53 protein-coding genes and 1 tRNA gene (1 of these 54 running past the window's edge) are annotated in these 57,310 nt (G+C 69.8%); 22 read left to right on the top strand and 32 right to left on the bottom strand.

The genetic code is table 11. The features are described from left to right. The first annotated feature begins 1,602 nt into the window (after positions 1–1,602). Entirely contained in the window at positions 1,603–1,677 is a 75-nt protein-coding gene (locus DFJ64_RS20185) for a 50S ribosomal protein bL37 (RefSeq protein ID WP_425452211.1), read from the top strand. Between the two features lie 204 nt (positions 1,678–1,881). Here DFJ64_RS20185 and rsrA read toward each other — a convergent pair whose 3' ends face one another. The 5 genes from rsrA to DFJ64_RS04245 all read right to left on the bottom strand — a co-directional run bounded on the left by rsrA (position 1,882) and on the right by DFJ64_RS04245 (position 5,272). Next, positions 1,882–2,166 carry a mycothiol system anti-sigma-R factor gene (gene rsrA, locus DFJ64_RS04225; protein ID WP_115849258.1) on the bottom strand — a complete coding sequence of 95 codons (285 nt, stop codon included), beginning with the start codon at positions 2,164–2,166 and terminating at the stop codon, positions 1,882–1,884. Next, positions 2,163–2,780 carry a sigma-70 family RNA polymerase sigma factor gene (locus DFJ64_RS04230; protein WP_115849259.1) on the bottom strand — a complete coding sequence of 206 codons (618 nt, stop codon included), beginning with the start codon at positions 2,778–2,780 and terminating at the stop codon, positions 2,163–2,165. The genes rsrA and DFJ64_RS04230 overlap by 4 nt, the downstream gene beginning before the upstream one ends. Before the next feature lie 278 nt (positions 2,781–3,058). Further along, the gene (locus DFJ64_RS04235; protein ID WP_115851811.1) at positions 3,059–3,694 is read right to left on the bottom strand and encodes an alpha/beta hydrolase family protein; all 636 of its coding nucleotides are present in this window, start codon (positions 3,692–3,694) and stop codon (positions 3,059–3,061) included. 130 nt (positions 3,695–3,824) lie between these two features. Beyond that, entirely contained in the window at positions 3,825–4,589 is a 765-nt protein-coding gene (locus DFJ64_RS04240) for an SOS response-associated peptidase (protein WP_115849260.1), read from the bottom strand. A 41-nt stretch (positions 4,590–4,630) separates the two neighbouring features. Further along, a complete protein-coding gene (locus tag DFJ64_RS04245) occupies positions 4,631–5,272 on the bottom strand; it encodes a hypothetical protein (RefSeq protein WP_115849261.1) in 642 nt (213 codons plus the stop codon). A 77-nt stretch (positions 5,273–5,349) separates the two neighbouring features. On the opposite strand from DFJ64_RS04245, the gene DFJ64_RS04250 reads away from it, so the two are divergent. From DFJ64_RS04250 to rsgA, 7 genes are all read left to right on the top strand, one after another. Beyond that, positions 5,350–5,886, top strand: a complete 537-nt coding sequence (locus DFJ64_RS04250; protein WP_115849262.1) for a MarR family transcriptional regulator — start codon at positions 5,350–5,352, stop codon at positions 5,884–5,886. Positions 5,887–6,150: 264 nt separating this feature from the next. Then, positions 6,151–7,461 carry an aspartate--tRNA(Asn) ligase gene (aspS, locus tag DFJ64_RS04255; protein ID WP_211310486.1) on the top strand — a complete coding sequence of 437 codons (1,311 nt, stop codon included), beginning with the start codon at positions 6,151–6,153 and terminating at the stop codon, positions 7,459–7,461. Between the two features lie 131 nt (positions 7,462–7,592). Then, positions 7,593–8,294, top strand: a complete 702-nt coding sequence (locus tag DFJ64_RS04260; protein ID WP_115849263.1) for a DoxX family protein — start codon at positions 7,593–7,595, stop codon at positions 8,292–8,294. Positions 8,295–8,477: 183 nt separating this feature from the next. Continuing rightward, on the top strand, positions 8,478–9,020 hold the full coding sequence (locus tag DFJ64_RS04265; protein WP_115849264.1) for an MFS transporter: 543 nt from the start codon (positions 8,478–8,480) through the stop codon (positions 9,018–9,020). 114 nt (positions 9,021–9,134) lie between these two features. After that, positions 9,135–10,400 (top strand): serine hydrolase domain-containing protein, encoded by a 1,266-nt coding sequence (locus tag DFJ64_RS04270; protein ID WP_115849265.1) that lies wholly within the window; start codon positions 9,135–9,137, stop codon positions 10,398–10,400. 316 nt (positions 10,401–10,716) lie between these two features. Then, the gene (aroA, locus tag DFJ64_RS04275) at positions 10,717–12,009 is read left to right on the top strand and encodes a 3-phosphoshikimate 1-carboxyvinyltransferase (RefSeq protein ID WP_115851813.1); all 1,293 of its coding nucleotides are present in this window, start codon (positions 10,717–10,719) and stop codon (positions 12,007–12,009) included. Continuing rightward, the gene (gene rsgA / locus DFJ64_RS04280; protein WP_115849266.1) at positions 12,006–13,052 is read left to right on the top strand and encodes a ribosome small subunit-dependent GTPase A; all 1,047 of its coding nucleotides are present in this window, start codon (positions 12,006–12,008) and stop codon (positions 13,050–13,052) included. Before aroA ends, rsgA begins: the two co-directional genes overlap by 4 nt. A gap of 94 nt (positions 13,053–13,146) precedes the next feature. Here the strand turns inward: rsgA and DFJ64_RS04285 are convergent, their stop codons facing one another. Then, positions 13,147–13,653 carry a DUF2231 domain-containing protein gene (locus DFJ64_RS04285; RefSeq protein WP_115849267.1) on the bottom strand — a complete coding sequence of 169 codons (507 nt, stop codon included), beginning with the start codon at positions 13,651–13,653 and terminating at the stop codon, positions 13,147–13,149. 104 nt (positions 13,654–13,757) lie between these two features. Here DFJ64_RS04285 and hisN point away from each other — a divergent pair, with 104 nt between their 5' ends. Continuing rightward, positions 13,758–14,546, top strand: coding sequence for a histidinol-phosphatase (hisN, locus tag DFJ64_RS04290; protein WP_115849268.1), 789 nt, complete (start codon positions 13,758–13,760; stop codon positions 14,544–14,546). Between the two features lie 124 nt (positions 14,547–14,670). Continuing rightward, positions 14,671–15,102, top strand: a complete 432-nt coding sequence (locus tag DFJ64_RS04295) for a CBS domain-containing protein (RefSeq protein WP_115849269.1) — start codon at positions 14,671–14,673, stop codon at positions 15,100–15,102. Between the two features lie 35 nt (positions 15,103–15,137). Here DFJ64_RS04295 and hutI read toward each other — a convergent pair whose 3' ends face one another. Beyond that, positions 15,138–16,337 carry an imidazolonepropionase gene (gene hutI / locus DFJ64_RS04300; RefSeq protein WP_211310722.1) on the bottom strand — a complete coding sequence of 400 codons (1,200 nt, stop codon included), beginning with the start codon at positions 16,335–16,337 and terminating at the stop codon, positions 15,138–15,140. 205 nt (positions 16,338–16,542) lie between these two features. Here hutI and DFJ64_RS04305 point away from each other — a divergent pair, with 205 nt between their 5' ends. Further along, positions 16,543–17,577 (top strand): ABC transporter substrate-binding protein, encoded by a 1,035-nt coding sequence (locus tag DFJ64_RS04305; protein ID WP_115849271.1) that lies wholly within the window; start codon positions 16,543–16,545, stop codon positions 17,575–17,577. Positions 17,578–17,671: 94 nt separating this feature from the next. Here the strand turns inward: DFJ64_RS04305 and DFJ64_RS04310 are convergent, their stop codons facing one another. The 6 genes from DFJ64_RS04310 to DFJ64_RS04335 all read right to left on the bottom strand — a co-directional run bounded on the left by DFJ64_RS04310 (position 17,672) and on the right by DFJ64_RS04335 (position 25,680). After that, on the bottom strand, positions 17,672–19,363 hold the full coding sequence (locus DFJ64_RS04310) for a DUF4855 domain-containing protein (protein ID WP_115849272.1): 1,692 nt from the start codon (positions 19,361–19,363) through the stop codon (positions 17,672–17,674). Between the two features lie 286 nt (positions 19,364–19,649). Continuing rightward, positions 19,650–19,723, bottom strand: a tRNA-Met gene (locus tag DFJ64_RS04315). A 163-nt stretch (positions 19,724–19,886) separates the two neighbouring features. Further along, positions 19,887–22,889 (bottom strand): UPF0182 family membrane protein, encoded by a 3,003-nt coding sequence (locus DFJ64_RS04320; protein ID WP_115849273.1) that lies wholly within the window; start codon positions 22,887–22,889, stop codon positions 19,887–19,889. Positions 22,890–23,014: 125 nt separating this feature from the next. Continuing rightward, positions 23,015–24,070, bottom strand: a complete 1,056-nt coding sequence (locus tag DFJ64_RS04325) for a YlbL family protein (protein WP_115849274.1) — start codon at positions 24,068–24,070, stop codon at positions 23,015–23,017. A 108-nt stretch (positions 24,071–24,178) separates the two neighbouring features. Then, on the bottom strand, positions 24,179–24,643 hold the full coding sequence (locus tag DFJ64_RS04330) for a molybdenum cofactor biosynthesis protein MoaE (protein ID WP_115849275.1): 465 nt from the start codon (positions 24,641–24,643) through the stop codon (positions 24,179–24,181). Next, entirely contained in the window at positions 24,640–25,680 is a 1,041-nt protein-coding gene (locus DFJ64_RS04335; protein ID WP_245940938.1) for an NAD-dependent epimerase/dehydratase family protein, read from the bottom strand. Before DFJ64_RS04335 ends, DFJ64_RS04330 begins: the two co-directional genes overlap by 4 nt. A gap of 223 nt (positions 25,681–25,903) precedes the next feature. Between DFJ64_RS04335 and DFJ64_RS04340 the strand changes: the two genes are divergently transcribed. Then, positions 25,904–27,262, top strand: coding sequence for a zinc-dependent metalloprotease (locus tag DFJ64_RS04340; protein ID WP_115849277.1), 1,359 nt, complete (start codon positions 25,904–25,906; stop codon positions 27,260–27,262). 13 nt (positions 27,263–27,275) lie between these two features. Continuing rightward, positions 27,276–27,863: an NUDIX hydrolase gene (locus DFJ64_RS04345; protein WP_245940939.1), complete on the top strand. Its 588-nt coding sequence runs from the start codon at positions 27,276–27,278 to the stop codon at positions 27,861–27,863. 30 nt (positions 27,864–27,893) lie between these two features. Here DFJ64_RS04345 and DFJ64_RS19355 read toward each other — a convergent pair whose 3' ends face one another. Beyond that, positions 27,894–28,067, bottom strand: coding sequence for a hypothetical protein (locus DFJ64_RS19355; protein ID WP_170152490.1), 174 nt, complete (start codon positions 28,065–28,067; stop codon positions 27,894–27,896). Positions 28,068–28,211: 144 nt separating this feature from the next. On the opposite strand from DFJ64_RS19355, the gene def reads away from it, so the two are divergent. After that, on the top strand, positions 28,212–28,772 hold the full coding sequence (def, locus tag DFJ64_RS04350; protein ID WP_115851814.1) for a peptide deformylase: 561 nt from the start codon (positions 28,212–28,214) through the stop codon (positions 28,770–28,772). A gap of 11 nt (positions 28,773–28,783) precedes the next feature. Here the strand turns inward: def and DFJ64_RS04355 are convergent, their stop codons facing one another. The 3 genes from DFJ64_RS04355 to DFJ64_RS04365 form a co-directional block, all read right to left on the bottom strand. Then, positions 28,784–29,461 (bottom strand): STAS domain-containing protein, encoded by a 678-nt coding sequence (locus DFJ64_RS04355; protein WP_115849279.1) that lies wholly within the window; start codon positions 29,459–29,461, stop codon positions 28,784–28,786. A gap of 199 nt (positions 29,462–29,660) precedes the next feature. Then, positions 29,661–30,092 (bottom strand): hypothetical protein, encoded by a 432-nt coding sequence (locus DFJ64_RS04360; RefSeq protein ID WP_115849280.1) that lies wholly within the window; start codon positions 30,090–30,092, stop codon positions 29,661–29,663. A gap of 116 nt (positions 30,093–30,208) precedes the next feature. Then, positions 30,209–30,841 carry a M48 metallopeptidase family protein gene (locus tag DFJ64_RS04365; protein WP_115849281.1) on the bottom strand — a complete coding sequence of 211 codons (633 nt, stop codon included), beginning with the start codon at positions 30,839–30,841 and terminating at the stop codon, positions 30,209–30,211. A gap of 289 nt (positions 30,842–31,130) precedes the next feature. Here DFJ64_RS04365 and DFJ64_RS19360 point away from each other — a divergent pair, with 289 nt between their 5' ends. Beyond that, positions 31,131–31,289, top strand: a complete 159-nt coding sequence (locus DFJ64_RS19360) for a DUF5679 domain-containing protein (RefSeq protein ID WP_020575848.1) — start codon at positions 31,131–31,133, stop codon at positions 31,287–31,289. 105 nt (positions 31,290–31,394) lie between these two features. Here DFJ64_RS19360 and DFJ64_RS04370 read toward each other — a convergent pair whose 3' ends face one another. Both DFJ64_RS04370 and DFJ64_RS04375 read right to left on the bottom strand, forming a co-directional pair. Then, entirely contained in the window at positions 31,395–31,748 is a 354-nt protein-coding gene (locus tag DFJ64_RS04370) for a DUF3817 domain-containing protein (RefSeq protein WP_115849282.1), read from the bottom strand. Continuing rightward, on the bottom strand, positions 31,745–32,359 hold the full coding sequence (locus tag DFJ64_RS04375) for a hypothetical protein (protein ID WP_147304591.1): 615 nt from the start codon (positions 32,357–32,359) through the stop codon (positions 31,745–31,747). The genes DFJ64_RS04370 and DFJ64_RS04375 overlap by 4 nt, the downstream gene beginning before the upstream one ends. Positions 32,360–32,576: 217 nt before the next feature. Between DFJ64_RS04375 and DFJ64_RS04380 the strand changes: the two genes are divergently transcribed. From DFJ64_RS04380 to DFJ64_RS04390, 3 genes are all read left to right on the top strand, one after another. Continuing rightward, entirely contained in the window at positions 32,577–33,653 is a 1,077-nt protein-coding gene (locus tag DFJ64_RS04380; protein ID WP_115849284.1) for a ThiF family adenylyltransferase, read from the top strand. 180 nt (positions 33,654–33,833) lie between these two features. Beyond that, on the top strand, positions 33,834–34,685 hold the full coding sequence (locus DFJ64_RS04385; RefSeq protein ID WP_115849285.1) for an LLM class flavin-dependent oxidoreductase: 852 nt from the start codon (positions 33,834–33,836) through the stop codon (positions 34,683–34,685). Between the two features lie 210 nt (positions 34,686–34,895). Continuing rightward, entirely contained in the window at positions 34,896–36,233 is a 1,338-nt protein-coding gene (locus DFJ64_RS04390) for an ABC1 kinase family protein (protein WP_211310724.1), read from the top strand. 432 nt (positions 36,234–36,665) lie between these two features. Here DFJ64_RS04390 and DFJ64_RS04395 read toward each other — a convergent pair whose 3' ends face one another. The 8 genes from DFJ64_RS04395 to DFJ64_RS04425 form a co-directional block, all read right to left on the bottom strand. Beyond that, entirely contained in the window at positions 36,666–36,947 is a 282-nt protein-coding gene (locus DFJ64_RS04395; protein ID WP_115849287.1) for a WhiB family transcriptional regulator, read from the bottom strand. Positions 36,948–37,515: 568 nt separating this feature from the next. After that, positions 37,516–39,711 carry an ATP-dependent DNA helicase UvrD2 gene (locus tag DFJ64_RS04400; protein WP_115849288.1) on the bottom strand — a complete coding sequence of 732 codons (2,196 nt, stop codon included), beginning with the start codon at positions 39,709–39,711 and terminating at the stop codon, positions 37,516–37,518. Positions 39,712–39,837: 126 nt separating this feature from the next. Further along, positions 39,838–40,098 carry a mycoredoxin gene (locus DFJ64_RS04405; protein ID WP_115849289.1) on the bottom strand — a complete coding sequence of 87 codons (261 nt, stop codon included), beginning with the start codon at positions 40,096–40,098 and terminating at the stop codon, positions 39,838–39,840. Positions 40,099–40,361: 263 nt separating this feature from the next. Further along, on the bottom strand, positions 40,362–41,312 hold the full coding sequence (gene nudC, locus DFJ64_RS04410; protein ID WP_245940940.1) for an NAD(+) diphosphatase: 951 nt from the start codon (positions 41,310–41,312) through the stop codon (positions 40,362–40,364). A 97-nt stretch (positions 41,313–41,409) separates the two neighbouring features. Beyond that, entirely contained in the window at positions 41,410–41,553 is a 144-nt protein-coding gene (locus tag DFJ64_RS19620) for a hypothetical protein (RefSeq protein ID WP_211310489.1), read from the bottom strand. Between the two features lie 186 nt (positions 41,554–41,739). Further along, positions 41,740–45,057, bottom strand: a complete 3,318-nt coding sequence (locus tag DFJ64_RS04415; protein ID WP_147304593.1) for an ATP-dependent helicase — start codon at positions 45,055–45,057, stop codon at positions 41,740–41,742. After that, positions 45,054–48,242: an ATP-dependent helicase gene (locus DFJ64_RS04420; RefSeq protein WP_211310490.1), complete on the bottom strand. Its 3,189-nt coding sequence runs from the start codon at positions 48,240–48,242 to the stop codon at positions 45,054–45,056. Before DFJ64_RS04420 ends, DFJ64_RS04415 begins: the two co-directional genes overlap by 4 nt. An 87-nt stretch (positions 48,243–48,329) precedes the next feature. Then, on the bottom strand, positions 48,330–49,637 hold the full coding sequence (locus tag DFJ64_RS04425; RefSeq protein ID WP_115849293.1) for an APC family permease: 1,308 nt from the start codon (positions 49,635–49,637) through the stop codon (positions 48,330–48,332). A gap of 315 nt (positions 49,638–49,952) precedes the next feature. Here DFJ64_RS04425 and DFJ64_RS04430 point away from each other — a divergent pair, with 315 nt between their 5' ends. From DFJ64_RS04430 to DFJ64_RS19185, 3 genes are read left to right on the top strand one after another with little or no spacing between them, the layout of a single operon-like run. After that, a complete protein-coding gene (locus tag DFJ64_RS04430; RefSeq protein ID WP_147304594.1) occupies positions 49,953–50,540 on the top strand; it encodes a hypothetical protein in 588 nt (195 codons plus the stop codon). A gap of 1 nt (position 50,541) precedes the next feature. Then, positions 50,542–50,904 carry a hypothetical protein gene (locus tag DFJ64_RS19180; RefSeq protein ID WP_147304595.1) on the top strand — a complete coding sequence of 121 codons (363 nt, stop codon included), beginning with the start codon at positions 50,542–50,544 and terminating at the stop codon, positions 50,902–50,904. After that, the gene (locus DFJ64_RS19185; RefSeq protein WP_147304596.1) at positions 50,898–51,737 is read left to right on the top strand and encodes a hypothetical protein; all 840 of its coding nucleotides are present in this window, start codon (positions 50,898–50,900) and stop codon (positions 51,735–51,737) included. The genes DFJ64_RS19180 and DFJ64_RS19185 overlap by 7 nt, the downstream gene beginning before the upstream one ends. A gap of 1,057 nt (positions 51,738–52,794) precedes the next feature. Here DFJ64_RS19185 and DFJ64_RS04440 read toward each other — a convergent pair. Then, positions 52,795–53,445 (bottom strand): class I SAM-dependent methyltransferase, encoded by a 651-nt coding sequence (locus DFJ64_RS04440; protein WP_211310491.1) that lies wholly within the window; start codon positions 53,443–53,445, stop codon positions 52,795–52,797. Positions 53,446–53,571: 126 nt separating this feature from the next. Here DFJ64_RS04440 and DFJ64_RS04445 point away from each other — a divergent pair, with 126 nt between their 5' ends. Further along, positions 53,572–54,132: a MarR family winged helix-turn-helix transcriptional regulator gene (locus DFJ64_RS04445; protein WP_115849296.1), complete on the top strand. Its 561-nt coding sequence runs from the start codon at positions 53,572–53,574 to the stop codon at positions 54,130–54,132. Here the strand turns inward: DFJ64_RS04445 and DFJ64_RS04450 are convergent. The 4 genes from DFJ64_RS04450 to DFJ64_RS04465 all read right to left on the bottom strand — a co-directional run. Then, a complete protein-coding gene (locus tag DFJ64_RS04450) occupies positions 54,096–54,935 on the bottom strand; it encodes a class I SAM-dependent methyltransferase (protein ID WP_170152491.1) in 840 nt (279 codons plus the stop codon). The two genes, DFJ64_RS04445 and DFJ64_RS04450, sit on opposite strands and share 37 nt — an antisense overlap. Before the next feature lie 121 nt (positions 54,936–55,056). Continuing rightward, a complete protein-coding gene (locus tag DFJ64_RS04455) occupies positions 55,057–55,368 on the bottom strand; it encodes an MGMT family protein (protein WP_115849298.1) in 312 nt (103 codons plus the stop codon). A 28-nt stretch (positions 55,369–55,396) separates the two neighbouring features. After that, a complete protein-coding gene (gene moeZ, locus DFJ64_RS04460) occupies positions 55,397–56,569 on the bottom strand; it encodes an adenylyltransferase/sulfurtransferase MoeZ (protein ID WP_115851816.1) in 1,173 nt (390 codons plus the stop codon). 202 nt (positions 56,570–56,771) lie between these two features. After that, positions 56,772–57,310 carry the 3' portion of an aldo/keto reductase gene (locus DFJ64_RS04465; protein ID WP_115849299.1) on the bottom strand. It continues 403 nt past the right edge of the window, so the window shows 539 of its 942 coding nt (coding positions 404–942); the start codon falls outside the window, past its right edge — the gene reads right to left on this strand; it ends in the stop codon at positions 56,772–56,774.

Genomic DNA, 57,310 nt, shown 5'->3' on the forward strand with positions numbered 1-57,310 from the left:
GACTCTCCGCAACGTGGAGTCTCGGCGGTCCGACCTTCGGCATCTGACGTCTCGACTCTCACGACGGATCGAAAAACTGTCCGACGACCTACGATCAGCCCCACTCGAGGCCGCCACCACCGCGGAAAACGCTCACGACACCCTCCCTTCCAAACCACGACTCAACCAACGACAACCGACTCACCTCAGCCCCACTCGAGGCCGCCACCACCGCGGAAAACGCTCACGACACCCTCCCTTCCAAACCACGACTCAACCAACGACAACCGACTCACCTCAGCCCCACTCGAGGCCGCCACCACCGCGGAAAACGCTCACGACACCCTCCCTTCCAAACCACGACTCAACCAACGACAACCGACCCATCTCAGCCCCACTCGAGGCCGCCACCACCGCGGAAAACGCTCACGACACCCTCCCTTCCAAACCACGACTCAACCAACGACAACCGACTCACCTCAGCCCCACTCGAGGCCGCCACCACCGCGGAAAACGCTCACGACACCCTCCCTTCCAAACCACGACTCAACCAACGACAACCGACCCATCTCAGCCCCACTCGAGGCCGCCACCACCGCGGAAAACGCTCACGACACCCTCCCTTCCAAACCACGACTCAACCAACGACAACCGACTCACCTCAGCCCCACTCGAGGCCGCCACCACCGCGGAAAACGCTCACGACACCCTCCCTTCCAAACCACGACTCAACCAACGACAACCGACCCATCTCAGCCCCACTCGAGGCCGCCACCACCGCGGAAAACGCTCACGACACCCTCCCTTCCAAACCACGACTCAACCAACGACAACCGACCCATCTCAGCCCCACTCGAGGCCGCCACCACCGCGGAAAGCGCGCATGTGTGCCTCCCTTCGACAGCCACTCCATTACCGGAGCACGCGAATACACGACATCGAGCTGGTGGTACACCAGCGCGACTATGAAGGTTTGAATGATTGAACGGAAAACGTTCTGCGGGAGTCGCCCGACGACAATGAAGAGTCAACGACGCATAGTGGTTCACGGTCAAGTGGTGACCGAAAAGGCGACTCCACAACGTTACGGTGACTTTCCGTAACCATCCTCGGGGATGCGTGCGCCGCATGACACGAGCCGAGCGCACGCCCACCTCGCACGCTCGGTGACCAGGCTCCGACGGCCGCACGCGGCAAAGCCGGCAGATCACCACGACGGCGATCACCCACCGTACCTGCACCCGAAAGAAATACGCGACAGGTATGAGCAGCCTGTTTGCGCGATTGTGAGCGGTCCCGCGCCGGAAGTGCCGCGATCAGGCGCAGGCGACCACAAAGATGGTTACTCTACGTACACGTAAGTGGGACGGACCGGGCATCCCTGCAGGAGGATCTGCAAATTTGCATACGTAGCGTAGCTACTTTTTGCGGAAAGGGCCCGGTCAGCGGGGACTTTCGGACTCTGTCGCAGCCCGGGATCCGGTGTCGTGCGAAGATGTCCTGCCGTGACGCCCGCGGTCCGACGCGGTCACGCGGGGACGGTTCCCACCGCCCGCGTGGCGCGGTCAGCGGCCGAGAGCGTCACCGGGACCGGATCTGACCACGGGAACGAGAGGGATCGAGATGGCCAAGAACGGTCGCAAGCGTCGGGCCCGGCGCAAGAAGGCGGCGAACCACGGCAAGCGTCCCAACGCCTGACCGACATCGAGGCCCAGCACGGGGCCGTCATCGCCGACCACGCCGGAGCTGGCCGGTCGTCTCCGCACGGACCGTGCCGCTCCGGCACGTCATTGACGCGACTGCCAACCGCTCATCGAGAATCGTCAACCAACGGCGGCGCCGGCGACTGAGGACGAGGCGCGCCAGTGGCGCTCGGCAGGGCTATCGTCTCGACTCCACGTCTTAGACGGCGGGAGGCGAGCTCTCCGTGATCTGAACGTGCACCGCCCGAATACGGGCGAGGATCTTGCTGCGTAGGCTCTCGGGTGGCTTGTCGCCACCACAGGATCGCGCGACGAGCGACTTGACGAGCTCCTCCAGGTCGTACTTCTGCAGGCACGGTGCGCACTCGTCGAGATGACGTCGGATCTTCGCGCAATCGGCCTCGTCAAGCTCGTTGTCGAGGAAGAGGAAGACCCGCTCGAGGACCTCGGCGCAGTCGACATCGTGCGGCTTGCCGCAGCTCATTCCTCTTCGCCATCCTTCCCGTCCGCCGTCGTCGGGAGGAGCCCGCGCTCACGTGCGTAGTCCTCGAGGAGCGCCCGGAGCTGGCGCCGTCCTCGGTGCAGGCGTGACATCACGGTACCGATCGGAGTCGACATGATGTCGGCGATCTCCTTGTAGGAGAAGCCCTCGACATCCGCGAGGTACACCGCTATCCGGAAGTCCTCGGGAACCTGCTGAAGCGCTTCCTTCACGTCGGAGTCGGGAAGGTGCTCCAGCGCCTCCACCTCCGCCGACTTCAGGCCACCCGAGGTGTGCGACTCGGCCCGAGCGAGCTGCCAGTCCTCGACCTCCTCGGTGGCCGCCCGTTGCGGCTCACGCTGCCGCTTGCGGTAGTTGTTGATGAAGGTGTTGGTCAGGATCCGGTACAGCCACGCCTTGAGATTCGTGCCCTCGGTGAACTGGTGGAACGACGAGTAGGCCCGAGCGAAGGTCTCTTGGACCAGATCCTCAGCATCGGCGGGGTTGCGCGTCATCCGGAGCGCCGCGTTGTACAGCTGGTTGAGGAGAGGTAGGGCATCTCGCTCGAAACGGGCCCTCCGCTCCTCCGGCGTCTCCGTTGTCACGACCGCTTCCATTGCCCGCGAGGATAGCGCCAGCTCGGCCTCGGCAGACGCAGCCTCCGCGGACTTAGCGGTCCATCCCAGCCACTGCGTGGAGTCACCGATGGAACTCGGCTTGGGTGGGCACGCGGCAACCACGAACTTGCCTCCTGAGTGTCGTCTCGACCTGACCGTGACAACATCCGCGCGACTGCCGTGATTCCCGGCCTGTGCCCCAGCTGACCGCCTCAGCCGGAGGTGGGAACGGGTGAGCTCGGTCAGTCAGCTCATCCGCCGCGTTCCGGACAAGAGGATCAACCGCCCACCGTACGGACAATCCATTCCGCCACCGACTCCACCACGATGGCGAGTGCCTCCTCCTGGTCGACCGGGCTTGACCGACTCACTCGGAACTCGTGGTCCGCTCCGGGTACGGTGACGATCTCCACACCGTCAGGCAGCTCGTCCGACCGACCAAAGCTGTCCCGTTCTCCTTGCACGACCAGGGTGGGGACGCCGGCTTCCAGCAGCTCCTCCGCCCTCGACTTCTCCGGACGTCCCGGCGGGTGCAGCGGAAACGCGAGAGCGACGCACCCGACGGCACCGAGTGCGCGAGCGGTGCGACACGCCACCCGTGCTCCTGCGCTGCGCCCTCCGACGATCAGCGGACTCCGGGTACGCAAGTGGTTCAACGCTCCGATCCATCCTCGGTCGAGCCGCGCGGGGCTCGGGGCCAGCCGCTTCCCGGCCAGCCGCCACGGCTGTTCGACACGGATCACGCTGATCCCCGACGCCGGCAAGGCGGAGGCGAGGGCCTCAAGATCCCTGGCTTCGGGCCCACCGCCAGCGCCGTGACCGAGGACGAGCGTGGCGGTCGTGCGCCGTGCCCGGTCGTAGATCAGCCGAGCCGGCCCTTCAGAGGTCTCGACGACGCGCTCGGTCCAGGCCATGGCGTGATCGTCCCAGACCTCGCGCATGTCGGCATCGCTACCCACCCACGCCCTGTGCACAGCCCTGTTGGCTGGGTGAGCTGTGGAGAGGGACGGTTCTCGCGAACGTCAGACCTCTCAGAGCTGCCTCTCAGAACAGGCCGAGCGTTCCCGTCGCTGCGTCAGAGGCATTCTCGGCCGGCAACGGGGCGACCAGCTCCGGCCCGTTGTTGCGGACGTTGTTGACCGCCGTCGAGACCGGATAGGCCTGGAGCAACCCGGGAGCCGCTGGCACGAGGATGGAGCGAAGCTGGTCGACGTCGTTGATCCGTGGGTCGAGCCAGGTCGCGTAGCGCTCCCGCTCGACCAGGAGCGGCATCCGCTCGTGGATCTTGCCGACATCGTCCACGGCTCGGGTCGTGAGCACCGTGCACGTCCACACGAACCGGTCGGGGTCGTCGTCGGGTCGGGTGGGGTCACGCCAGATCTCATAGAGCCCGGCCATCGCCAGGACACCGCCGTCGCCCCGGTGAATGAAAAAGGGTTGCTTGGCGCCCTTCGCCTCGCCGTACCACTCGTAGTAGCCGTCGGCCGGCAGGAGGCACCGCCTCGCCGCGAAGGCACGCCGGAAGGCCGGCTTCTCGTGCGCGGTCTCCAACCGGGCGTTGATGAGGCGGTTGCCGATCTTCGGGTCCTTGGCCCAGGACGGGATCAGCCCCCACCGCACGAGCGTGAGTCGGCGCTCGGGCGGGGCGTCGCGATCACCGTCCGGCGAGCGTTCGAGAACGGCCGGCACCCGCTTGGTCGGGGCGATGTTGTAGTCGGGCTGCAACGTCTCGCGCACGTCGATCCGAGCGACCTCGAACTCCCGCGCGAGGTCCTCAGGATCACGACTGAGCGAGTATCTCCCGCACATACGTCCCCGCCTTCTTCGCCATGCCGTCGCGGCGACCGCCGTCACTGCGTTCGACGGCCATTGTTCTGGATGTCGCCGACAGTCGAGGCTCCGCCGTCGGACCGGGCCGAGGCCTGCGCGGTCGCTCCGGACGGATCGAGGGAGGCCGCGCCGGCCGAGGCGCCGTCGGCCGGCATCGCCGCGTGGACCATCGCGCGGACGACCGCCACCATCCAGATCAGTGTGAACGCGATGACGGTCGGGTTCTTGGCCGCGACGAGCACCGCCATGACGAGCTCGGCCTGCGGGTCGGGCACCCAGGCCGTGATCGCGGCGGTCGGCAGGGTGTCGAAGACGACGAACGCGGCGCCCAGCACCGCGAACTGGGTCAGGAACGCGGCGCGCTCTCGGTGGACGAACTCACCGAACCTCTCCCACACGCCACGCGCGCCCAGGTCGCGCAGCCCGGGGTCGTCTCGGGCGACGAGCCGGACGATGAGAACCACGAGCAGGAGACGAACGACAGCGGTCAGCACTTCCGTGCCAGCGCTGAGCCCCTCCGGCAGCTCGCCGCCGAACCGGATGACGACGAAGCGCTGGACGGCGGGGATGGCGGACAGCCCGGCGACGAGCCAGATGTGACGCAGGTAGAAGCGCACGCCCCATCCCGCCGCGCGTCCAGCGAGCGCGAGTCCTGACAACACCGGAGGGCCTCCTCGGCTTGGGCATTGCTTCACAATAATGAACTATTCAGATTGCTGAAGTAAAGAGGAGCGCGATCATGAGCGACGGCGCCGACCTTGGCTGGGAGCTCAGCACCGCGATCGTCCTCTTCCACGAAGCGGTCGCCCACAGGCTGGGCCTCAACGCCGCCGAGCACAAGGCGCTCGGCCTGATCGTCCGGCGCGGCCCTCTCCCCACCGGTGCCCTCACGTCAGAGCTCGGCATCAGCGCCAGCGCGGTCACCGGAGTCGTCGACCGCCTCGAGCAGGCGGGATACGTGCGTCGGACGCCGGATCCACGAGACCGTCGCCGTGTCCTCCTCACCGCGTCCGACACCGCCACCGGGCCCGACTTGGCCGGCATCTTCGCCGAGCTGGGTGAGGAGATGGGCACCTTCATGCGACGCTACGACGAGCGCGAGCTCGCCGCGATCCACGACTACATCACCAACACCATCCGCGTCCTCCGGACGCTGACCCGCCGTCTCGCCGAAGAGTCCGCGTCCGAAAGCGGCCCGTATCATGGCCGGCAACGGCGACGACGGAGACGAGTAGCCCGGGGCGAACCGGACCACAGAGAGTCAACCGGTAGCTGAGAAGGTGACGTCCGGTCCCGTGCGAAGACCCTCCCGAGCCGCGGGGAACAACGGCGCGTCGGCACACGCCTGTCCGACCGCCCACTAAGCCCCGCCGGTTGGCCCCCGTCACCGGGCTGAAATGAGGCCGCCGTCCCGCGCGTCGGACATCCGCGGCGGCGAAGGTGTGGTGGCACCGCGAGTTCCCCCTCGCCCACACCCCAGGGGACGCAAGCAGGCAGGACGCCGATCCGGCGTCCCGACAGCCGTAGGAGGTGACCACCCGTGCAGCAATCCGTCGTGCGGTCGCTGGCGCGCACGCTCGCCGCCGAGCTCCCCTCCAGCGCCGACCGCGACGTACGCCTGCAGGGTTGGGTCCACCGCCGGCGGCGCCTCGCGTCCGTCACGTTCGTCGTGCTCCGTGACCGCACCGGTCTGGCGCAGGTGGTCGTTCGCGACCCGGACGTCGCCGCGCAGGTCGAGGAGATCGGCGAGGAGACCGTTGTCGAGGTGACCGGCCGCGCCGTGGCCAACCCTCAGGCACCAGGCGGGGTCGAGGTGGTCGATCCCGCCTTCCGGCTGCTCAGCCAGCCGGCGGCGACGCCCCCGATCGAGCTTTGGCGCCCGACCGTCAACGCCGGCCTGCCCACCCTGTTGGACCACGCGCCCGTCACCCTGCGACACCCGATGCTGCGGGCGCCGTTGGAAATCGCCGCTGCGGCGGTCGCGGGCTTCCGCGACACCCTCACCGGTCTCGGCTTCACCGAGATCCACACCCCCAAGCTCGTCGGGACCGCGACGGAGAGCGGGGCGAACGTCTTCCGCGTCGACTACTTCGGCCGGCCGGCCTACCTCGCCCAGTCGCCCCAGTTCTACAAGCAGGCGATGGTGGGCGTCTTCGAGCGGGTCTTCGAGGTCGGGCCGGTGTTCCGCGCGGAGCCGCACGACACCGTGCGTCACCTGGCCGAGTACGTCTCTCTCGACGCGGAGCTGGGGTTCATCGAGGACCACCGCGACGTGATGGCAGTGGTGTCGGCGGTCGCCCGCGGCATGGTGCGGGCCGTCCAGGAGCTGGCACCCGCGGCGTGCGAGCGTCTCGGGCTGACACCGCCCAGCGTCCCCGACGAGATCCCAGCGGTGCACTTCACCGACGCCTTGCGGATCGTGGACGCCCCGCCGGACGAGCCCGACCTCAACCCGGCGCACGAGCGGGCCCTCGGTGAGTGGGCGCGCGACGAGCACGGCAGCGACTTTCTGTTCGTCACGGGCTACCCGATGACCAAGCGCCCGTTCTACACGCACCCGCAGCCGGACGACCCGCGCTGGTCCAACTCGTTCGACCTCCTCTTCCGTGGCACGGAGTTGGTCACCGGAGGGCAGCGCCTTCACCGGTACGACGACTACGTCGCCGCCTTGCGCAGGCTTCACCAGCCCTTGGAGCCGTACGAGTCCTACCTGGAGACGTTCCGGTACGGCATGCCTCCGCACGGCGGGTTCGCGTTCGGCCTCGAACGATTCGTGGCACAGCTCGTCGGGGCGGACAACGTGCGGAAGGTCACGCTCTTCCCGCGTGACCTCCACCGGCTGACGCCCTGAGCAGCGGCTCGCCGATGTCGGCCGAGCTGGGCGCCAGTCCTCGGCTCTGTGCGACTGGTGCCCTGTCTCGGCTGGTGGGCGTCGGGGCGTTCCCAGGTTCGGGAGGGTCCGGGACGCGGTATGAAAGATCCATGGCGCTCGTCAGGACGTTGGCCCGGTCGATGCTCGCGGCAACCTTCGTCGTCCAGGGGGCGAAGGTCATCAAGAACCCCGACCCGCTCGTACCCAGCGCGAAGCCGGTGACCGACCAGGTGGTCCCCACCCTGAGGAGAGTCGCCCCGCCGCAGCTGGCGCAACGGATCCCCGAGGATCCGCGCCTGTGGGTCCGCGTCAACGCCGCTGTCCACGTCGCCGGAGGCTTGGCCCTCGCCACGGGTCGGTGCCGGCGGATCGGCGCCCTGGCCCTCGCCGCGTCGATGATCCCGACCACGGCCGCTGGCCACCCCTTCTGGGAGGAGGACGATCCCGCGCGACGCGCCAACCAACAGATCCACTTCCTGAAGAACCTCGGACTGCTCGGCGGGCTCCTGCTCGCCGCGCTCGACACCGAGGGCAGACCAGCGTGGTGGTGGCGCGCTCGGCACGGCGCCAAGGACGCCGCGCAGGTGTCGCGCCTGCTCGGGGGGAAAGCGCGCCGCGAGGCGCGGCTCGCCGCGCGGGCCGCGAGGAGGGAGGCCCGCCTCCAGGCGAGGATCGCCGCCCTGCAAGCTCGTGAGGCCGCGCGGACGCGTCGCGCCCATCGCCGCTCCCGCCGGGGAACGAAGAGCACGAACGTCGCGAGCGCGGCCGTGGCCAAGGTCCAACCGGCGCTGAGCAAGGTCACCGCGCGTTGACCGAAGTCACCCCCTTGGGGGCGACACCACGCGCTCCTCGACGTCGGTGGCCCGCTCCGCTGACGCCGTCGCGGACGCCGACACCGTCCGCGGGTCACCTGCGGCCACTTCCGGACACCGGACCGCTCTCGGCGGCGTCGCCCACACCACCCGCAGGTGTCGCACCCAAGGGGCGCTCCGCTCGTGGACGGCCGCATCACGGCGGTTCGACGCTCCGACCGACCGCTCGATGACCGTCTCGCCGGCCACACGACCGGAATCGTCGCGACGGTCGGAGGCCTCGCGGGCGCCTTGCTCGCGCCATGGCTGCAGCCTCGAGTGAAGCCGCAGCGTCTCATCACCGCGGCGCTGTGGACTGCCACCGGCCTGGTCACAGCCGCCGCCTTGACACCAGGGAACTACCTCACCGCCGCCCTCTTGGCGCTTGCCGTCGTTCCCTCACCCGCCATCAACGCAGGCCTGTTCGCCTACCAGATCGCCATCACACCGGACTCTATGCAAGGGCGCGTTGACAGCACGATCAGCCTGTTCGCGATGGGCCTCGCGCCGTTCGCGCCACTGCTCGGCGGCTTCCTTCTCGAACGAGTCGACGAGCTGTGGGCGTTCCTCGCCTTCGCTCTCGTCCTCGGGATCGCGGCTCTGATCGCTTCGGTCAGCAAGGGCATCCGGCGCATGCGTCCCCTCGACGAGGTCGGTGAGACAGTGACGGCCACCGCCTCCACCTGAGAGCGTCGCACCCTCCGTCTCCAGGACCGTCGAGGATCGTCCGCGCGGACGATCTCGCCGCGGCGCCCCTCCTGGCATGCTCCAAGCGATCACCCACTGCGAAGGAGGGACCTCATGCGCTTCATTAGGCGGCGCGGCGGGGTCGTGGCGTTGATCCTCGTCGCGACGATGCTGTCGGCCGGACCAGCCGTCGCCGCACCGCGCGGTCTGAGCCCTGGGACACACCAGGCTCGCACGGTCGAGAACAGCGTCGCAGACAAGCGTCTCGACGCCGCGCTCGACGCGGTCACAGTGGCCGGTATGCCGGGGGTTCTCGGCCGGGTGACAGACGGCCCCGACCGATGGAAAGGCGCCAGCGGAGTCGCTGACATCCACACCAAGCGACCGATGCGTCCCCACATGCGGTTCCGCATCGGCAGCATCACCAAGACGTTCGTCGCGACGGTCGTGCTGCAGCACGTCTCGGAGGGTCGCCTGGACCTGGACGCTCCGGTCGCCGACTACCTGCCGGGCCTACTCCCGGACGACCTCGGCGAGTCGGTGACGGTGCGGATGCTGCTCAACCACACGAGCGGGCTACCCGACTACGACACCGTGCTGTACCGCGAGATCACCGACATCGAGAAGTACCGGTTGGCGTTCTTCACACCGCGTCAGCTGGTCAAGCTGGCCCTCACCGATCCGCCCACGCCGCGCGGCCAGTTCGCGTACTCCAACACCAACTACATCCTCGCGGGCATGATCGTCGAACGGGTGAGCGGGCGAAGCATCCAGTCCGAAGTGACCCGCCGCATCATCCGACCGCTGCGGCTGAAGGACACCTCCTTCCCGAGGGTGTCCCCGTTCATCCCGGGGCCCCACCCAGCCAGCTACGTCCCGGCCGGACCGCCGGAGCGGCCACTGGTCGACTTCAGCGTCTACACCCCCACGGTGTTCGGCGCAGCCGGTGCGATGATCTCCTCCACGCGGGACCTGGAGCGGTTCTTCGACGAGCTGCTGTTCGGAAACCTGCTCGACAAGGACGCGTTGGCCGAGATGCAGACCACCGTGCCGACCGGCTCGGACGCCTTCGAGTACGGCCTCGGACTCATGAAGCTCGAGCTGTGCGGGACGTTCTGGGGGCACGACGGCGTCGTGTGGGGACAGACGGCACTCGCGCTCGCGAAGGCCGACACCGGGCGACACGTCAGCGTCGCCACCACCATGTCGCACTACGGGCCTGCTGGTGAACCCATCGACCAGGCACTCAGCAACTTCCTCCTGCTGGCCAGCTGTCCCGACGTGACCGTCTCGGCCGACGAGCCACCCGCGATCTGGCCGGGCGGCACCCCGAGGTGGGCTCCCCTGCCCTCGCTCACCCAGCCCTCGAACCGGCGGTAGCCCTGAGCGCTGTGGGTGTCTCGCTCGGCCTCCCGAGCGAGACACCCACGCGACGTCGCGTGCGCCCCGTCGTCCGTGGGTATGGAAGATGCGGACGGGGCAGCACGGAAGGAGCGGACCGGTTCGACAGCATCGATCGACGGCGAGGCCGCCGCAGCGTCCTGACCGGCTCCAGGCGGCGCCCGCCCCAGCGAGCCCTCGTCTCGTCCGACGTCGCCGCGACACCCCGCCGCCGAGGGTGGTGGCGAGCGTGCCGGTCGCCTGGAATCCACAGGCTCGGCTCGGCCCTCGCGGCGTCGGCTACGCTCTGCGGTCGATGGGAAGTCACACGCCGGACCTGTGGCCCGCGCCCCTCGCCTCCACCGCGGTGGACGCGGACCTTCGTGTGCCCGGGTCGAAGTCGATCACCAACCGTGCCCTCGTCCTCGCCGCCCTCGCCGACGGCCCGTCGACGATCCGTGGACCGCTGCGGGCCCGCGACACGCTCCTCATGGCGGCGGCGCTGCGCGCCCTGGGCGTGAGTGTCGAGGACGTGGACGATGACTGGTTGGTGACACCCGGCGCGCTTCGTGGACCGGCCAGTGTCGACTGCGGTCTGGCGGGCACGGTCGCGCGCTTCCTTCCCCCGGTCGCCGCCCTGGCTCGTGGCGCGGTCAGGTTCGACGGCGACGCGCGCATGCGAGAGCGGCCGATGGGTCCCCTGCTCGAGGCGCTGCGCGCCCTTGGCGCCACCATCGAGGACGACGGTCGCAACGCCCTGCCCTTCACTGTCCACGGCGCCGGCACCATGCCGGGCGGGAGCGTGGAGATCGACGCCTCGGCGTCCAGCCAGTTCGTCTCCGCTCTCCTCCTGGCGGGTGCCCACTACGACGACGGCGTGACCGTCGATCACGTCGGCGACCGCGTTCCCTCGATGCCCCACATCGAGATGACGGTCAGCATGCTGCGGGACCGAGGCGTCGACGTCGACACCGGTGAGCCGGCCACGTGGCGAGTCGCTCCCGGTCCCATCAAGGCCCTCGACGTCGCCGTCGAGCCCGATCTGTCGAACGCCGCCCCGTTCCTCGCCGCCGCGCTGGTCACCGGCGGACGAGTCCGCATCCTCGGCTGGCCGGACCAGACGTACCAGCCAGGCGCCCGGCTCCACGAGATCTTCACCGCGATGGGCGGTCATGTCCGACACGACAGTGAAGGACTGACCCTGCGTGGGCCGGAGGCGGTCCAAGGCGTCGACCTCGACCTGCACGATGTCGGGGAGCTGACGCCCGTCGTCGCCGCGGTCGCGGCACTCGCCACAGGACCCTCGCGCCTGCGCGGCGTCGCACACTTGCGGGGTCACGAGACCGACCGCCTCGCCGCGCTGGCCACCGAGCTGCGGCGACTCGGCAGTGACGTTCGAGAGAGCGCCGACGGCTTGGAGATCCGGCCGCGCCCGATGCACGGCGAGGTCTTCCGCACGTACGGGGACCATCGGATGGCGCACGCGGGTGCCGTGCTCGGCCTGGTCGTCCCCGGCGTGCAGATCGAGAACATCGCCACCACCACCAAGACGTTGCCCGACTTCGTGGGGATGTGGACGTCCATGCTCGGCCGGGAGGCAGCTGCGTGAGTCCAGGGCGCCGCAGGTTCGAGGTCGACGACCACGAGGCCTACGGCAGGCCCAAACGGCGCACCCGTCCACGCACGAAGCTCCGTCCGCGCTACGAGGACGCGGTCCGTGGAGTCGTGGTCGCCGTCGACCGGGGTCGCTACACCTGCCGGGTCGCCACGGATGGTGGGGACGCGACCACGGCGCCGCCCGCGGACGATGACGCTCGGTCCGTCGTCGCCGTTCGGGCGCGATCCCTGGGGCGCCACGCGATCGTCGTCGGCGATCGGGTCAGGCTCACTGGCGACGTCTCCGGGCGGCCGGGGACGCTGGCCCGCATCGTCGAAGTCGACGAGCGGACGACCGTGCTGCGCCGGACCGCGGATGACGACGATCCGGTCGAACGGGTCATCGTCGCCAACGCCGACCAACTGGTCATCGTCACGGCGTTGGCGGAACCACCGCCCAGACCAAGGCTCATCGACCGCTGCCTCGTCGCGGCGTACGACGCGGGCCTCGACCCTCTGCTGTGCCTCACCAAAGCCGATCTCGCGGCACCCGACGAGCTGCTGGAGATCTACCGCCCCCTCGGCGTGCCGTACGTGGTGACCCGGTACGACGACGACCTGGTGACGCCGTTACGCGACCGGCTCGCCGACCGCGTGAGCGTGCTCGTCGGCCATTCCGGGGTGGGCAAGTCGACCTTGGTCAACGCGTTGGTGCCGTCCGCTCAGCGGGCTACCGGCGAGGTGAGCGAGACGACCGGACGCGGTCGCCACACCTCGACCCAGGCGGTGATGCTGCCGCTGCCTTTCGGGGGCTGGATCGTCGACACCCCGGGAATCCGGTCGTTCGGGTTGGCCCACGTGGCGCCGGAGGACCTCATCCGCGCCTTCCCCGACCTCGAAGGGATCATCGAGGACTGTCCACGTGGCTGCACCCACGCCCGTACCGAGCCGGAGTGTGCGCTCGACGAGGCGGTGGCCGCCGGAACCGTCGACCCGGCCCGCCTCGACTCCTACCGGCGGCTGCTCGACTCCAGGGAGCGTCGGGCGGGCGACTGAGAGGCGGAGGACACGTCTGGACACCCGCCGTGTCGACGGTGCGGGAACGGCCCCGCGCGGGCCACGACGGGCGCGTCTCGTGGACGTCCCCGTGCTACTCGCTGAAGGTCCCCTCCCACACGGCGCGCGCACCGGAGTCGCCGGTTCGCACCACCTGGACGCCGGCCGTCACCGCGACCGCGACGAGGAGCACCGCCACCAGGACCTGGATCGGTCGCGCCGCGCCGCTCTGAGCCCGCGCCTCCACCGGGCTCCGCGCCAGCCGCTCGGACCCCTGGTACTCGCCGAGCACCAGCACCGCCAGGACCACCACGGCGGTCAACGCGACCAGCACCCACAACAGCAGGTCGCCGTTGTCCTTGTGGGCTCGGACGAAGTCGGGCTCGCCCAGATGGCGGAACAACGCCTCGCCGCTCTCGATCGCGACGTAACCGCTGACCAGGCTGATCACCGCGCCGGCCAGGAGCGGCCACCGCAGCGCTCGGCGCGATCGAGGGAGGACGGCGTACACCAACGCGGCGAGCACCGTCAGAGGCACCAGCACCACGACGGCGTGGATCACCAGGACGTGCAGGGGCAGTCCGAACGCCTGATCGAACACGCGCACCTCCTCCGTTGCTCACCTAGGACACGCACGCGAGCGACATGGGGTTCGATCAGCGGGTCGAAAGCCCTCGAGGCGATCGAGGTCGTTAGTTTTGGCCTATGGCCTCGACGCACACCGACGACCTGCGGCTCGCGCACCTCCTGGCCGATGATGCCGACTCGTTGACGACCAGCCGGTTCCGGGCCGCCGACCTTCGTGTCTCGACCAAGCGCGACGAGTCCCCGGTGAGCGACGCCGACACGGCGGTGGAAGAGGCCGTACGCCGTACGCTGAGTCGCGCCCGTCCCCGAGACAGCATCGAGGGGGAGGAACTCGGCAAGTCCGGCTGGGGCCCGCGCCGTTGGATCATCGACCCCATCGACGGCACGAAGAACTACGTGCGCGGAGTCCCCGTGTGGGCGACGCTCATCGCGCTGGCGATCGAGGAGGAGATCGTCGTGGGCGTGGTGTCGGCGCCCCAGCTCGGTCGGCGCTGGTGGGCGTCGCGAGGCGACGGTGCCTTCGCCGGTCGCAGCATCCGATCGGCACAGCCGTGTCGGGTCTCCTCCGTCGACTCGGTGTCCTCGGCCTTCCTCTCCTACTCCAGCCCCGACGGTTGGGTGAAGACCGGCCGTGGCAAGGGCTTCGGCCGCCTGCTGGAGGCCTGCGGGCGCACCCGGGGCTTCGGTGACTTCTGGTCCTACATGCTGCTCGCCGAGGGGCTGGTCGACATCGCGACCGAGCCCGAGCTGAACCTCCACGACATGGCCGCGCTCTCCGTCATCGTCGAGGAGGCCGGCGGCCGCTTCACGGACCTCGACGGTAAGCCCGGTCCTTACGGCGGCAACGCCCTCGCCACGAACGGCCTGCTCCACGACGAGGTGCTCGAGATCCTCAGCTCCCAGTGACTCGGATCCCCGATCCGTCACTTCTTGTGGTCGGAGGGATTCCGTTCGCGACCTCCCGGGTCTAGGCTGCGGTGCACGGACCCAGCCGGTGCTGGGTGCACCGGCGGACGAAGGGAGGCCGGTGATGCGGATCAGCGACGTACTTCGGCACAAAGGCGTCGAGGTCGTGACGGTCTCGCCCAGCACCCCGGTTCGTGACCTGCTGCGCATCCTGGCCCAGCACAACATCGGTGCGGCCGTGGTCAGCAGTGACCGGATGTCCATCGAGGGCATCGTGTCCGAGCGCGACATCGTCCGCCGACTCGTCGACGGCACCGGCATCCTGGACCAGCCGGTCGCCACGATCATGACGACCGACGTCCACACCTGCTCCCCCTCGGCCACGGTCGACGAGCTCATGCAGCTCATGACGGAGCGGCGGGTCCGGCACGTGCCGGTGGTGGTCGACGGTCGCCTCGCTGGGTTGGTCAGCATCGGCGACGTGGTGAAGACTCGGATCGGGGAGCTGGAGTTCGAGCGCGAGCAGCTCGCCAACTACATCGCTCACGCCGGCTGAGCCACCCTGAGCCGCCCCGGCGGCCGACACCTGCTCTAGCTGGGCCGCCCGTCCTTCCACACTGCGGCGGCGAGCGGCACACCAGGTCGGTAGGCCAGGTGGACGTAGGAAGGCGCGGCCAAGATCACGAAGTCCGCCCGGGCGCCAGGTCTCAGCACCCCGATGTCATCGCGACGCAGGGCGCGGGCGCCACCGGCGGTCGCGGCCCAGAGCGCCTCACCTGGCGTCATGCCCATCTCCCGCACCGCGAGGGCGACACAGAACGGCATGCTCGAGGTGAAGGAGGTCCCTGGGTTGCAGTCGGTCGCCAACGCGACCGTCACGCCCGCGTCGAGCAGCCGCCGAGCGTCTGGATACGGCGACCGCGTCGAGAACTCCGCGCCCGGCAGCAGGGTGGCCACCGTCTCGGAACCGGCCAGCGCCGCGACGTCCTCGTCACGGAGGTAGGTGCAGTGGTCCACCGAGGCCGCGCCGACCTCGACCGCGAGCTGGACGCCGGGACCGGGCCCGAGCTGGTTGCCGTGCAGCCGGGGTCGGAGGCCACGAGCCATCCCGGCGGCGAGGATCGCCCTGGACTCGTCGAGGTCGAAGGCGCCGCGGTCGCAGAACACGTCCACCCATCGGGCGTGCTTCGCGCAGACGTCCAGCATCTCGCGGCAGACCAAAGACACGTACTCGTCTCGACGGTCGGCGTACTCCGGCGGCACCACGTGGCCGCCGAGGTACGTCGTCTCCTCGGTGAGCGCCTCGGCGATGGCGAGACAACGGGCCTCGTCACGCGGCGTCAGACCGTAGCCGCTCTTGATCTCCACGGTGGTCGTCCCAGCCCGCCGCATCTCCCCGAGCAGGCGAAGCGCGGTCGCCTGCAGCTCCTCGTCGCTCGCGGCCCGCGTCGCTTGGATGGTGGTGGCGATCCCGCCCGTGGTGTACGGCGCCCGCCCGGCACCGGTCACCCGCCCTGACACCCGCGCCTCGACGGACATCCTGGCCTCGAACTCGGCCGCGCGGTCGCCGGCGAAGACCAGGTGGGTGTGGCTGTCGACGAATCCTGGGATGACGGCCTGGTTCGCCGCGTCGACCCGAACGTCGGCAGCCGGCGCCCGCCGCGCCGGCCCCACCCAGGCGATGTGGGCGCCCTCGACGACCAGCGCGGCGTCGGCGAGCTCCCCCAAGGGACCCCCGTGGGCCGGATCGTTGGTGACGAGGAGCCCGATCCGATCGACCAAGACGGCCACCATGCGGCGCATCCTCTCCCGGACCGGCGACCTCGTCCAGCGGTCGGCGTCGCTCGCCTCGGACGCGGGGGCGAGGAGCTGGCGTGTGGCGTAGACCATCCGTCAGGCCATTGCGGAACCCGGCGTGGAACTAGCTAAGGTTAGTCTCACCTAACTTTCCTACCGCCATGGCTGGCGCAGTCAGCCGTGCCTTGAGGAGTCGCGGATGTTCACCTCGCCGCCACAACGATCCACCCGCCTGTCCCGGCGCGGTCTGCTCGCCGGTGGGCTCGCGCTCGGAGTGAGCGCGGTGGCGGGATGTGGCTCGTCGACCGAGACACCGGGCCAACGACCGACGACCACGAAGACATCGGACAAGGCGTGGTCGTTCACCGACGACCGCGACACGACCGCGCGCGCCCCTCAGCGGCCGTCCAGGCTCGTGGCCCAAGCGAGCTCGGCGGCCGCTCTGTGGGACCTGGGGCTGCGACCGGTCGGCGTCTTCGGTGAGGCGGGGTCCAAGGAGCTGCTCGGCGATGTCGACGTCGACGCGGTCACCTGGGTCGGCAAGACGTGGGGCGAGTTCAACCTGGAGGCGTTCGCCGCGCTGCGGCCGGACCTGCTCGTGACGCCCATCCAGAACGCCGACGGCTCCCTGTGGTACGTCCCTCAGGAGCACGTCCGCGAGATCGAGTCCATCTGCCCGATCGTCGCCATCAGCTACGTCGAGAAGTCGGTCGCCGAGGTCATCGACCGGTACGTCGAGCTCGCGGAGTCGCTCGGCGTCGACGTCGCGGCCGAGTCCGTGACGTCCGCCCGGGAAGCCTTTCAGGCCGCCTCGACGAAGGTGTCCGAGGCCGCGCGCGCCAAGCCCGGCTTGCGGGTCGCGTTCCTCAGCGCCACCGACACCAACGTCTACATCGGCAACGCCGACGTCTTCTCCGACCTGCGCTACCTCCGCGAACTCGGCGTGCGCTTCGTCGAGCCTTCGGTGCCGGCCGAGGAGCCGCACTGGGAGGTGCTGTCGTGGGAGCAGGTGGACAAGTACCCGATCGACCTTCTTCTCTACGACTCCCGGAACGCGCGGTACTTCACCACCGGGCTCGACGACCACCCCACCTTGGCGAACCTGCCCGCCGTCAAGGCCGGGCAGATCGCCGCCTGGAACCCGGAGACTCCGACGAGCTGGAAGGCGTTCGCGCCAGCGCTGGAGCAGCTGGCCGACACCATCAGCAAGGCCCGTCCTGGCCTCGCGAGCTGACCCCGAGGGGGTGGACTCTGCGTCCACCCCCCGCCAACGGCCGTGTGCCCTCCCGGTCAGCCCGGCCCCCGGTTCGTCGTGACCGCCGTCGTCCTCAGCGTCGCGGCTGGTAGGTGCCTCGCACGAACTCGTGCAGCCACTCGTACAGCTGGCGCTGTCGCGGATCCTCGCTCACCGCCGCCTGGTACACCGTGTCGTTGCCCTGGTAGTAGGCCAGGAAAGCGTCGGTCATGAAGCCGTGGACCGCGCCGGCGTCGAGGTACTCGACGAACCGCTCCCGGAAGACGTCGTCGGTCAGCATGCGCTCGTCGAACTCGACCTCGACGCCCATGCCGTACTGCTGGGCGATGGCCGCGGCGTCCTCGAGCCGCTCGGCGCTCATCGTCTCGAAGAAGTAGTTGGGCTGGAACGCCGCCGCGTCGATGCCGACCTCCGACGCCATGTGGCTCTTGTACGCGAGGAAGTGCGGGATCCAGAACAGTGTGAGGTTCTTCCGGTGGACGATGTCGCTCACCCGGCGGAGCAGGTCCGGGCCTGCGGGGATGACGCTGATCTGTTCCTCCAGCCAGTACAGACCCACGAGCTCCAGGTGCGAGTACCTCGCCTCAGCCCAGGACTGCAGCACCTCGTCGACCCACCAGCGGACGATCTTCTCCCGGTTGGCGAGCGCCCGCTCGGGGCCGACGTCGGCGTCGCTGACGCTCTCCGGCACCCCGTCTCCGTCGACGTCGCCGAAGTCGGTGAGGACTTCGCCGGGGTTCGGGATCATCAGCACGACCTTTGTCCGGAGGCTCGGCTTGTCCAGGCTCTGGGCGACCCGCCTCGTCGCCTCGTCCAGCTGGGCTAGGTCGCCGTGCCGAGCGAAGGTCTTGGTCAGGTACCACCGCCAGTCGTCGATCGTGGCCTCACCGAGTGCGAAGTTCCGTCCGTTCGGAGCCCGCAAGCCCAGGTAGAGAACACCGTCGAAGAGGGTCTCCATGGGCTTGCCATGGGTGTCGACGTAGCTGAGGTACGGAACGATCCGGCTCGCCGTCCAGTCGCCCTTGCCGTGGTCGTAGTGGCCGTTGTAGAGGAGGACGAGGTCCTTGATGCCCGCTGTCCGCGGCCCAGGAGTGAGGTAGCCCGGCCGGTCGGGCTTCGGTGTCTTCGCCTGCGGCAGCTTGCCGTCGACGCCGTGGATCTCGACCTCGTCGAGGAGATGCCACGCCCAGGTGTGCACCGCGAAGGAGACCTTGACGTACCGGGCGTAGGCCATGGTGGCGTTCGGGTTGCCGCGCGGAAGGCCGTCCCGCTCCCCGTCCCAGACGTAGGTCTCGTCGCGCGGCGGCCCACTCCCCCACAACAGCTGCGTCGAGCGGTGTCCCAGCGTCGCCCACGAGCGACGGTCGTGGGAGACGGCGAACGAGACGGTGAGCGGGACGAGGACGGAGGAGGTCGGCCAGTCCTGGAGGAAGTGCGCCTGGATTCGTGAGATCGACTTGGGCGTACCGAGGTCGAAAACGACCTCACGGGTCTTGCCGACGCGATGGCCCACCCAGGCCGGGTCGGCGATGTCGAGCTCGCCGTACCGCCCGTCGGTGAGCTCCCTCCCCTCGTCGGGGTAGGTCGGGTCCGGCTCCTGCGACCAGGTGTAGTCGAGGCCCGCGGCGAGGTTCCGCGGCTCCGGCGGCACGGCCGCGGCCGGGACCCCCTGCGTGAGCGAGCCCGCCACGATCGCCGCCGTCGCCGCCACCACCGTGACACGTCGCCAGCGTCGAGACGACCAAGCCCGAGCGTGGCCGGGCATCTCTTCCTCCCGTCCGCCCGCGGAGCCCGGTCGAGCACCAGCTCGGCCGTCTGGCTCCCCATTGGTCTTTGCCAATTGGCGGACAACATAGCTGATCAACGAGGAGATACGTCCCGAAACGTCCGTAATCGGACACAGCCGAGAAAGACTAGGTCAGTACCACGAGGTGGATGAGGGGCGCAGGCCCCGCGCCTTCCCGTGCGCGGCCAGGATGGCCCGGCGAGACCCACAGAGTGATCGACGAAACGACGACGCCCCCGGGAGATCCCGGGGGCGTCGTCTCTCGTAGCGGGGGCGGGATTCGAACCCGCGACCTCTGGGTTATGAGCCCAGCGAGCTACCGAACTGCTCCACCCCGCGTCGCCGTCGATAAGGGTACGGGTGGAGCGCTCCGGATGCAAATCGAGATCGCCGGGTCGCCGGCCGGGCCGCTTGCCGTCCGTGGGCGGGAGGCAAGTGACGCTTGCGCGGTGGGGCGTCGACCCGACCGGCCGACCGCATTGAGCCTCCGGTTACCGAGAAGCTAGCCGGGTCGCGCGGCGGGTGTCGGGGTCGGCGTGGGCGTCGGTACCGGTGTGGGCGTCGGCGCCGGCGTCGGCTGCCCGGCTTGGCCGCTCTGCGCCTCGGCCCGGGCCGCTCGCTCGACAGCGGCCTCGGCTCGTTCCACCGCCTCGGCGTACCCGCGCAGGTCTCCCGCCTTCAGCGCCTCCTCCGCCTCCGCGAACGCGTCTCGGGCCTCCCGCAGCGCGTCCGCCACGATCGCCTCCGGAGACTGCTCGGTGGGCGGGGTCTCCTGGCCGCCGTCCTCGCCGGTCTCCGGCGGCGCCTCCTCGCCGGTGTCCGCGCCGGCGTTCCCCTCGAACACCATGTCGAGCGCGTCCTGCAAGGTCGGGCCCACGCCGATGCCGCCACCGAACGACGCGAGGACCAGTCGGAGCAGCGGGTACGACGCACCGGTGCCGCCCCGCTGGACGTAGACCGGTTGCACGTACAGCAGCCCGCCGCCCACTGGGAGCGTCAACAGGTTGCCCTTGACCGCGCGGCTCTCGCCGCGGGTCAACGGCAGCATCGCGTCGGCGATCCGGGTGTCGGAGTCGAGCTTGTTCGCGATCTGGCTCGGCCCGTCGATCTGGGTCTTCTCGTCGAGCTGGAGGACCCGGATCTTGCCGTAGTCAGACGAGCGCGCGTCGGCGTTGACGGCGACGAAGGCCGCCAGGTTCTCGCGGTTGTAGTAGATGTACGTCGACGTCAGCGAGAACACCGGCTCCGACTCGTTGGGCATCCGCACCGACAGGTAGTAGACCGGCTGCTTGATCGGCTGGCTCGCCGTGGGGTCGGCTGGGACCCGCCACCGCTCGGTGCCCTGGTAGAACGGCCCGGCCTCAGTGACGTGGTACTGGGCGAGCACCTCCCGCTGCACCTTCATCAGGTCCACCGGGTAGCGGACGTGGTCGAGCAGCTCCTCCGGCATCTTCGACTTCGGCTGCACCGTGCCGGGGAAGGCCTTCATCCACGTCTTGAGGATCGGGTCGGACTCGTCCCAGGCGTACAGCGAGACCGTGCCGTCGTAGGCGTCGACCGTCGCCTTCACCGAGTTGCGGATGTAGTTCAGGCGCTCGCTCGGCTGCCCGACGATCGCCGGTCGCGGCGTGAGAGAGGTGGAGGTGGCATCGCTCAAGAGCAGCCGCTGGGACAACGGGTAGTTGTCCGACATCGTGTAGCCGTCGATGATCCACTTGATCCGGCCGTCGACGATGGCCGGGTAGGGATCGGAGTCCAGGTCCAACCACGGCGCGACCTTCTGGACGCGCAGGCGCGGATTGCGGTCGTAGAGGATCTTGGACTCGCTGTTGATCCGCGACTGGTTGAGCAGGATGTTGAAGTCCTGGAACTTCATCGCGTAGAGCACCCGACGGCCGAACGAGCCGATGGGCACTCCACCCTTGCCCTTGTAGGTGTAGTGCGACCGGGCGCCACCACCACCGCCGGGCACGTCGAGCTCGACCGGCGGGGTGCCCTCCGGAGCACCGACGATCGAGTAGTCCGGCGACTTCTCCCCGTAGTAGATCCGCGGCTCGTAGCGACCGAGCTCGCCGCGCGACGGGATACCGCCCTCGATCCACTGAGGGCTGCCCTCGCTCGTGCGACGGTTCCCGAACGCGGCGACGAACCCGTAGCCGTGCGTGTAGACGGTGTGGTCGTTGTTCCAGTTGCGCTGGTCGGCGGGCACGCCGTCGATGTTCACCTCACGCACCGCGACCACGGCGTCGCGGATCTCACCGTCGACCTCGTACCGGTCGACGTCGAGCGCTTGGTCGTCCGTAGCGCCGAAGGTGTAGAAACCACGCACCTGTTGCAGCTGCTCGAAGGTCTCCCTCACCACCGACGGGTCGATGAGACGAACCCCCGGCAACGTCTCGGCGTCGTCGGCGAGCTGACCGCGGGTCGTGCTGGTCTTGGCCTCGTAGCGATCGACCTGGGCGTCCGCGATGCCGAACGCCTCCCGCGTCGCGTCGATGTGCCGCTGGATGTAGGGCGCCTCGCGGACCGGCTCGTTCGGGCGCACCTGCACCTGCTGCACGATCGCCGGCCACGCCCATCCCAGCAGCGCCGCGGACAGCACCAGCAGGCCGAGCCCGATGCCCGGCAGCAGCCAGGTCCGGCGGACGACATTGGCGAAGAACAGCAGCGCGCAGATCGCGGCGATGAACGTGAGGATCGTCTTGGCGGGGATGACGGCGTGCGCGTCGGTGTAGGTGATGCCAGTGAAGTCCTGGTTGGACAGCTGGTGCGACGCCACCACCAGGCCGTACCGGTCGAACCAGTAGGCGATGGCCTTGAGCAGCACGAAGAGCCCGACGAGCACGGACACGTGCGCCTGGGCGGCGTCGGACGCCTTCTGCCCAGGAGACTGCAGCCGGATCCCGCCGTAGAGGTAGTGCGTGGCCAGCGCCGCCACGAGCGACAGCAGGATGACCGCGAAGCCGAAGCTGATGAGGAAGCGGTACCAGGGATAGGAGAACAGGTAGAACGAGACGTCCAGACCGAACTGCGGGTCCTTCCGTCCGAACGGCGTCGCGTGCCACCACTGGAGGTACTCCTGCCAGCGTGCGGACGCGCTCGAGCCCGCGACGAGCGCGAGGAGCCCGGCGACCACACCGCCGATGAGCTTTCGGTGAGGGTCGACCACCTCTCGGTAGCGGTCCAGGGCCTGCTGCTCGTGCGTGATCGCCAGGTAGCGGGGACGCAGCCGGTAGGCGATCGCCATGTTGGCGAAGACCACGAGGCCCAGCACCAGGCCGAACACGGCGAACATGCCGACCCGGGTGAGCAGCCTGGTGGTGAAGACCGTCGAGTAGTCGATGGCCTGGAACCACAGGCGCTCGGTCCAGAAGTTGGCGAAGGTCCCGAACAACGCCGCGAGCACGAACAACACCACGACGGTGGGAACGAGCGCGCGGCTTCGAGCGGGCGGCCGCCCGTACGCACGTCGGAACGGATCGCGCGGAGCGGAGTAGCTACTCAAGGGTTCCTCGTTCCTACGGTCGGGACAGCGTTACCGACGCCGCGACCCGCCCGTGCGGACGGGCCGCCGGGTCCAGCATGGCTTCCTGGGGCACCGTAGCGAAAGGAGCCGCCATCGCGCCTCGCTCAACGGGCACAGGCCGGCACCTTCGCGTCGCGGTCCTTGGCCAGTCTCTCGAGTGCCTTGACAGCGCCGTCCAGCGTCTCCACTTTCACCAGCCGAATGCCGTCGACGTCGGCGGAGACGGCGTCGGCGCAGTTGGCCGCGGGTACCAAGAACGTCGTCGCCCCCTCCTCTCGCGCGCCGATGATCTTCTGCTGGATGCCGCCGATGGGTCCGATCGTGCCGTCCGGCTCGATCGTGCCAGTCCCAGCGATGTGCTGACCACCGGTGAGCGCCCCGGGCGTCAGCTTGTCGAAGATCGCCAGGGCGAACATCGCGCCGGCGCTCGGGCCGCCGATCTCCTGCCCCAAGTTCACGGTGACCTCGAACGGGAACTCGAAGCCGTTGTGCGGCGTGATCCCGACGAACGCGCGGTCGGGGTCATCGGGTGCGCGTGTGGTCGTGATGGTCACTTCCCGTGGCTCACCGTCCCGACGGATGGAGAACCGAACCTGCTCACCTGGGCGGTGTCGTCCCACCAGCTCGACCACCTGCTCACGGTCGGTGACACGAGTCCCGTCGACCGCGACGATCGTGTCCCCGGCCCTGAGCTTGCCGACCGCGGGGGTCTTCTCGACCACAGCCTGCACCTGGACGACGGGGGTGACACGCTCGCCCGCTTGGCGTAGCGCGGCGGCGATGGCCGTCTGCTGAGAGGTCTGCATCGCCTCGGCGTTCCGCTGCTCCACCTGCTGCGGCGTGGGGTCACCCGGGTAGAGGTAGTCGTACGGCACGATCGCGGTCTCCGGGTCGAGCCACCCCTTGAGCACGCTCACCAGGTCCAGCTTCTGGTCCGGACTGCTCACCGCGACCGTCGTGAGGTCCAGGCGCCCCGACGTCTTGTACACGCGATGACCGTCGATCTCGATGATCGGCTTGTGGTCCTCCGCCTCACCGAGGACGTTGGCCGTCGGGCCCGGGCTCATCGCGGCGTACGGAACGGGTACCAGCCACGCGACGCAGACAAGGGCGACGATCAGGACAGCGGTCAGCGTCATCGTGGCGGCACGGCGAGACATGCGGACAGGTTAGGTGACCAAGCCCGCCTGCCGCTGCCCAGGCTCCCACTCCGACAGCGCCCCACGACCTCGTGCGGCCGGAGCGACCAGCTCCCCGCCGCGTCGGAGTCAACCCTCGACCGGGGTGGGGTCGGCGCCGACGTCCACGCCCACCCACTCCGCGGAACCGTCGCTGAACCGCTGGTGCTTCCACAGCGGCACCGTCGCCTTGAGGTCGTCGATGAGCCGGCGACAGGCCGCGAACGCTTCCGCGCGGTGCGGGGCCGCGACCCCGACGACGACCGCGGTCTCCCCCACGGCGAGCTCCCCGACCCGGTGCACCGCGGCCACCGCGCACACCGGATACGCGGCGGCGACGGCCTCGGCCACCCGGCGCAGGGCGGGAACCGCGTTCGGATGCGCCTCGTACGCCAGGGTCTTCACCGCCCGACCGCCGTCGTCTTGGCGCACCGTCCCGATGAACAGGCACACGCCTCCCGCCCTGGGATCGGCGATGGCCGCCAGCACCTCGTCGACCGAGAGCGGCCCCTCCCGCACGTCGATCAACCGCACCGGATCGTCGGCTTGGCTCATGTCGTCCCTCGCGATCTCCTGCGCCGTGCCCGACGGACGACCGCGGCGGTCCCCAGCAGGGCGACCGTAGCGCCGGCCGCACCCAGAGTCGCGGTCTCACGCTTCCCGAACCGACGGCCGAGCGCGGCGTGCCGTCCCGCGACCTCGCGGGCGAGGACTTGGCAGGCGGTGACGTTGTCGTACGTGGGCCGCCATCCCGCGGCGCGCAGCTTCGCCGACGACACGACCCAGGGGTGGCTGACGTAGGCCAGGTCACTGGCCGGCGCCGGCGTGAGACCCAGGCGGTGGAGGCGTTCGGCCGCTCCCAGGGCCAGCCCTTCGGGGAGCTCCAGGCGAGGCAGGCCGATGAGCGACTCGACCTCCTCCTGCTCGAGGTAGCCCTCGCAGCCGACCGTGACCGCGCCCTCGACCTTGCCCAGCACCGCCCACACCAGAGCCGACACCAGGTCGTCAACGTGGCAGAACTGCCAGTGCGGGCGACTACCACGGATCACCAGCAGTCGGGCGGCCTCGAAGTGACGGGTGAGGAAGGTGTCGATACCCGGGCCCACGAGCATGGCGGGCCGCACCACCGTCACCGACAGTCCGGGGTGAGCCCGCGGTGCCCGCCGGGCCAGCCACTCGATCTCCAAGAGGTCGGCGACGACACCCTCCGGTCGGGCGCGCAGCGGCGCGTCCTCGTCCAACGGCACGGGGTTGTCCGGCGCCGCGCCGTAGACCATCGCGCTCGTGGCGATGACCACCCGAGGGACTCCGGCTGCCGCCGACGCCGTGAGGATGGTCTGCGCAGCTCGGACATTGCGCTCGGATCGGCGTCGAGGCTCGCTGTCGGGCGAGACGTCCAGATCGAGGTGGACGACCACATCGCACCGCGCGATCCGCTGGGCGACCGAGGTGTCGCGAACGTCGACAATCCGCCACTCGACACCGTCGACGTCACCACGGCGCTCGTCGATGCCGATGACCCTGGTGACCTCGGGGTTCTCGACGAGCTGGGCGGCCACCGCCCGGCCCACGCCCGAGGCGGCGCCGGTCACGGCCACGACGAGACCGCCGCGTCGCCGGCGGCCGGTGACAGACCGACGGATCGTGCGTCGGCGCGTACGAACGCGGGTGGGTTCGTCGTTCAGTGGAAGACTCCCGGGCTAGGTTGGACAGTATGAACTGGCGGCTACGGACGCCCGTGGTGCGCATCGTGGAACCTTCCACGCGCATCCCCGGACGCACGCAGCTTCCTCACATCCTGCCGGAGGTTCAACCGTGAGCAACGACGAGCCCGGCGTCGGGCGCGAAGGCGAAGAGCCGTCGAAGCGCCCTCCCGGCGACCACGACAACCCGTTCGCCGGGTTCGATCTCGCCGCCATCTTCGGACAGCTGCAGAGCATGTTCTCCTGGCGTGGCGGCCCGATCAACTGGGACCTCGCGAGGGAGACCGCACGGCACACGATCCGAGCGGCCGGCGACGCGTCCCTCACCCAGGAGGAGCGCGACCGCGTCGACGAGACCGTCCGCCTCGCCGAGTACTGGCTCGACGAGGCGACGACACTGCCCGCCGCGTCGGCTGGCGGGGCGCTGGCCTGGAACCGGGCGGAGTGGTTCGAGGGAACGCTGCCGGCCTGGAAGCGGCTGGTCGAACCGCTCGCCAAGCACGTCGTCAACGCCATGGAGAAGGCGCTCCCCGAGCAGGCCGGCCCGATGGGGCAACAGCTCACCGGTGTGCTCACCCAAGTCGGCGGGATGATGTTCGGAGCCCAAGTCGGGCAGGGCCTCGGCCACCTCGCGTCCGAGGTGTTCGGGGGGACGGACGTCGGGCTTCCGCTGGGACCGACCGGCCGGCCCGTGATCCTCCCGGCCAATGTCGCCGCCTTCAGCGAAGGGCTCGGTGTTCCGACGGCAGAGGTCCTCCTCTACGTCACCTTGCGCGAGTGCGCCCACCAGCGGCTCTTCCACCACGCGCCGTGGTTGTCGGCGCACCTGTTCTCCGCTGTCGAGGAGTACGCCCGGGGGATGCACGTCGACATCGCCAAGCTGGAGGACATCGCCGGGCGCATCGACATGACGAACCCCGAGGCTCTGCAAGAGGCGCTGGGGAGCGGCCTTCTCGAACCGGAGGAGACCCCACGCCAGAAGGCCGCGCTGAGTCGGCTGGAGACCGCCCTGGCTCTCGTCGAGGGCTGGGTCGACGAGGTGGTCACCCTCGCGGCGGCGCCGCGCATGCCGTCCGCGGCTGCCCTGCGCGAGGCCGTGCGTCGTCGGCGGGCGGAAGGCGGCCCAGCCGAGCAGACCTTCGGCACGTTGGTGGGACTCGAGCTGCGTCCCCGCCGGATGCGTGACGCCGCGACCCTGTGGGCGAACCTGCGCGAGGCGCGAGGTCTTGCGGGACGAGACGCCCTGTGGGCCCACCCCGACCTGCTGCCGTCCGCGGAGGACCTGGACGACCCCGCCGGTTTCGCACAACGAGCGAGCACGCCTGACGACCTCCACCTCACCGACCTGGGCTTCGGCCACGGGACCGACGCGGAGGACCAGGACGATTCCGCCGGCGGCGCCGAGGACGACGCCGATGGACCCGAGGGCGGCGGAGGCGACCAAGGCGACTCGCCGGGGCCTTCCGCGTGAGGGGACTGGCCGCGTGAGCCTGCACGCCTCGGCGGTCGCGACGCTGACCGCGTGGAGGGCACCCGACACTGATCAGGAAGCGCTCCGACGCGACTTCCTCGGCCACCTCGCCCGTCACCCCGACGGCGTCTGGCGGACGTGCCGACCTGCTCACCTGACCGCGAGCGCGATTGTCGTCGACCCCACGGGAACGCTGACCCTGCTGGTCCTGCACGGCCGGATCGGACTCTGGGTGCAGCCGGGCGGACACTGCGAACCAGGTGACACGTCGATCGCCGGGGTCGCCGCACGGGAGGTGAGCGAGGAGACCGGCCTCCTCGACGTCGCGGTCAGCCTCACGCCCCTCCTGCTCTCCCGGCACCGCGCGCCTTGCGGCGCCGAGAGCCACCTGGACGTGCAGTACGTCGCCGTCGCCCCCGCTGATGCCACGCCCGTGGCAAGCGCGGAGTCACACGACGTCCGGTGGTTCCCCGTCGCCGACCTCCCGCGTGACCTCGCCTCCGGAGTCGCCAGCGGAGTGGCCTCCGCGGTGGCGGCGCTCCGCCGCGGACTCCCAGACCTTGCCGAGGCAGGCGCCGCGTTCCCAGCCCGGACGGCCTGAGCGGAGGATGACCGTCACCCGGGCTTGACCTCACAGGGCGATGACGAGGGCGGCGACCACCACGGCCACGGCGACGACAGCCACGACAGCCACGACGACTCGACGGTTGTCCGAGCCGACCGGCTGGGCCCCGTCCTCGACGAACTTCTTGAACATGGCGGTGTTGGCACCGGGGTCTTCGTCGCTCCTGTTCACGTCCGACATGGGGCAGAACCCTACCCGGCTGATCCGACCAGGCGTCTCGCCAGAGCGCGATACCGAGGCAGGCGCCGACGGGTCGGGAACGCCCACTACGGTGATCCTTGCAACGACGGGTTCGCCGTGGTGGTACAGACGAAGGGAGTGAGCGTGGGCACCCTGCCGAGCGGGGGTACCGTCCGGCCGATCACACGCTGGGGTGAGCCGGTCATGCACCGCCCGTGCCGTCCGGTCGAGTCGTTCGACGACGAGCTCGCCCGCCTGGTCGCCGACATGACCGCGACGATGGAGGCCGCAGACGGGGTGGGCCTGGCCGCCAACCAGATCGGGGTGGACCTGCGCGTCTTCGTCTTCCGCTGCGCCGACGCCGACGGAGAGGTCCACGAGGGCGTGGTGTGCAACCCCACGCTCGAGTTGCCCACGGGCGACGACCGGAGGCTGGACGAGTCGGAGGAGGGCTGCCTGTCACTGCCCGGCGCCTACGCCCCCTGCCCCCGTCCGGACGTCGCTCGCGTCCGGGGGTTCGACCTCCACGGCAAGCCGATCGAGATCGAGGGCACCGGCATGCTGGCGCGCTGCCTGCAGCATGAGACGGACCACCTCAACGGCACGGTCTTCGCGGACCGCATCGCCAAGCGGGTCCGTCGACAGCTGTTCGCCGACGCCGAAGCGGTGGCGGACAAGTACGGGCCGACCTGGCCCGCGGACTGAGCGTCCCCGGGTCAGTCTCTCCCCGGCTCGGCTGGCCAGCCGGAGGGCGGTGGCAGAGGAACCACCCGGCGATGGAGCTGGGCCACGACGTCACGGGTGACGACCGCTGGACCGGCCAGGTCCTCGTAGGCCGCCAGCAGCGCTGTCTGCAAGCTCGGCCACACCGCGCCCGTCCCCAGCCGGTCGACCACGCCGTTGCGGCGGAGCCGATCGAACACCTCCCGAGGGAGCGCTCCCACGTACAGGCGTATGCCGCGAGCCCGCAGTCGAAAGTAGATCTCCAGCAAGGCGTCGCAGGCGTCGTCGTCGATGTCTTCGCTCTCCTCCAGGTCGAGCACCACGCGAGCGGGGGACGGCTCCGCATTCGCGACGTGGGAGAGCACCGCGTCGACGAGGGCCGTCGTCGTCCGGTGGTCGAGGGCGAACGTCGGTTGCAGGCAGAGCAGGTCCCGCTCGATGAGACCGACACCGGCGGGACGAACCGAGCGACGACGCCGTGACCTGGCGCGCGGGGCGCTTCGGGGCGGTTCGGACTCCGGGAGGGACTCGGCCGGTGGCTTCTCGCGCGGGGTGGGAAGGAGCCGGAGGCTCGGGCGCCACGTCGTCGCCTGTCGAGGTGCGACCCTTCGGGCCAGCGAAAAGACGTCGTCCAGAAGCATCGCGTCCCCCGGCACGTAGGTCCCCCACACGGCTTCTCCACTCAGTGTCGATAGACCCGGCCGCGTCGTCCTCACCTTCTCCGGATGAAGGTCTGACGCCTCGGGATGTAGGTCTGACGCGCCGATCAACCAGTGGGATCCCTGGCGATGGAGGCGTGACGTGGCCACGGCCTGGCCGCTTCAGGACACGCGGGCACAGGGGTGGGGGCCAGCCGGTCGAGCGCTGCGCTCAGCCTCCGGAGCGCCGGCCGGACGGATGCAGCTGTGCGGCGACGTACGGCCCGACCAGGTCCGCGCAGGCTCGGCGCGGTGCGGCGACCTCGACGATGGCGCCGTCATCGAGTCGCAGGCGCAAGAGGAGCGGGCAGGGTCCCAGGCGGCGAACTCCTGGCGGAGCGTCCTCCAGGTCCTCCGCGAAACGGCAAGCCAAGAGCAGGACTCGGCTCAAGAACAGACCACGGTAGACAACGAGGACGTCGTGGACCCATATCGCGTAGTGGAGCCGACGGGACCAGCGTTGCGATAGGGAGTCCAAGCCCCACGAGGGTGTCCTCAGGCGGCACCGGAACACTCCTGACGCCGTCACGATGCGTCGTCGTCGCCGCGCGATGAGCACCACCAGACCCACCACAACGACGGCACAGACGACGACCCATGCCATCACCGACACCTCCCCTGCGCGCGGCCCTCCCACCGGTCAGCGTCGAGGAGACCGCGACCGGAGACCACGTCCGCAGGGGATGAAAAGAGCTCGGCTAGCGGGTGGATCGTGGCCCGTCAGCCGCTCCGCGGCGACCCGTCGGCCGTCTCCGCACCGTCGGGCTCGTCGTCGCACTCGGAGAGCGGAAGGCTGGCGGCCGCCGCCACCCCCTCCAGGTAGCCGCGCGCCCGGTCGGCATGCGGATACCGTCGCACCAGCTCCCAGAAGCGGGGGGTGTGTCCAGGTTCGATCAGGTGCGCGAGCTCGTGCACTAGAACGTAGTCGACGACCCACGTGGGCATACCCCGGAGCCGCGAGGACAGCCGGACGGTCCGGTCACTCGGAGTACACGAACCCCACCGCGATCCCTGGTTGAACACCCAACGCACACTGGCGGGCGCCTCGACCTCGCCGAGGTAGCGACGACACAGGAGGCGGGCACGGCTCATCAGCTCCGCGTCACTGGGGCGCCGCCGTCGCTCCTGGGCCGCCAGGCGCTCGAGCATGACGTCGACCCACTGCCGTTCCTCGTCCTTGCTCATCCGGGCTGGGAGCAAGACCACCACCCGATCACCGTCGCGGTACGCGCTGACGGTGCGCCGGCGCCGTCGACTCCGTCGGACTTCGACCTGGCCCACGTCGATCTGCGCCCGTGCCGTGACCGGGCTCGGGTGCGCCTCGCTCCTCCGCCGGGGGGCCGGGTTCGCCATTCCAGAAACGTACCGTCAGACCTGGCCTGAGGTCTCGTCTCCGATCCGTTCCATCACGGATTGTCCACAATCAGCGTCGGACGAGGACCCCGATCACCGAGGGCTATGACGCGGAGTAGTCAGGGACCGTCACACTCGGGCATCAAAGGTTCGCGCCTTGGGCAGGACGTGGCCATGGGAGGTGTCGCGTGCTCAGTACTGACCCGCGCTGGCATAAGGTGACCCAAGATCGGGCGGCCCGCGCGGGCCAGCCCTGCCCCGGACCCCATCACAGCCGAGGAGGGCCGTCATGGCGGAGACCTACACAGGCGAGTTCTACTGCGTGAAGTGCAAGGCCAAGCGCAACGCGACCGGCGAGATCAAGGTGAACGACAAGGGCACGCGCATGGCGAAGGCGACGTGCCCGGAGTGCGGCACCAACCTCAACCGGATCCTGGGCAAGGCCTGACATCCGACCGCGTGCCGAAGGGGCGGCCGAGCCGAGGCCGCCCGCTTTGGTCGGTCCGCGCGGGTGACGACCCGCCGCGTGGACGCTTCCGCTCAGACGGCCCGCTCAGAGGCGTCGACCATCCCGCGTCCGCTTGACGACCACCCGTTCGGCGACGAAGGAGACGAACGGGACGGTTCCGGCGAGAAGGACGAGAACGGTGCCCTTCACCGACCATCGCGCGCGAAGGGCGAGGTGGGCGCTGAGCACGAGGTAGACCATGTAGAGGAACCCGTGGAGCGGGCCGACGAGCGCGACCAGCCTCGGGTCGCCGCCGGCGTACTTCATGGGCATGGCGACGCAGACCAGCACCAGGAGAAACACACCGACGACGTAGGCGATCACGCGGTAGCGCGTGAGCGGCCCGCCCAGGTCCGGGTACCGCGTCGACGGGGACGTTTCGACAGTGGACTCGGTCATCTTCTCCTCGATCGTTCCTGCAGACGCGCTCGCTCGTGCAAGGCGGCCAGGTACCGGTTGTACGCGGCGAGCTCGGCGTCCTCGGGGTCGTCCGACGTCGGCTGCGTCGCTCCAGGTGAGGTGTCGCCGGTGGAGCCTTGCAGCCCTGGCGGTGTGGCCGCCCCGGCACGCACGTCTCGCGGCGTCGGCGCAGCGCCCTGGCTCCTCACGCCGTCCACGGCGTCCGGTGCGTCCCCTTCTTCCTCTTCTTCCTCGTCGGAGGCTGGTGGCTCTCGGAGCAGCTTCCACCACACGTAGACGGCGAACGCCGCGAAGAACGGCCACTCCAGCGAGTAGCCGAGGTTCTGCCAGTCGCCGTTCTCGGAGTCGAACCGGGTCAGCTGCCACCACGCCATCGCCAGGCACACGACGACCGCCACAGCGACGACGAGTGTGAAGAGGATCCAGCGCGGGGTCAGCAGCTTGCGGACGGTCTCCGCCGCGTCGAGCCTCTCAACGTCTCGAGGAGTCGCTGAGGTCGCGACCGGCTCGCCGTCGGCGTCGCCGGTGAACGTTCCCGCCTCGCGCTGCACCTGGCGCCGCTCCTCCTCCACGGCCTCAGTGTCCCTCACGTGTCGTGGCGTCGATCCACGTGTCGAGCGTCCATGCCCGCGGGGCGTCCACGGAGCGTCCACGTGTCGGGCGTCCATCCACGCGTCGTGGTGACCTTAACACCGCCTGTGGAAAACCCGGACGGGCGGCGAACCCAACGTGACAGGCTTCACCTCCGAAGAGGTGCCCGCGAGGGTGCCGGGGTCACCGCGGCCTGCCCGGAGGGGAGGTTTTGCTGTGCGTCCGCGACTCAAGCCAGCCCTGCGTCGCGTGTGGCGCGATCACCAGACCCTGCAGATCGGGCTGGACCCCGACAACGCGGTCGTCGTCACCGGCCTCGACCCAGCCCTGCGGAAGATCGTCGACAACCTCACCGGCCGACGCACCGAAGAGGCCCTGCTCGCCCAGGCTCGTGCGCACGGTGTGACCGACACGCGCGCCCGACGTCTCCTCCGCATCCTCGCCGACGCGGGCGCGCTCGACGACGGCGACGTCGATGGCACAGTCCTGTGCGGCCTCGAGCCGACGGAGCGGCAGCGACTCATGCCGGACCTCGCGGCCCGTTCCCTGGTCAGCAAGTCCCCGGACGGCGGGACGGGCACGCTCGCACGCCGACGCCGCGCTCGCCTCGCCGTGCACGGCGCGGGACGGATCGGCGCCTCGATCGCCACCCTGCTCGGCGCCGCCGGCGTGGGGACCGTCCTGGTCGCCGACCCCACGAAGACCCGACCGGGCGACCTTGCTCCGGCCGGTCTCGGCCCGGTCGACGTCGGCAGGCCACGCGCGGCGGGCGTCCGTCGCGCGGTCACCGCGTTCACCTCGTCGACCACGGTCTCCGTCGTCGGTGAGTCCACCCCGCTCCGCCCGCACGTCGCCGTCCTCGCGCCGGACGACGAGCCCGACCGCATGCTCGCCGACGCCCTCGTTCGGGCCGGCATCCCCCATCTCGTCGTCCGCATGCGTGACGCGCGCGCGATCGTGGGCCCCTTCGTGCTTCCCGGGAAGTCGTCCTGCGTCCGCTGCCACGACATGCACCGCGCCGCACGCGACCCCGCGTGGCCACGAGTCCTCGCCCAGCTGCTCGGCGCGCCGCACCACGCCCCCGCCTGCGACGTCGTCCTCGCCACGATGACGGCCGCCTACGCCAGCCTGCACGTTCTCGCCTTCCTCGACGGCATGCGACCGCCCTCCGTCGACGCCACGCTCGAGATCGACTTGCCGTTCGGCAGCGTGCGCCGGCGTACTTGGTCGGCCCACCCGGCGTGCGGATGCCAGTGGGATCCCGAACCGCGTCCGAGTGCGATCGCCGCGTGACCGTGCTTGTCCTCGAATCCTGGGCTTGTCCTCGAAGCTTGGCGTGTCCTGAAGACGTGGGCGTGCCGTGCGCGACCGTCGGACCGGTCCTCCGCGCATCGTCGGCTGGTCGGGTGCCGCCTTCCTCGGGCGTGTCTCATGCCGCAGGGCCTGTCGGACCCGCCCTTAGGCTGCGGGCCCATGAAGTTCGGCTTCGTCATGCCCAGCGGAGACGCCCGGGACGCGGCGGACCTCGCGGCCATCGCCGAAGACCACGGCTGGGACGGCTTCTTCGTCTGGGAGGGAATCTGGTCGGTCGACGCCTGGACGTGTCTCGCCGCGGCGGCGATGCGGACCCAGCGGATCCGTCTCGGCACCATGCTGACGCCGCTTCCTCGGCGCAAACCGTGGGAACTGGCCAGTCAGACGTCCACGCTCGACAACCTGTCCGGTGGCCGGGTCATCCTCGCCGTCGGCCTCGGGGTCAGCGCCGACGAAGGGGACCGGTGGTGGCTGTTCGAGGACGACCCCGGTCGGGTCACGCGCGCGGAGATGCTCGACGAAGGCCTGGAGATGCTCCAGCTCCTGTGGCGGGGGGAGCCTTTCGAGTTCCACGGCCGGCACTACCGGGCGCGTCGAACCGACGCCTTGGCGCCCGCTCCGCAGACCCCCGTCCAGAAACCGCGGATCCCGATCTGGGTGGTCGGTGCCTGGCCACGTCCCAAGTCCATGCGTCGCGCCGCCGCCTGGGACGGCTGGCTCCCCAACTACCTGCCCAAGGACGGCCAACACCGAGAACTCACACCCCAGGTCTGTGCGGACGGAGTGCAGTGGATCCGCACCCACCGAGGCGCGGACTCCATGGACGGCTACGACGTCGTCGTCGAAGGCGTGACCTCGGCGGATGACCCGGCAGCGGCGGCCGCGACCGTTCGTCCCTGGGCGGAGGCTGGCGCGACCTGGTGGCTCGATGCCAACTGGTCGATTCCACCAGAGCAGGTCCGCGAGGAGTCCGAACGTCGGCTTCGCGCGGGTCCGCCCCGGATCGACTGAGCCGGTCCGCGCGAACGGGCGTGGGTCCCCGCTGGCGCAGGGCATACGGTCTGTCCGTCCCAGGGCGTGCCGTCGTCCCGCGGCAGGACTCGTGTCACACTGCCTGAGGTGGCTCTGCGCGAGCCCATCCGACGACGTGACAGCACGACGCTCCAACTTTCGCGGGATGATGCATCCTTGACTTTGCCGGACAATGGTGACGTGCGCGACATGCCGCGGAGCGCCGCCGCGCGAACGGCGCGTCTGGCCAGCCTGCCACTGAGCATCGCTGGACGGACCGCGCTCGGGCTGGGCAAGCGTCTCGGCGGCAAGTCGGCCGAGGCCGTCGCGGCTGATCTGCAACGCCGCACCGCGGACCAGCTCTTCCGGGTGCTCGGTGAGCTCAAGGGCGGCGCCATGAAGTTCGGCCAGGCGCTGTCGGTCTTCGAAGCCGCCCTCCCCGAGCACTTGGCCGCCCCCTACCGTGCGACGCTCACCAAGCTCCAAGACTCCGCGCCCCCCATGCCCGCCGAGCAGGTCCACCGGGTGTTGGAGCGGGAGCTCGGGACGAACTGGCGCCGCCGGCTGCGCGGCTTCTGCGACGAGCCGGCGGCCGCGGCCTCGATCGGTCAGGTGCACCGGGCGCGGTGGCCGGACGGTCGCGAGGTCGCCGTCAAAGTCCAGTACCCAGGCGCGGCCGACGCGCTGCGGGCCGACCTCAACCAGCTCGCGAGGGTGAGCCGGCTGTTCGCGTCCTTGCTGCCCGGCCTCGAGGTCAAGCCGCTCATCGAGGAGCTGAAGGCGAGGATCGGCGAAGAGCTCGACTATCGCCTGGAGGCGGAGGCACAGGCCGGCTTCGCGGCCGCGTTCGACGGCGACCCTGAGATCGCGGTGCCACGCGTCCGGCTCTACACCCGACACGTCCTGGTGACGGACTGGCTGGAGGGGAGGCCGCTCAGCGAGATCATCGCGCACGGTACCCAGGAGGAACGCGACCGCGCTGGCTTGCTCTTCGTCCGCTTCCTCTTCGCCGGTCCCGCCCGTGCGGGGCTCCTGCACGCCGATCCCCACCCGGGCAACTTCCGCATGACGCCCGACGGTCGACTCGGTGTGCTCGATTTCGGCCTCGTGGCGCGGCTGCCAGGCGGCCTTCCTCCACAGATCGGCCGGCTGTTGCGTATCGGGCTGGACGGTGACTTCGACACCGTCGTCGAAGGCCTCCGTGCTGAGGGCTTCATCAAGCCTGGTGTCGAGATCGACCCGCAGGAGCTGCACGACTACCTTCGCCCGTTCACCGAGCCGGCCCAGGCGGAGACGTTCCACTTCACGCGGGACTGGATGCGGACGCAGTTCCAACGGATCACCGACATTCGTGATCAGAGCGCCCGCACCGCCCTGCGCCTGAACTTGCCGCCGTCGTACCTGCTCATCCACCGCGTCTGGAGCGGTGGCATCGGCGTGCTCTCCCAGCTCGGGACGAACGCGCCGTTCCGCGCTGAGCTGGAACGGTGGCTGCCCGGCTTCGCCGACGAGCTCGACTCCGACCTCCCCGAAGACGAGCCGGCTTAGCTCGAAGACGAGTCGGTCGACGATCGCCGCGGTGAGGACTGGTCACCGCAAGGCAGGGTTGCATGCCGAAGCTGGTCGGGTCACCGGCCTCGCGGTGCCCCGACCAGCCCGACTCAGATCACTTCGCTGTCAGGCGAAGCGCGCCCGAAGCCGCACGCAGCGCGGCTCCCATACGGCTCAGCTGGCGGGCGCGCACCAGCTGAGCCGCTCGTCGGTCACGTTCGGCCGACCTGACGCGGGCTTGTATCTGCGCCCGCGCCAGGTCTTCGTACAAACCTTGCATGGTGCTCCTCGTCGAGGGGTGGGGGAAAACGTCTCGTTCCAGGCGACCTGTCGGTGCCGGGTCAGCGGAGATCGCGATGCTCATCGGTGCTCACCGTGCTTTCACATGGAGGGTCTGGAGGACTCGGACCACGAGGAGGACGTGGACCACTAGGCAGCGACGTCGTTCTTGCGCGGACGTCCTCGCGGCCGCTTGCGCGGAACGACTACGCCGGCGATGAACAACTCGCCGCCCCAGACTCCCCATGGCTCACGCCGGGCGAGCGCGCCATCGAGGCACTTCCGCCGGACCGGGCAGCCGAGGCAGATCGACTTGGCGAACTCCACGTCAGCCGGGGATTCGGCGAAGAAGAGCTCTGGATCGAATGACCGGCACGGAAGCTCTCCGTCCGCAGCCACCTCAGACGTGATGTCGAGGATGCTGACGGTCACTTCCAGTCACCTCCCTGTCTCCTGCTGTCGTGTGGCCGGGTCTGTCCCGAGCCGGATCGCTCGAACTGTGTGGTGGAACGCTTGGTTGGCCGGATCCGCGACCCGTCGCAGCGAGGCAAACGAAAAGGCCGCGAATCCCGATGTCGGGAGTCCGCGGCCTTGGAGGTGCCGGTCTGCGACAGGTCATAAGACCGGTGGACTCCAGGCTGGGACACCCGACAGGGAGGACTCGGTGCTGAGAGCGGAGAGATCAGACTGATCGCTTGCCAGGAGAAGGCTGGCCGGACCGCCGTAGACCCTCCGGCTGCGCGGTCGAAGAATGAACCCGACGCTGGACACACCTGTCCCCCGGGACGCGAGCTCGACGGGCGAGATCATGCGCATTCCAACCGAGGGACCTGGGAAGGACGCGCCGGCCACGAGCTCACGCGAGATCTCCGCGCTGATCACCGGACGCACCTCCCTCCAGCTTCAGACATGACAGTCCACGCGACGGGACCAGACCCCCATGACCCTACGAGGAACTTCTCCCGACGGCAACGTATTTTTCGGGCCGGTTCCCAGAGCTTTACCGAACCGTGGCTTGGCCACGGTTCGCAGGTTCGTGGGAGCCCTCGTCGCCGTCGACACCTTCCCCCGAGCAGATCGCCAGCACCGGTTCGGCGTACCGCTCGAGCTTAGCCGCACTGACCCCTGGGATCGATGCCAGTGTCGCTCGATCCGTCGGTCGAGCCTCAGCGATCGCCACGAGTGTCGCGTCGGTGAAGACGCAGTAGTCGGGGACGCGCTGCTCCCGCGCCTGGTCCGATCGCCAGGACTTCAACGCCGCGAAGATCCGCTCGTCGTAGCTGGCCGGGCAGTCCACACACCGCCCCAGCTTCCGTTCGGTCGCGGTGTGCAACGGTCGGTCACAGCGACGACAGCGGGCGACGGTCTTGGTCGCCTTCCGACGAACGCCGTCCGCGCTCGGTGCCCGTCGACCCGCATCCCCTCGGGGCCGGAGACTGTCGAGGAACCGCGACGGTTGCCGGTGGGCGCGACTACCGGGGACGCGGGCGAGCGCCCACGAGATGGCGAGGTGGACACGCGCGCGGGTGACACCCACGTAGAGCAGCCGGCGTTCCTCCTCCACCTGCTCGGCCGTCTCGGCGTAGGAGATCGGGATCACTCCCTCGTGGACGCCCGCGAGGAAGACCGCGTCCCACTCGAGTCCCTTGGCCGCGTGGAGAGTCGCGAGCGTCACACCGTCTCCCGTCGGCGCGTGCTGGGTGGCGGCGCGCTCGTCAAGAACGGAGAGGAACGCTTCGAGGTCAGCGGTCGGGTCGTCCCGGGCGACGTCGTCGGCGAGCGCGACGAGCGCGGCGAGTGACTCCCACCGTTCCCGGACGGCGCCGGACCCCTGGGGCGCTTGCGGCGTCCACCCTGCCGCGGCCAAGACCGCGCGCACGTCCGCGCCGAGACCCGCGTCGGAACGCTCCCCCGCCCGCAACGCACCGCGGAGGAGGACCAGCGCCTCCCGGACCTCCGGCCGGTCGAAGAACCGTTCCGCACCACGAACCAGGTAGGGAATGTCACGCTCAGCGAAGGCCTGCTCGAGCACCTCCGACTGGGCGTTGGTTCGGAACAGCACCGCGATCTCTCGTGGCGGCACGCCGCGGCGGATGAGCTCGCCGACCGAGCGAGCGATACCTTCGGCCTCGGCCACCTCGTCCGGGTACTCGGTGAAGGTGGGCTCGGGGCCGTCCGGACGTTGCGCGCGCAACGTCAGGCGATACCGACTCGCCGGCCCCTGCGCCTCGGCGAGGAGCTGGTTGGCCACCCGCACGACCTGAGGCGTGGAGCGATAGTCACGCTCCAGGCGGATCACCGTCGCATCAGGGTGGCGAACAGCGAAGTTGAGCAGATAGGACGGCGTGGCACCCGCGAAGGAGTAGATGGTCTGGTTGGCGTCGCCCACGACGCAGATGTCGGAGCGCTCGCCCAACCACAGGTCGAGCAAGGTCTGCTGGACAGGGCTCACGTCCTGGTACTCGTCCACAACGAAGTGGCGGTACTGCGCGCGCACCTCGGCCGCCACCTTGGGCGAGTCGGCGAGCAGAGCCGCTGCGCAGAGCAGGACGTCTTCCAAGTCGACGTAGCCCTGCTCGCGGCGTACCTCTTCGTACGCGGCGAAGACGCGGGCGACCGTGACCGGGTCGAACCCCGCGAGCCGACGGCCGACCTTCTCCGCGATCGCTGGATAGTCGTCTGGCCGGACGTTGCTGACCTTGGCCCACTCGATCTCACTGGCCAGGTCGCGACGCCCAGGCAGGTCCACCGTCACGCGACACCGCGCGGCCGCCTCGGCGACGAACCGCAGCTTGCTCTCCACGACCGGAGGCAGCTCCGTGCGGTAGACCTGGGGCCAGAAGTAGCGCGCCTGTCGCAGCGCCGCGGAGTGGAACGTGCGCGCCTGAACGCCGGCCACACCGAGCTCCCGCAGGCGGGCGCGCATCTCTCCAGCCGCTCGCGTGGTGAACGTCACCGCGAGGACGTTCTGCGGGCGCCACCGCCCCGACAGGACGGCGTAGGCGATCCGATGGGTGATCGTGCGGGTCTTGCCCGTACCAGCCCCAGCGAGGATGCAGACCGGACCGTCGAGGCAGGTCGCGGCTTGCCGCTGCTCCGGGTCGAGCACAGCGAGCACGGCGTCAGCGCTCGCGGGCCGGCGGCGGACAACTCCGCGCGACGCGGTCGCGGGCACGGCCTCGGTCACAGGCGCCATGATTCCAGTCCGGACCGACGACCGAAACCACGTCCTCGCCCACAACCCGACCGACCGGCGGGGAGTGGAGGAGGTGGTGACGAGCTCGACAGGACGAGAAGCTCGGAAAGCGGAAGGAAGAAGTGGTCAGCGAGCCTGCGCGTCGACGAGCGCCAGCCGCTCCTGGACCTGCTTCAGCGACGGGTTGGTGAGGGCGGAGCCGTCGGGGAAGACCACGGTCGGCACCGTCTTGTTGCCGTCGTTGATCTTGGCGACCAGCTCGGCGGCCTCCGGATGCTGCTCGATGTCGACCTCGCTGTAAGCGATCCCCGCCCGGTCGAGCTGACCCTTCAGCCGCCGGCAGTAGCCACACCACGGCGTGGTGTACATCGTGATCGTGGTCGACATCGGGTTCCTCCTGGCGTCGAAGCGTCGGTTACCCTTGGGAACACCGGACGGCGGGCGGTTGTTCCCGCCCTGCCCGGGTGTCTCCCGAGCTGACCTGGCCGTGGTGGTTGATCGGAGGTCAGGTCCTTCGGCCCGGGGACCAGCGGGACTCTACCCGTGGGGTGCGGAGGAGTCAGCGGTGTGGAGGACCCAGCGGTGTGGAGGACTCAGCGTCGCGGTAGCGCTCACGGGTGAGCACCGCGACGCCGGCTGGTAGGTGAGGTCTAGTCGCTCAGCTCGTCGCCGTACCAGCTCTCGATCAACGCGCGCGCGATCGAGGCTCGTCCCGGCAGGAGGAGCTCCGCCGTGCGGACCGCCTCCGCCAGCTGGGCACGGGAGAACCACCGCGCCTCGGCGATCTCCTCCTCGTCCACCTTGATCTGCGTCGTCACCGCCCTGGCGAAGAACCCGAGCATGAGGCTGGACGGGAACGGCCACGGCTGGCTCCCGGCGTAGACGGGGTCCACGATCTCGATACCGGTCTCCTCGCGCACCTCCCGAGCCACGGCGTGCTCGAGCGGTTCGCCGGGCTCGACGAACCCGGCGAGCGTGGAGAAGCGCTTCGCAGGCCAGCTTCTCTGCCGTCCCAGCAGGCACCGGTCCTGGTCATCCGTGACCAAGACGATGATCGCCGGATCGGTACGCGGGAAGTGCTGCGCCCGACACTCCGGACACTCCCGGACGTGTCCTCCGTGGCTGGGCGCCGTCGCCGCTCCGCACCGCGAGCAACGGGGGTGGTTCGCGTGCCAGTTGACCAACGCGGTCGCGTGCACGAACACCCCGGCGTCTCGGTCGGAGAGCAGGTGGCCGGCGTCACGCACACTCACCAGCCGGTCCGCCCCCACGGCGGCGAGGACCGTCGCCTCGTCGATCTCCCCCCTCGTCTGATCGTCGGGAACGGGGCCAGCGGGAACGACGAAGTACGGCACACCGTCGCCGTCGAGACCGAGCAGGTAGTGCTCCGCCTCGGCCAGGCCCACCTCACCCAGCCGCGACGGCGAGGTGTAGACCAGCGCGGTGCCCGAGGGGTCCACCGGCGCCTTGCCGTCCATGACCACCAGAACCCGACAACGCGGGTCGAACCACCGCGCATCGACCCAGGCGGGGTTCACCCGGCGTTCGGTCGCACGGTCAAGGGTCGAGCGGGCCAGCGGGAGCGGAGACAGGCGCGACACGCTCAGCACTGTAGTCGCCGTCGACGATCTCCCTGTCTCAGCGGCCACCACCCCGGGCCGCGACGCCCACGCCCGATCGCCACCGACGTTCACGCGCTCAGTCGAGCAGCGGAAGCACCACGACGCTCGCGTAGTCGGTCTCGATGAACGCACCCTCACGCACGATGGGGACGGCGACCCAGCGCTCGCGGTGATGCTCGTACCACAGCAGGTACTCACGGGACCGGTCGAGACGACGCATGACGAAGGCTCCTCCCCGTCAGGATCCGTCCGCCAACCCCGTCGCGAACGCCACGACGTCGCCGCGTGACGCTGGCTCCTCCACGGATCCAGCCCCACCGCGCCGTCGCGATCGAACGCGTGACCGAACGCTAACCCGGTGCACCGACAATCGAACGCGAACGACCGGAGCCAGCGCATCGCCTCCCTAGGAATCGACCTCCGGCACGGCCGTCAACAGCGCCTCGAGTCCCTCGGCGTCGAGCAGGTCCACCGGCCGGACGGTCACACCGTCTCGCACGTAGTGGAACGCCGCGCTCACCCGGTCCAGAGGCAGCCCGGTGATCTGGGACCACGCCAGCCGATACGCCGCCAGCTGGACCGACCTGGCCGCCTCCTCCTCCGGATCTCGCGGCGGCCGTCCGGTCTTCCAGTCGACGACCTCGATTCCCGTGTACCCGCCGTCGGGGGTTCGCGGGCCGACCGGGAAGACGGCGTCGGCTCTGCCTCGAATGACGATGCCCGCCACGACGAGCTCGAACGGCGCCTCGACCTCCAGCGGCTGACGGTCCGCCCACTCCGACTTGAGGAACGCTTCCTGGAGCGCGACCAGATCCTCGTCCGGCGTGGCCTCCGCGTCGGCGGAACCGGGGAGCTCGTCGAGGTCGAGCAACGGTGGTCGGCCGTACCGCGCCTCGAGCCACGCGTGGAAGGCGGTGCCCCGGCGAGCGAGGGGGTTGGGTGGCCTCGGGACCGGTCGACGGATCGTCCCGGCGAGCGCGGCTGGGTCGCGTCGGAGCTGCACGAGGTGGCTGACCGCCAGCCGACTGGGCAGCTCGACGACGACCTCCTCACCGGCCTGCCGACGGGCTCGTTCGGCGAGGAGCAGGTCGACGTCCCGCTGCCATTCCCGGGCGGCGAGCGCGACGGTCGTCGAGAGTGGTGTCCCGTCCGCCAACGCGGCGCTGGCCCGCCGCACCAGCTCGGCGCCGAGCTCCACGTCGCGGCGACGTTCGGGGGTGAGCGGGTCGTAGGGCCAGGCGTGCTGGCGTGGCGTGGCGGTGAGCGGGTTCCCAGCGGCGACGTCGACCTCCTCGTGCCAGACCGGAACCTCCCCCGCGCCGTCACGGCAGGCGGCCGCGACCTCCAGGAGGAACTCCCCCGGGACTCGCGGCCTCTGGGTCTCGTCCCAGCGGTAGCCGGACCAGACGAGCAGCTGACGAGCTCGGGTCGTGGCGACGTACGCCAGCCGGCGCTCCTCCAGGCGGGCTCGGGCGCCGCAGTCGTCGACGAACCGCTCGAAGGCCTCCTTGACCTCCCGTTGGTCTTCGGCGCGCTCGACCTCCAAGGTCGGTAGCGCCTCCGCGTCACCGCGCAGTGGGAACGGCAGCGCCCCGATGTCGGACAGCCACGCCTTGTCCCCGCCCGTGGCCGCGGGGAAGACGCCCTCGACCGCACCCGGCACGACGACGACATCCCACTCCAGTCCCTTCGCGCCGTGCACGGTGAGGATCTGCACCCGCTCGCCGTCCACCTCGACCTGACCCGGCTCCAAGCCGCGCTCCTCCGCGTCGGCGGCATCGAGGTAGGCGAGGAACGCCGACAACGTCTCCCCTTCACCGCTCTCGGCGAACGCCACGGCCACGTCGAGGAACGCGTCGAGGTCGGCGCGAGCGAGCGCGACGTCGCCGGTGCGCGCGGCGACCTCGACGTCCAGGCCCAGGGTCACGATGACGTCGCTCACCAGGTCGACCAGCGGCTGGGCGACCCTCCCGCGCAGCCAGCGCAGCTCCGCCGCGAGCCGTGTCAGCCGCCGCCAGCCCTCGGGAGAGAAGCGTTCGGGCTCCTTGTGGGCCTCGAGCGCGTCGAGCGCGTCGATGATGCTCGCGTCGTCGACGTCGTCGGGCGTCGCGTCGTTCACGTCCGACGACGGACGGGCCAACTGCCGCGCCCATTCCCCCAGCGCCTCCAGGTCACGCGGCCCGATCCGCCACCGCGGGCCCGTGAGCAGCCGCATGAGGGCGTCGCCTCGGCTGGGGTCGGCGAGCACCCGGAGAGTCGCCACGACGTCCGACACCGGTGGCGCCGCCAACAACCCGCCGACGCCGACGATCTCCACCGGGAGGCCGGCGCCGCGCAGGGCGCAGGCGATCCGGTCGATCTGGCTGCGCTTGCGGACCAACACAGCGATCGACCGGCCGGGCTCGCCCCGGGCTCGCGCGGGTTGGTCGGCATCCCAGATCGCCCGAATGCGTCGCGCGATGTCGGTCGCCTCGTCCTCGACGGTGTGGTGCAAGGCCGCGACCACCGTGCCGGGCGGGTTGCGGTCGTGGGCGCGGAGCTTCGGCACGTCCAGGCCGTCGCGCCGGAGCGGTTCGGAGAGCAGGTTCGCCACATGCAGGATGCGCGAGCCGTTGCGGAAGCTCGTCGTGAGCGAGCGGACGGACGCTGGGTCGCCGCCGGCGGTGCGGAAGTGCCGTCCGAAGGCGGTCAAGGTCGCCGCGCTCGCGCCGCGCCAGCCGTAGATGGACTGACACGGGTCCCCCACCGCCGTGATCGGATGGCCGGTGGTGCCGCCGAACAGGCCGCGCAGCAGGACGAGCTGGGCGTGACTGGTGTCTTGGTACTCGTCCAGCAGGACGACCTTGTATCTCTCGCGTTCCCGTTCCCCGACCTCCGGGAACTCCCTGGCCAGCCGTGCGGCCAACGCGGCCTGGTCGGCGAAGTCCACCGCCTCCCGACGGCGCTTCTCCTCAGCGAAGGCCTCGACGAGCGGCAGCAGCTGCAGCCGCGCGTGCTGGCGCGCCAGGGCCTCCTCCACCACGGCGTAGAGCGCCTTGCGGGTCCGGGCCACGGCCGGCTTGGACGTGACGATGTCCGTCAGCCGCTCGGTGAACGCGACGATCTCCTCGGCGCTCACCAGGTGGCCGCACATCTCGCCGTGCAACGCCAAGACAGCCTTGACGACCGTGGAGAAGGACTGCTTGACCTGGTCCATGGGGCCGTCGTAGGCCTCCACGACCCGTGCGGCGTACTGCCAGGCCATGGCCGGTGTCACCAGACGCGCCCCCGGCTCGTGCCCGAGCCTGAGCGCGTGCTCGGCGACGATCCGCTGGGCGTAGGCGTCGTAGGTGGCGACGGTGACCTCGCCGATGGTCCCGTCACCGTCCGGGCCGATGTCGATCCGAGCGCGCTCGCGCAGCTGCCCCAGCCGGCGGCGGATCCGAGCGGCCAGCTCGCGCGCGGCCTTCCGGGTGAAGGTGAGCCCGAGCACTTGCTCCGGTGAGACGAACCCGTTCGCCACCAGCCACACCACGCGGGCGGCCATGGTCTCCGTCTTGCCAGACCCGGCGCCGGCCACGACGACACCGGGCTCCAACGGCGCCTCGATCACCGCCGCCTGTTCCGGCGTCGGTGGCGGCAGACCGAGCAGGTGGGCCAGCTCGGCCGCCGTGTAGCGGACGCTTCGGCGGTCCTCGAATGGGCTTCCGGGGTCCTCGAAGGGCAGATCCAACTGCACCGTCACGGCGTGACCTGACCCCCCTCCGCGTGCAGGGGACACGACCGGCGGACCGGGCACACCCCACACCAGTGGTTCTCGATGGCGACGAACTCCTGGCCCGCCATCCCCTCCGCGGCCTGGGCGACGAGGCGTTCCGCCCAGGCCGGATCGTCGGCGTCCGCGAGCGGAGGCTGCCGCTGCACGGACGGCTTCTTCGTGTCACCACCGAGCTGAACGAGGACGGCGCCACCCGACGTGGCCTTCCTGGCCATCCTGCGGAAGCCACCTCGCTCCACCGCCAGCTGGTAGGCCCCCAGCTGGGGGTGCTGCGGCAGCTCACTGGACCCAGGCTTGCTGCGACCGGTCTTGAGGTCGACCACGACGAGCCGGCCCTCGGAGTCACGCTCCAGCCGGTCCACCCGCCCAACCAGGCGCGCCCGACCCACCTCGACCTCGAAGTCGGCCTCGGCGGCGACGAGCTCGTGCGGGTTGGCGCGCAGCCACGCGGCCAGCTTGCTGACCACCTCCCTGGCGCGGTCGTACTGCTTCGCCGCCGACCAGCCCCGGCCGGCGTCGAGCCGACTCCACCGTTGCTCGAACGCGTCGAGCAGGTCGTCGACGGCGAGGGCGCCGGTCGCGACGTCGTAGGCCAGGCCGTGGACGAGGTTGCCGAGGCTCTGGTGGAACAGGTCCCCCGCCGTTCCGCCGCAGCTCTGCAGCAGCCACCGCAACGGACACCGGATGAAGGCCTCCACCTTGCTGGGCGAGACCCTCACCGGCTCGCCCGGCTCGCGCAGGGGGCGGTCATCGGACAAGGGCGGAAGGGCGTACCACTGGTCGGGGTCGGCGCCGCGGACCCCCGCCGCGGCGAGCCGCGCCAGGTGGTGGGCGGCGGCGAGCCGACGGGGATGGTCGGGTGGGAGATCGGGGGCGCAGACCACGGACCGGAGCTCGGCCACGACGCCGGCCAGGTCGAGCCCACGCGGCACCCGGGTGAGTGGGCGCTCGTCGCCCGGGCCCGTCCAGGGCAGCAGCTCGTCGAGGAACCGGGACGGCTGCTCCTCCTCGTTCGACACGGCGGTGACCAGAAGGCGACGCCGGGCTCGCGTCACCGCCACGTAGAACAGCCTCCGTTCCTCGGCGAGCACGTGGCTCACGGTCGCCAGCGGGTTCGGATCACGCCCGGAGACCAGGTCGACGAGCGTCTCTGACCCCAGCAAAGAGCCGCGCGGCCGCAAGTCCGGCCAGACCCCTTCCTGGACGCCGACCACCGCGACGACGTCCCACTCCAGACCTTTCGCGGCGTGCGCGGTGAGGATCGCCACCGTCTCCCCCTCGGGAGCGCGAGGGGCGAGCGTGTCGCCGGGGATCTCCTGGCCCAGCAGGTGGTCGAGGAACACGGCGGGTCCAGCGGCCGGGAGCCGGTCGACGAACCGGGCCACCGTGTCGAAGAGCGCGGTCACCGCGTCGAGGTCGCGATCAGCGGCCGCGGCACCTGGTCCTCCACGCACGGCGGTCTCCGCCCAGCGTTCCGCGACCCCGCTCGCCGACCACATGGCCCACAGCACGGTCTCGGCCGTGGCGTTGGGAGCGGCCACGGCCTTCCTGGCGGCCTCCAGCAGGGTGGCGATGCGCTGCGCCGGCGCCGCCGCCACGGGGTCGAGGGGAAGCAGGGCGCCTGGATCGTCGATGGCCTCGACGAGCAGGACGGACGACGACCGTCCGCCGCCGGTGGCGAGCTCGTGCCGGCGCAGCTCTTGGCGAAGCCGCCGCAGGGCGAGCGGGTCGGCCCCGCCGTAGGGGCTGACGAGGAGGTCGAGCACCACCTCGGTGTCGAGCGCGCGTCGTCCGGTGGCGATCTCGAGCAGGGTGAGCAGCGGGCGTACGGCCGGCTGGTCGACGAGCGGCAGCTCCTCGCGACGCACGGTGGCGGGCACGCCCGCCGCGGTCAGCGTCCGACGCAGCAGGGGGATGGCGGACGCGGCCCGGACCAGGACCGCCATGCGGGACCACGGGATGCCGTCGACCAGGTGAGCCGCACGGAGGCGTTGGGCGACGAACGCCGCCTCCTGGTGGGCCGAGTGCAGCAGGTGGACGTCCACCTCGCCCTCGGGCACACGAGGGTCAGGTTCCAGCCGACGGTGGGCGGACGGACCCGGCAGTCGTCGGGCGATACGACGAGAGGCCTCCAGCAGCACCGCCCCCGCCCGCCGACTGCGGGTGAGCGCGACCGTCTCCGCCTCCGACCCATCGGCGCGCCGGAACCGCTCGGTGAACCGTCGGATCCCGTCGACGTCGGCGCCGCGGAAGGCGTAGATCGACTGGTCGGGGTCGCCCACCACGACGAGGTCCTGACCGCCGCCCGCCAGCAGCTGCAACAGCTCCTCTTGGGCCGGGTCGGTGTCTTGGTACTCGTCCACGAAGACGACGGCGCGTGCTCGGCGCTCGCGCTCCAACAGCGCGGGGTCGCCCCGCAGCAGGTCCACCGCCGCCCGCACCAGCTCCGCCGGGTCGTAGGCCGGCGCCTCGGGCCGCAGCGCGGTGACGGCGGCGTACTGGCGCGCGAAGCGTGCGGCCGCCACCCAATCGTCCCGCTGGTACTGCCGGCCGAGCTGACGCAGCTTGGCCGGGTCGACGCCCCGCTCGGCCGCGCGCAGCAGCAGGTCGCGGAGCTCCTCGGCGAAGCCCCGGGTGAGCAGCGCCGCCCGCAGCCGCTGCGGCCAGGAGCGAGCACCGAACTCCTCGACGTCACCACGCAGCAGGTCGCGGATCAACAGGTCTTGCTCGGGGCCGGACAGCAGGCGCGGGGCGGGCCGGTCACGCAGCGCGGCGTCCTGGCGGAGCAGGCCGAACGCGTAGGAGTGGAAGGTGCGGGCCAAGGGCTCGCGGATGGTGCGGCCGAGCCGGGCGGCGATGCGGTCGCGCAGCTCGGCGGCCGCACGCCGACCGAAGGTGAGCAGAAGGACCTGCTCCGGGCTCAGCCCGTCACGCTCGATCCGGTCGACGGCCGCCTCGACGAGCGTCGTGGTCTTGCCGGTCCCGGGTCCGGCGAGCACCAGGAGCGGGCCACCTCGGTGCTCGACGACCCGGCGTTGCTGGTCGTCGAGGCGAGGCGGCTCCACGGCACCGGCTCTGCGACGTCGCACCAGCCGGTAGGTCGGTGTGGCGCCGCGCGTGGCGCTCGGTCCGGTCGCTGACGAGACGGGCACGTCCGGCATTTCACCAGAGAGCACCGACGTCGATCGACGCGTCCGGACGTCCTCACCTCCACGACGTCCGGCGAGACGGACCGCCGGTCAGCGGTGCCCCTCCGCGGAACCGACCGTGCACTCCGCCTGGGTGCCGACCGTCACCTCCTCCCGAGGCGACGACGGGTCGGCGGACACCAGCGCCCTCCGTGATGCCGACCGGCGCACTGCGATCGCCAACCCGGCCGCCAGCGCGGGAACGAGCAGGTAGCCCGCGGAGAACACGCCCACGACGCAGACGAGCGCCAGAGCCACCACCGCCGCGATCTGCTGGCGCCCGGTGAGGAGACGGACCGCCGCCGCGAGAGCGAGGACGTACACGGCGACGAAGCAGGCGGACGTGGCGCGGATGAGCCCGTCCGGGGTCATGACGCCGGCCGCCAGGACACCGAGGAGGCACACGCAGAGGACGCCGAGCACGACGAGCGGTCGGCGGGGGATGTCGCGGTCCGTGCCGTCGCTGAGCCAGCGGGGAAGGGCCCGCGCCTTCACGAGAGCCTCGACGAGCTTCGCCGACGACCCCACGTAGACGTTCATCGCGCCCATCGTCAGCACGAGCGCGAGGAGCGCGGTCGCCGCCCGACCGACCTCCCCGAACCCGACCGCCATGAGGTCCGCGAGCGGGACGTGCGAGCTGGCGTCCGCGGTGACGACGATGGTGGCCACACCCAGGCCGGCGTAGAGCAGGGTGATGGTTCCGAACGCGATCGCCGCGGCCCGCGGCAGGTCGCGGTCCGGCCGGCGGAAGTCGCCGGCGAGCTGGGCCATCGCCTCCCAGCCGAAGATGAGCCACATGAGGATGTTGGCGGCGGTTCCCACCGCCCACCAGCCGTGCGGGGCGAACGGCGTCCAATTGCGGGTCACGTTGCCGGGCAGTGCCACGAGCACGGCCAGGGCGACGATGCCGACCAGCACGCTGGCCAGCGCGAGCTGGACGCCGGACGACAGCCGGAGGCTGACGGCGTTCGCCGCCAGGACCGCCCCGGCGATGGCGAGCCCGACAGCGACCGCTACCCCCGTGCCGGACTCGGTGAGCTCCGCGACGTACAGGCCGCCGGTGAGCGCGACGGCGGGAGCGCCGACGAAGACGCCGCCGACGAAGCACGTGCCGGCCAACCCGGCCGCGGTCTCGCCGAAGGCAGCCCGGACGTAGGCCGCGACACCCTCGGCGGTCGGGTAGCGAACGGCCAGCGTGACGAACGTCCAGGCCAGCGGTGCGGACAAGGCGAGGACACCGAGCCAGGCGAGGATCGAGGCAGGGCCCGCGGCTTGGACGGCGAGCGCCGGAACCAGGAGCAGACCTGGGCCGACGAGCGCTCCGACGTACATCGCGGCGCCACGAGGAACGTTGAGCACCGGGCGATGCTAGCCCTGGCCGCCGACACGGCCGTCCCCTGACGAGAGCGCCCTCCCGCCACGGATTGGAGGATCGAGACACCCCTCCTACACCGCGTCCCGACTCTTACGCTCCGTGAGGACGTTGTCCACAGTGGTCACACCGGCAGGCCACCCACACCGCCCCGATCCCCGTACGATGTGGCCCGCGAAGATCTCGAGATCGCTTCCCCGGCTTCGGGGTCATCTGTGGGGGTGGGCATGCAGTGGGATGAGCCGGAGGAGTCATCAGAGACGATCACGGCCACCGATGACACAGGCTGCGTCCAGGTCACGATGGACCCATCGTCCGGGCGGGTCGTCGACTTCCGACTGTCCGCGTTGTGGCGCGACAAGGTCGGTGTCGCCGGGTTCACCGACGCCCTGGCTAGTGCGGTCACCAAAGCACGTCTCAGCTACCTCGAGGCAGTGACGACCAAGCCTGGAGACCGAGACCAGTCAACCCCCTCAGTCCTCTCCGCAGAGGATTGGGAACGACTGCCGCTTGGTCAGCAGCTAGCCGCGTTGGGTCGCCTCACAGACCTCCTCGACGCGGTTACCACTGAGGCCGCACACGTTCTCCAGTGCGGCCAGCCCAACCCGACCGTGGACTATGCGGGCAGCGACCCGCGCCATGTGGTCCGGATCACGCTCAACGTCTCCGGAGCATTGGTGCGGCTTACGATCGCCGAGGACTGGCTCGCTGGCGCCTCGACAGCCCGTGTCGTGCAGGCGGTCAAGGACGCCTTCGAGTCAGCGTACGCGTCTCTCGATTCCGCTCACGAACCCGCGCTGGCCACGGCCACACCAGCCGCCGACCGCGTGCTCGCCCTCGCGAGCAATCCACAAGTCCTACGGGGATGGCTTCGACAGGAGGAACACTGAATTGGCTGGAAACGAGGGCCGTGACATCACATACTCCATCGCCGCCTTGCGAAAGGACGCCAAGATCTGGTCCGAAGCGGCGGAAGTTCTCGAACGCGCCAAGCAAGCCGCCGCCTGCTTGTGCCTCACCGTAGCGCACTTCGGGACCGTAGCCGACGAAGCTTGCCGCGAACCCAGAAGCGTCACGAAGCTCTACGAGGATGTACACCGAAAAATACTGCGCCTACTGGATGAGGGGCAACGTACCCTCGACGATGTCGGCCACCGACTCGTCATCATAGCTAATCGACTCGACGGAACGGAGCAGAAGAACCTCGAAGTACTCCGTCAGCTCGGACGGATGCTGGAGGAGAAGGGATGGTAGCAAGGGAGGAACGCCTCAGCGGGCCGCAGCCCATGGAACGATCCGAAGAATCTAAGGATCTCGAAGAGAAGATCAGGAACGCACTTGGAAAGATCGAAGAATGTTTCGCTCGGCTTCTTGACCTCGACGTAGATGACCTCGTCCTCATCTTCGTGGGGAACGTGTTTGGCGGCCCACTAGGTGGTCTCTGGCTCCGCGAGCTCGCCGAACGTTGCAGGAACAGCCTGCATACAGCTTACCAAGCATATAAGGAAACCTGCGACAAACATATCAATCCCTTCCTGACGAACATCGGCGACCCATGGCAACTTGACGCCGCGGCTTCAGCATGGAGTGCGAAGATAGGCGGACCAGTCAGCAAACAGGCTTCGCTCTTCACCCCGAATTCGATGGAGATCATCGACTACTGGACCGGCGACGCCAAGGAAGCCTACGACGCCTTTCTGCCCACCCAGTACGCAGCCATCGAGTACGTCAGCTCCTTAGCAAACGAACTAAACCCATTGCTCACGCAGTGCGCGTCGGCCATCAATCGGTTCTGGTTCGACATCGAAAGGGCCGCAGCAACAGCCCTCGCCGAGCTCATTATGGTGCTCAACCGTAGCTTTACCCCGGATATTCTGATGGTACCCGGCGAGGCGATCCAGACCTTCGTCAATTCGGTCCTAAATGCCAGAGAAGCCGTGAAGACTGCCGCGGAGGAATTCACCCAGACAGCAGCCAACCTAGAGAAGCTCCTCCACTCCAATGTAGCGCTGCCGCGAGGCCACTGGCCAAGACCGAAGAGCGCAATCTACGACATGGAGAGATGGGGGACCGGTGAGGGCCGATGACAAGACCTGACGGACACCTCCGACACCGCTCCTGCCATGGAAGGCGCCACGAAAAGCCTCACCCACCCCATGGCATCCGCAGCTTGATTGCGTCCCGCGCAGGCATCTTGGAAACGCTTATTGTCGGCGGCATCGCTAGCCTCTGCCTCCTCGTCGCTGCGGTGTTTGTCACGTGGAATTCACAGGACGAACAACACGCTCGAACCACCTCAACGCCACATGCAACGAAGTCGTCGCGACTCCCCAAGGATATCTGCTCCGCCGTAGGAACGGAGCGCCTTGACTCCTTGGTTGAGTACCCGGTCACAAGCCATCACGAGGAGGAAGCATTCGGAGTGTCCGATCGGACCTGCGTAGTCAGAACGGACCCCAAACAACCCGACACCTCTGATCTTCTCTATGTCCGCGCCAGCCGGTACGAGCAGACCCTAAAGACCTCTGGCGAAGATCATGCGCAGGAGTTTTTCCGACAGAACTGCAAGAACGTGACATCTATTCGCGACGACCACAATGACACAGCGATACGAGTTCCGGACTTCACCGGACTTGGCGACCAGTACTGCGTCGCCGCCTTCTACAACTCCGTATCGAAAAAAGCCAAGGTAAAACTCATTGTCCAACGTAGGGAAGATTTGCTTGTTATTCGGTACCAAAAGACTGGACCGGATGGCGAGCGACCATTACGTGACGCAGCCCAACTCGCTAGAGACCTCCTTACAAGACTGTGACAAGCCACACAACCGCTGACCACCAGGCTCCGCATACTGCGTATCTGGGTGATACGACCCGCATCTGCAATCGACAGGGTGGAACTCTACGTCCTCAGCGACTCAGGCCACCTGCGGATAAGCTATCTCCGACGAGCGAACAACGGCGAGCAACCACTTCGTGGTGCCGCCACGAGCTCGAGCAGCCCGGTGGCCACGCCGCAATGACGAGCGACCACGCTCATCGTGGGGTGCGAGACTCGACCGCTCGCAGTCAGCTGGACGCGCCTCATCCGCGTCCGGATCCTCACTCGGAGCTGTGGCTCTCTCAGCGCTGAGCGAGCGCCCCTTCAGCGCTGGCGTGCCGAGCCGGCAGCCGCGGTCGTCATCACGAAGCGGACGCAGCGGCCCGGGGTGAGCAGGCCGACGCGGAAGGGTGTTCGCTGGCTCGGCGCGCCCGTGAACAGCGACCGCTCTCGCGCACCCTGCTCGAGCCGGTCGAACGGCGCCCGATCGAAGTCGTAGATCACCAGCGCGCCACCCGGTCGCAGGACCCGTGCGAGCTCCGCCACCGCCGCCTCCGGGTCCTCCCAGTGGTGCAGGCTGAAGGACGACACGACGAGGTCGAACGACTCGTCGGCGAACGGCAAGGCGGCCACGTCGGCGACCCGCGCCGAGGCCCGGTCGGCCACCTTCGCGAGGTTGCGCTGAGCTAACGCCACCATGTCGGCGGACAGGTCGACGCCGGTGAGCGTGAGGTCAGCGCGCCGCTGCGCGAGCTCGAGGAGCAGCACACCTGGCCCGGTTCCCACATCGAGGACTGCTCCGCGCTCCGGCGCCATGGCCGCGAGGTCCTGCGCGATTCGCCGGTAGACGCCGCGCATCGGCCACCGGGCCAGCACGTTGTAGACGCGGCTGCGCCAACCCTCGAAAGTTCCGGATCCGCCGCCGAGGTGCAGGAAGTGGAAGTGGCGGTGGTGGTGATCGTGACCTGCCCCCATGACCTCTCCTCTGAGTTGTGCGATACAACTGTGCTGAGCGTACCGTGAGACAGTTGTATGGCACAACTCTGATCTAGCGCGAGAGCCGGCGGAGGCTCGTCAGGCGAGAGTGAGGCGGAGGATCGGATGGCGGACGACGAGGTGGCGCGGCTCCACGCGGCGCTCATGGAGCTGGTGCGGCTGGCCGGTGCGTTCCAGCCTGACCGAGCGGTGCCTGGCGAGGAGGTCTCCTTGTCGCAGACCGTCGCCCTCCACGAGCTCGACCTCGCGGGCCCGATGTCCCAACGCGACCTCGCCCAACGCGTCCACTTGGAGAAGAGCACGGTCAGCCGCATGGTCGCCGACATGGAGCGCAAGGGCCTCGTCGAACGCGAGCGCGATCCCGGCAACCGCCGCCTCTACCGGCTGCGCATCACCGACCGTGGCCGCGCCGCCCACGCCCGCATCGCCGCGCACTTCCACGGGCACTACGTCCGCTGGATGGCCGCGATGACAGAGTCCGAGCGTGACGCCCTCATCGTCGGGTTCCCCGCACTCGTCCGCGCCATCCGGCACGACCTCGACCACCTGGCCCAGAGCGAGTGCGACCACGAGCCACCGGCGGAGAGCGGCGGAGCCGCCGAGGTCCCCGACCCCAGGGAGAAGTCAGCTCAGCCGACGCCAGACGAGGCCTCGCCGAACTCGTAGCGCAGGATCATCCCGATCCGTCGCAACGGCGCGACCCTCCGCATGAGGCTCACCAGCACCCGGGTCGGCAGGGTGAACCTCACGGTCTCGGGTACGTCAAGGAGATCGAGGACGGACACGAGCCGCAGACCGGGCACCTCCAGCTCACGTGGATCCGCCAAGCCCCACCCGCCGAGCCTCGCTCGGGTCACCCGAATCGTCCGCTCGAACCGACCGAGCCACGCGCCGAGCGGGCTCCAGGCGTCGAACGCGATCCCACCTCGAGGGAAGCGCACGACGATTCCCTGCAGCAGCCGGATCAGGTCAGCCCGCGCGAGGTACTGGACGACACCCTCCGCCACGACGACGACCGGCTGGCTCGCCGGCACGTCGGCCAACCATCCAGGCGCGGTGACCGAGGTCGCGATCCGGTGGACGCCGGCCCGGTCGGGAAGCAGCAGCCGGCGCAGCTCGACCACCTCGGGGAGATCGACCTCATACCAGCGATGACGAGCCGTCGGATCGACCCGCCAGGGCCGCGTGTCCAGTCCGCAGCCCAGGTGCAGCACCGCTGCGTCGGGCATGCCCGCGAGCAGATCCGACGTCGCGCGGTCGAGGTACAGCCCGCGGATCGCCACGCTGACGACCTCGTCCCGACTCAGCCCAAAGCGATCGAAGTCGATGTCGATCCGCGCCACAATCGCTTGGGCGAGCGGATCACCCAAGATCGGAGCGGCGGACTCAGCGTCGAGGGCCCGCCCGTAGAGCGTGGCGAGCATGGTCGCGCTGGTGCCGGTGAGCCGCACCCGGACGCGTTCGGTCACACCACTCCCCTGCCCGAATCGCGACCGGCCGAACTCGCACGGCGGTGGGGAGTGAGCTCGGCAGACGGCCGCGGCGGCACGCATCCAGCCGCAACGCCGCGACGCCGACGAACGTCACGCCCTACGCGCCGTCCCAGCGCGCGCGAGCCATGTCGACCCGCTCGCTCGCCAGTCCGGCGAACGGCGTCCCCTCCGCGCGCAGCCGTCGGATCGCCTCACCCGCGTGGCAGTCGGCGGGCCGCCCGTCCGCGCGGACGACCCGCCACCACGGCACGGCCCCGCCGAAGTGGGACATCACCCACCCGACCTGGCGGGGCCCGCCCTTGCCGAGGAACTCGGCGACGTCGCCGTAGGTCATCACCCTGCCGGCCGGGATGCGCTCGACGACCGACAGGACCTGCTCGACGTACTCCTCACGCGCGCCGTGAGCCACGGCCGGCCCCCGAGACGTCCCGAACCGGTCAGTACGACGGCTTGTGCGGCTCGATCTGGCTCACCCACGCCGAGATGCCGCCCGCGACGTGCACGGCGTCGGAGAAGCCCGCGCCCTTCACCGCGGCGAGGGCCTCCGCCGAACGACCGCCCACCTTGCAGTGGAGCACGATCTGCTTGTCCTTCGGCAGCTTCTCGAACGCCTCGCCGGTCAGGAACTCGCCCTTCGGGATGAGGATCGAGCCCGGGATGTTGACGATCTCGTACTCGTTGGGCTCCCGGACGTCCACCAGCACGAAGTCGCGCTCACCCCGCTCGCGGGCGTCCAGCCACTCCTTGAGGGTGCGCACGTCGATCGTGGAGTCCTGGATCGCCGCGGCCGCCTCGTCCGAGATCGCGCCGCAGAACGCCTCGTAGTCGATCAGCTCGGTGATCTCCGGGGTGTTCGGGTCCTTGTTGATCTTCAGCTCACGCCAGCTCATCTCCAGCGCGTCGAAGATCAGCAGCCGGCCGATGAGCGGCTCGCCGATACCGGTGATGAGCTTGATCGCCTCGTTGACCATGACCGAGCCGATCGACGCGCAGAGCACGCCGAGCACGCCACCCTCAGCACAGGACGGCACCATGCCCGGCGGCGGGGGCTCCGGGTACAGGTCGCGGTACTGGGGGCCGTACTTGGCCCAGAACACGCTCACCTGGCCCTCGAACCGGAAGATCGAGCCCCACACGTACGGCTTGCCGAGGATGACCGCGGCGTCGTTGACCAGGTAGCGGGTCGCGAAGTTGTCGGTGCCGTCGAGGATCAGGTCGTAGCCGGAGAAGATCTCCAGCGCGTTGGAGGAGTCCAGCCGCTCCTCATGGAGGATGACGTTGACGTGGGGGTTGACCTCGGCGATCGACTCCTTGGCGGAGACGGCCTTGGACTTGCCCACGTCGCTCTGCCCGTGGATCACCTGGCGCTGCAGGTTGGACTCGTCCACGACGTCGAAGTCGACGATGCCGAGCGTGCCCACCCCGGCGGCGGCCAGGTAGAGGAGGGCAGGGCTTCCGAGGCCGCCGGCTCCGATGACCAGGACCTTGGCGTTCTTCAGTCGCTTCTGCCCGGTCATGCCCACTTCGGGAATGATGATGTGCCGGGAGTAGCGGCGAACCTCGTCGACGGTGAGCTCGTCCGCTGGTTCGACGAGAGGCGGCAGGGACACAGGCGACTCCTCACGTGGTCGGATCTCTTCGACACCAACCGGCGCTATGCCTTCCATGTTCCCGCACCGGTGCTCCAGCACCGGTCGGACGGTCCCGCACCCGTCCACCGCCGGCCGTCGTGGCTCCGGCGTCGCGGCAGAACGAGCGGTGCTCGGCCTGGAACGAGCGATGCTCGGCCTGGGGACCGGCCGCCGGCGGGCGTCACGCTCCTGGCGGTGGGACGATCGCGTCGATCTCCGCCAGCTCCTCCGCGGTCGGCTCCCACTCCCCAGCGGCGGCGTTCGCCTTGACCTGCTCCGGGGTCGTCGCGCCGGCGATCACCGAGGCGCAACCGGGCTGGGCCGCGAGGGCGCCGATCGCGATCTCCAGCAACGACCGCCCGTGCCGCTCACCCCAGCTCACCAGCGCCTCGACCCTGTCGAGCTTCTCCTCGGTCACGTAGTCCTCGCGTCCGGCGAGCCGGGAGTTGGCCGGGATGGGCTGGCCACGTCGCACCTTCCCGGTCAGCAACCCGTTGGCGAGCGGGAAGTACGGCAGCACGCCCAAGCCGTAGTGCCGAGCCGCGGGCACGAGGTCGGCCTCGACTCCCCGCTCCAGCAGCGACCAGTGGTTCTGAGCCGACACGAACGGCGTGGTGCCCAGCTCCCGGGCGACGTGCGCGGCCTCCGCGAGGCGCCAGGCGGAGAAGTTGGAGTGGCCGATGTAGCGGACCTTGCCTTCCTTCACCAGCTCGTCCAACG

Origin of the sequence: Thermasporomyces composti (assembly GCF_003386795.1) — a bacterium.
Classification (GTDB): Bacteria; Actinomycetota; Actinomycetes; order Propionibacteriales; family Actinopolymorphaceae; genus Thermasporomyces; species Thermasporomyces composti.

What these genes read in the sequence shown, in the direction of transcription:
- DFJ64_RS04440 (WP_211310491.1), bottom strand. Translation starts at nt 53,445, where the DNA reads ATGGGGGCAGGTCACGATCACCACCACCGCCACTTCCACTTCCTGCAC.
- DFJ64_RS04325 (WP_115849274.1), bottom strand. Translation starts at nt 24,070, where the DNA reads ATGTCTCGCCGTGCCGCCACGATGACGCTGACCGCTGTCCTGATCGTC.
- aroA (WP_115851813.1), top strand. Translation starts at nt 10,717, where the DNA reads ATGGGAAGTCACACGCCGGACCTGTGGCCCGCGCCCCTCGCCTCCACC.
- DFJ64_RS04390 (WP_211310724.1), top strand. Translation starts at nt 34,896, where the DNA reads ATGCCGCGGAGCGCCGCCGCGCGAACGGCGCGTCTGGCCAGCCTGCCA.
- DFJ64_RS04330 (WP_115849275.1), bottom strand. Translation starts at nt 24,643, where the DNA reads ATGAGCCAAGCCGACGATCCGGTGCGGTTGATCGACGTGCGGGAGGGG.
- DFJ64_RS04385 (WP_115849285.1), top strand. Translation starts at nt 33,834, where the DNA reads ATGAAGTTCGGCTTCGTCATGCCCAGCGGAGACGCCCGGGACGCGGCG.
- DFJ64_RS19620 (WP_211310489.1), bottom strand. Translation starts at nt 41,553, where the DNA reads ATGCGTCGTCTCGACCGGTCCCGTGAGTACCTGCTGTGGTACGAGCAT.
- DFJ64_RS04370 (WP_115849282.1), bottom strand. Translation starts at nt 31,748, where the DNA reads ATGACCGAGTCCACTGTCGAAACGTCCCCGTCGACGCGGTACCCGGAC.
- DFJ64_RS04235 (WP_115851811.1), bottom strand. Translation starts at nt 3,694, where the DNA reads ATGGCCTGGACCGAGCGCGTCGTCGAGACCTCTGAAGGGCCGGCTCGG.
- DFJ64_RS04360 (WP_115849280.1), bottom strand. Translation starts at nt 30,092, where the DNA reads ATGGCATGGGTCGTCGTCTGTGCCGTCGTTGTGGTGGGTCTGGTGGTG.
- DFJ64_RS04305 (WP_115849271.1), top strand. Translation starts at nt 16,543, where the DNA reads ATGTTCACCTCGCCGCCACAACGATCCACCCGCCTGTCCCGGCGCGGT.
- DFJ64_RS19360 (WP_020575848.1), top strand. Translation starts at nt 31,131, where the DNA reads ATGGCGGAGACCTACACAGGCGAGTTCTACTGCGTGAAGTGCAAGGCC.
- DFJ64_RS04400 (WP_115849288.1), bottom strand. Translation starts at nt 39,711, where the DNA reads ATGGCGCCTGTGACCGAGGCCGTGCCCGCGACCGCGTCGCGCGGAGTT.
- DFJ64_RS19185 (WP_147304596.1), top strand. Translation starts at nt 50,898, where the DNA reads ATGGTAGCAAGGGAGGAACGCCTCAGCGGGCCGCAGCCCATGGAACGA.
- DFJ64_RS04405 (WP_115849289.1), bottom strand. Translation starts at nt 40,098, where the DNA reads ATGTCGACCACGATCACGATGTACACCACGCCGTGGTGTGGCTACTGC.
- DFJ64_RS04250 (WP_115849262.1), top strand. Translation starts at nt 5,350, where the DNA reads ATGAGCGACGGCGCCGACCTTGGCTGGGAGCTCAGCACCGCGATCGTC.
- DFJ64_RS04295 (WP_115849269.1), top strand. Translation starts at nt 14,671, where the DNA reads ATGCGGATCAGCGACGTACTTCGGCACAAAGGCGTCGAGGTCGTGACG.
- rsrA (WP_115849258.1), bottom strand. Translation starts at nt 2,166, where the DNA reads ATGAGCTGCGGCAAGCCGCACGATGTCGACTGCGCCGAGGTCCTCGAG.
- DFJ64_RS04260 (WP_115849263.1), top strand. Translation starts at nt 7,593, where the DNA reads ATGGCGCTCGTCAGGACGTTGGCCCGGTCGATGCTCGCGGCAACCTTC.
- DFJ64_RS04310 (WP_115849272.1), bottom strand. Translation starts at nt 19,363, where the DNA reads ATGCCCGGCCACGCTCGGGCTTGGTCGTCTCGACGCTGGCGACGTGTC.
- DFJ64_RS04445 (WP_115849296.1), top strand. Translation starts at nt 53,572, where the DNA reads ATGGCGGACGACGAGGTGGCGCGGCTCCACGCGGCGCTCATGGAGCTG.
- hisN (WP_115849268.1), top strand. Translation starts at nt 13,758, where the DNA reads ATGGCCTCGACGCACACCGACGACCTGCGGCTCGCGCACCTCCTGGCC.
- DFJ64_RS19355 (WP_170152490.1), bottom strand. Translation starts at nt 28,067, where the DNA reads ATGTCGGACGTGAACAGGAGCGACGAAGACCCCGGTGCCAACACCGCC.
- DFJ64_RS04270 (WP_115849265.1), top strand. Translation starts at nt 9,135, where the DNA reads ATGCGCTTCATTAGGCGGCGCGGCGGGGTCGTGGCGTTGATCCTCGTC.
- DFJ64_RS04365 (WP_115849281.1), bottom strand. Translation starts at nt 30,841, where the DNA reads ATGGCGAACCCGGCCCCCCGGCGGAGGAGCGAGGCGCACCCGAGCCCG.
- DFJ64_RS04230 (WP_115849259.1), bottom strand. Translation starts at nt 2,780, where the DNA reads ATGGAAGCGGTCGTGACAACGGAGACGCCGGAGGAGCGGAGGGCCCGT.
- DFJ64_RS04430 (WP_147304594.1), top strand. Translation starts at nt 49,953, where the DNA reads ATGGACCCATCGTCCGGGCGGGTCGTCGACTTCCGACTGTCCGCGTTG.
- DFJ64_RS04240 (WP_115849260.1), bottom strand. Translation starts at nt 4,589, where the DNA reads ATGTGCGGGAGATACTCGCTCAGTCGTGATCCTGAGGACCTCGCGCGG.